The organism is Vibrio sp. St2, assembly GCF_947311885.1.
GTDB lineage: Bacteria > Pseudomonadota > Gammaproteobacteria > Enterobacterales > Vibrionaceae > Vibrio > Vibrio coralliilyticus.
This window is the reverse complement of the sequence record NZ_CAMZNA010000001.1, coordinates 743,965-801,635: the sequence shown is the minus strand read 5'-3', so window position 1 is coordinate 801,635 and position 57,671 is coordinate 743,965. Positions and strand designations below refer to the sequence as shown.

At 43.3% G+C, this 57,671-nt stretch carries 63 protein-coding genes (2 of these 63 only partly in view); 58 read left to right on the top strand and 5 right to left on the bottom strand.

The genetic code is table 11. The features are described 5' to 3' along the window. Window positions 1–1,351, top strand: the 3' portion of a protein-coding gene (locus QMA41_RS03840; protein ID WP_281628896.1) for an ATP-binding protein. Its footprint begins 341 nt before the window's first position; only the last 1,351 of its 1,692 coding nucleotides appear in the window; the start codon falls outside the window, past its left edge; the stop codon is at window positions 1,349–1,351. On the opposite strand, the gene pabB is transcribed toward QMA41_RS03840, so the two are convergent. After that, window positions 1,348–2,715: an aminodeoxychorismate synthase component 1 gene (pabB, locus tag QMA41_RS03835; RefSeq protein WP_281628895.1), complete on the bottom strand. Its 1,368-nt coding sequence runs from the start codon at window positions 2,713–2,715 to the stop codon at window positions 1,348–1,350. The two genes, QMA41_RS03840 and pabB, sit on opposite strands and share 4 nt — an antisense overlap. 191 nt (window positions 2,716–2,906) lie before the next feature. On the opposite strand from pabB, the gene QMA41_RS03830 reads away from it, so the two are divergent. The 8 genes from QMA41_RS03830 to QMA41_RS03795 all read left to right on the top strand — a co-directional run bounded on the left by QMA41_RS03830 (window position 2,907) and on the right by QMA41_RS03795 (window position 10,591). Then, complete coding sequence (locus tag QMA41_RS03830) at window positions 2,907–4,430, top strand: fumarate hydratase (protein WP_006958887.1); 1,524 nt, start codon at window positions 2,907–2,909, stop codon at window positions 4,428–4,430. A 110-nt stretch (window positions 4,431–4,540) separates the two neighbouring features. Then, window positions 4,541–4,726 (top strand): hypothetical protein, encoded by a 186-nt coding sequence (locus tag QMA41_RS03825; RefSeq protein ID WP_006958884.1) that lies wholly within the window; start codon window positions 4,541–4,543, stop codon window positions 4,724–4,726. A 129-nt stretch (window positions 4,727–4,855) separates the two neighbouring features. Next, window positions 4,856–6,232 carry a YcjX family protein gene (locus QMA41_RS03820; protein ID WP_281628894.1) on the top strand — a complete coding sequence of 459 codons (1,377 nt, stop codon included), beginning with the start codon at window positions 4,856–4,858 and terminating at the stop codon, window positions 6,230–6,232. Then, on the top strand, window positions 6,229–7,278 hold the full coding sequence (locus tag QMA41_RS03815) for a TIGR01620 family protein (RefSeq protein ID WP_095665513.1): 1,050 nt from the start codon (window positions 6,229–6,231) through the stop codon (window positions 7,276–7,278). The genes QMA41_RS03820 and QMA41_RS03815 overlap by 4 nt, the downstream gene beginning before the upstream one ends. A 102-nt stretch (window positions 7,279–7,380) precedes the next feature. Then, the gene (tyrR, locus tag QMA41_RS03810) at window positions 7,381–8,925 is read left to right on the top strand and encodes a transcriptional regulator TyrR (RefSeq protein WP_281628893.1); all 1,545 of its coding nucleotides are present in this window, start codon (window positions 7,381–7,383) and stop codon (window positions 8,923–8,925) included. Beyond that, the gene (gene rimJ, locus QMA41_RS03805; protein WP_064488294.1) at window positions 8,926–9,504 is read left to right on the top strand and encodes a ribosomal protein S5-alanine N-acetyltransferase; all 579 of its coding nucleotides are present in this window, start codon (window positions 8,926–8,928) and stop codon (window positions 9,502–9,504) included. Window positions 9,505–9,506: 2 nt separating this feature from the next. Next, window positions 9,507–10,094: an HD domain-containing protein gene (locus QMA41_RS03800; protein ID WP_038162551.1), complete on the top strand. Its 588-nt coding sequence runs from the start codon at window positions 9,507–9,509 to the stop codon at window positions 10,092–10,094. A gap of 23 nt (window positions 10,095–10,117) precedes the next feature. Further along, a complete protein-coding gene (locus tag QMA41_RS03795; protein WP_006958872.1) occupies window positions 10,118–10,591 on the top strand; it encodes a DUF2947 domain-containing protein in 474 nt (157 codons plus the stop codon). A gap of 40 nt (window positions 10,592–10,631) precedes the next feature. Here the strand turns inward: QMA41_RS03795 and QMA41_RS03790 are convergent, their stop codons facing one another. After that, window positions 10,632–11,051 (bottom strand): BLUF domain-containing protein, encoded by a 420-nt coding sequence (locus QMA41_RS03790; RefSeq protein WP_006958871.1) that lies wholly within the window; start codon window positions 11,049–11,051, stop codon window positions 10,632–10,634. Window positions 11,052–11,173: 122 nt separating this feature from the next. Between QMA41_RS03790 and QMA41_RS03785 the strand changes: the two genes are divergently transcribed. From QMA41_RS03785 to QMA41_RS03740, 10 genes are all read left to right on the top strand, one after another. After that, complete coding sequence (locus QMA41_RS03785) at window positions 11,174–12,145, top strand: GGDEF domain-containing protein (protein WP_281628892.1); 972 nt, start codon at window positions 11,174–11,176, stop codon at window positions 12,143–12,145. A 184-nt stretch (window positions 12,146–12,329) separates the two neighbouring features. Then, window positions 12,330–12,506 (top strand): hypothetical protein, encoded by a 177-nt coding sequence (locus tag QMA41_RS03780; RefSeq protein WP_006958866.1) that lies wholly within the window; start codon window positions 12,330–12,332, stop codon window positions 12,504–12,506. 161 nt (window positions 12,507–12,667) lie between these two features. After that, window positions 12,668–13,306, top strand: coding sequence for a GTP cyclohydrolase II (ribA, locus tag QMA41_RS03775; RefSeq protein WP_281628891.1), 639 nt, complete (start codon window positions 12,668–12,670; stop codon window positions 13,304–13,306). Between the two features lie 166 nt (window positions 13,307–13,472). Next, a complete protein-coding gene (locus tag QMA41_RS03770; RefSeq protein ID WP_006958864.1) occupies window positions 13,473–14,735 on the top strand; it encodes an imelysin family protein in 1,263 nt (420 codons plus the stop codon). A 115-nt stretch (window positions 14,736–14,850) separates the two neighbouring features. Next, window positions 14,851–16,239, top strand: coding sequence for a di-heme oxidoredictase family protein (locus QMA41_RS03765; RefSeq protein ID WP_281628890.1), 1,389 nt, complete (start codon window positions 14,851–14,853; stop codon window positions 16,237–16,239). 9 nt (window positions 16,240–16,248) lie between these two features. After that, entirely contained in the window at window positions 16,249–17,280 is a 1,032-nt protein-coding gene (locus QMA41_RS03760) for an imelysin family protein (protein WP_281628889.1), read from the top strand. Beyond that, window positions 17,270–18,352: a DUF1513 domain-containing protein gene (locus QMA41_RS03755; protein WP_281628888.1), complete on the top strand. Its 1,083-nt coding sequence runs from the start codon at window positions 17,270–17,272 to the stop codon at window positions 18,350–18,352. The genes QMA41_RS03760 and QMA41_RS03755 overlap by 11 nt, the downstream gene beginning before the upstream one ends. Before the next feature lie 109 nt (window positions 18,353–18,461). After that, on the top strand, window positions 18,462–20,015 hold the full coding sequence (locus QMA41_RS03750; RefSeq protein ID WP_281628887.1) for a L,D-transpeptidase family protein: 1,554 nt from the start codon (window positions 18,462–18,464) through the stop codon (window positions 20,013–20,015). Window positions 20,016–20,199: 184 nt separating this feature from the next. After that, complete coding sequence (locus QMA41_RS03745; RefSeq protein ID WP_006958859.1) at window positions 20,200–20,739, top strand: YcbK family protein; 540 nt, start codon at window positions 20,200–20,202, stop codon at window positions 20,737–20,739. 83 nt (window positions 20,740–20,822) lie between these two features. Next, complete coding sequence (locus QMA41_RS03740) at window positions 20,823–21,479, top strand: MBL fold metallo-hydrolase (RefSeq protein WP_281628886.1); 657 nt, start codon at window positions 20,823–20,825, stop codon at window positions 21,477–21,479. A 53-nt stretch (window positions 21,480–21,532) separates the two neighbouring features. Here QMA41_RS03740 and QMA41_RS03735 read toward each other — a convergent pair whose 3' ends face one another. Then, entirely contained in the window at window positions 21,533–22,210 is a 678-nt protein-coding gene (locus QMA41_RS03735) for a DUF2982 domain-containing protein (protein WP_281628885.1), read from the bottom strand. Between the two features lie 221 nt (window positions 22,211–22,431). Between QMA41_RS03735 and QMA41_RS03730 the strand changes: the two genes are divergently transcribed. The 8 genes from QMA41_RS03730 (at window position 22,432) to QMA41_RS03695 (ending at window position 30,967) form a co-directional block, all read left to right on the top strand. Further along, entirely contained in the window at window positions 22,432–22,803 is a 372-nt protein-coding gene (locus QMA41_RS03730) for a hypothetical protein (protein ID WP_021457472.1), read from the top strand. Window positions 22,804–23,234: 431 nt separating this feature from the next. After that, entirely contained in the window at window positions 23,235–24,326 is a 1,092-nt protein-coding gene (locus QMA41_RS03725; RefSeq protein ID WP_281628884.1) for a TRAP transporter substrate-binding protein, read from the top strand. Between the two features lie 138 nt (window positions 24,327–24,464). Then, the gene (locus QMA41_RS03720) at window positions 24,465–25,004 is read left to right on the top strand and encodes a TRAP transporter small permease subunit (protein ID WP_006958854.1); all 540 of its coding nucleotides are present in this window, start codon (window positions 24,465–24,467) and stop codon (window positions 25,002–25,004) included. 10 nt (window positions 25,005–25,014) lie between these two features. Beyond that, complete coding sequence (locus QMA41_RS03715; RefSeq protein ID WP_006958853.1) at window positions 25,015–26,298, top strand: TRAP transporter large permease subunit; 1,284 nt, start codon at window positions 25,015–25,017, stop codon at window positions 26,296–26,298. A 79-nt stretch (window positions 26,299–26,377) separates the two neighbouring features. After that, a complete protein-coding gene (locus QMA41_RS03710) occupies window positions 26,378–27,733 on the top strand; it encodes a cache domain-containing protein (protein ID WP_006958852.1) in 1,356 nt (451 codons plus the stop codon). Next, window positions 27,726–28,364 carry a response regulator transcription factor gene (locus QMA41_RS03705; RefSeq protein ID WP_006958851.1) on the top strand — a complete coding sequence of 213 codons (639 nt, stop codon included), beginning with the start codon at window positions 27,726–27,728 and terminating at the stop codon, window positions 28,362–28,364. Before QMA41_RS03710 ends, QMA41_RS03705 begins: the two co-directional genes overlap by 8 nt. Window positions 28,365–28,452: 88 nt before the next feature. Beyond that, window positions 28,453–28,791 (top strand): DOPA 4,5-dioxygenase family protein, encoded by a 339-nt coding sequence (locus QMA41_RS03700; protein ID WP_281628883.1) that lies wholly within the window; start codon window positions 28,453–28,455, stop codon window positions 28,789–28,791. Between the two features lie 301 nt (window positions 28,792–29,092). Then, the gene (locus QMA41_RS03695; RefSeq protein WP_281628882.1) at window positions 29,093–30,967 is read left to right on the top strand and encodes a methyl-accepting chemotaxis protein; all 1,875 of its coding nucleotides are present in this window, start codon (window positions 29,093–29,095) and stop codon (window positions 30,965–30,967) included. Window positions 30,968–30,998: 31 nt separating this feature from the next. On the opposite strand, the gene QMA41_RS03690 is transcribed toward QMA41_RS03695, so the two are convergent. Then, complete coding sequence (locus QMA41_RS03690; protein WP_281628881.1) at window positions 30,999–31,865, bottom strand: patatin family protein; 867 nt, start codon at window positions 31,863–31,865, stop codon at window positions 30,999–31,001. 217 nt (window positions 31,866–32,082) lie between these two features. Between QMA41_RS03690 and QMA41_RS03685 the strand changes: the two genes are divergently transcribed. The 3 genes from QMA41_RS03685 to QMA41_RS03675 all read left to right on the top strand — a co-directional run bounded on the left by QMA41_RS03685 (window position 32,083) and on the right by QMA41_RS03675 (window position 34,630). After that, a complete protein-coding gene (locus tag QMA41_RS03685) occupies window positions 32,083–32,559 on the top strand; it encodes a Dps family protein (protein ID WP_281629162.1) in 477 nt (158 codons plus the stop codon). 87 nt (window positions 32,560–32,646) lie between these two features. Further along, window positions 32,647–32,871: a hypothetical protein gene (locus QMA41_RS03680; RefSeq protein ID WP_281628880.1), complete on the top strand. Its 225-nt coding sequence runs from the start codon at window positions 32,647–32,649 to the stop codon at window positions 32,869–32,871. A 340-nt stretch (window positions 32,872–33,211) separates the two neighbouring features. Then, a complete protein-coding gene (locus tag QMA41_RS03675; RefSeq protein ID WP_281628879.1) occupies window positions 33,212–34,630 on the top strand; it encodes a basic amino acid/polyamine antiporter in 1,419 nt (472 codons plus the stop codon). Between the two features lie 24 nt (window positions 34,631–34,654). Here QMA41_RS03675 and rarD read toward each other — a convergent pair whose 3' ends face one another. Beyond that, complete coding sequence (rarD, locus tag QMA41_RS03670; RefSeq protein ID WP_281628878.1) at window positions 34,655–35,545, bottom strand: EamA family transporter RarD; 891 nt, start codon at window positions 35,543–35,545, stop codon at window positions 34,655–34,657. A 300-nt stretch (window positions 35,546–35,845) separates the two neighbouring features. Here rarD and QMA41_RS03665 point away from each other — a divergent pair, with 300 nt between their 5' ends. The 28 genes from QMA41_RS03665 to QMA41_RS03490 form a co-directional block, all read left to right on the top strand. Beyond that, window positions 35,846–36,202 carry a PilZ domain-containing protein gene (locus tag QMA41_RS03665; RefSeq protein WP_021458334.1) on the top strand — a complete coding sequence of 119 codons (357 nt, stop codon included), beginning with the start codon at window positions 35,846–35,848 and terminating at the stop codon, window positions 36,200–36,202. A gap of 340 nt (window positions 36,203–36,542) precedes the next feature. Beyond that, the gene (locus QMA41_RS03660) at window positions 36,543–37,040 is read left to right on the top strand and encodes a DUF2867 domain-containing protein (RefSeq protein WP_281628877.1); all 498 of its coding nucleotides are present in this window, start codon (window positions 36,543–36,545) and stop codon (window positions 37,038–37,040) included. A 136-nt stretch (window positions 37,041–37,176) separates the two neighbouring features. Then, window positions 37,177–37,905: a DUF5677 domain-containing protein gene (locus QMA41_RS03655; protein ID WP_281628876.1), complete on the top strand. Its 729-nt coding sequence runs from the start codon at window positions 37,177–37,179 to the stop codon at window positions 37,903–37,905. Between the two features lie 134 nt (window positions 37,906–38,039). After that, entirely contained in the window at window positions 38,040–38,549 is a 510-nt protein-coding gene (locus tag QMA41_RS03645) for a hypothetical protein (RefSeq protein ID WP_194568893.1), read from the top strand. Between the two features lie 585 nt (window positions 38,550–39,134). Then, complete coding sequence (locus QMA41_RS03640; protein ID WP_281628875.1) at window positions 39,135–39,467, top strand: energy transducer TonB; 333 nt, start codon at window positions 39,135–39,137, stop codon at window positions 39,465–39,467. Between the two features lie 838 nt (window positions 39,468–40,305). Next, on the top strand, window positions 40,306–40,728 hold the full coding sequence (locus tag QMA41_RS03630) for a hypothetical protein (protein WP_281628874.1): 423 nt from the start codon (window positions 40,306–40,308) through the stop codon (window positions 40,726–40,728). 217 nt (window positions 40,729–40,945) lie between these two features. Beyond that, the gene (locus tag QMA41_RS03620; RefSeq protein WP_281628873.1) at window positions 40,946–41,296 is read left to right on the top strand and encodes a hypothetical protein; all 351 of its coding nucleotides are present in this window, start codon (window positions 40,946–40,948) and stop codon (window positions 41,294–41,296) included. Window positions 41,297–41,402: 106 nt separating this feature from the next. After that, window positions 41,403–41,906: a hypothetical protein gene (locus QMA41_RS03615; protein ID WP_281628872.1), complete on the top strand. Its 504-nt coding sequence runs from the start codon at window positions 41,403–41,405 to the stop codon at window positions 41,904–41,906. A gap of 137 nt (window positions 41,907–42,043) precedes the next feature. Further along, window positions 42,044–42,430 (top strand): hypothetical protein, encoded by a 387-nt coding sequence (locus tag QMA41_RS03610; protein ID WP_281628871.1) that lies wholly within the window; start codon window positions 42,044–42,046, stop codon window positions 42,428–42,430. 112 nt (window positions 42,431–42,542) lie between these two features. Beyond that, window positions 42,543–43,349, top strand: coding sequence for a DUF3800 domain-containing protein (locus QMA41_RS03605; protein ID WP_281628870.1), 807 nt, complete (start codon window positions 42,543–42,545; stop codon window positions 43,347–43,349). Window positions 43,350–44,554: 1,205 nt separating this feature from the next. Beyond that, on the top strand, window positions 44,555–45,643 hold the full coding sequence (locus QMA41_RS03595; RefSeq protein WP_281628869.1) for a hypothetical protein: 1,089 nt from the start codon (window positions 44,555–44,557) through the stop codon (window positions 45,641–45,643). 633 nt (window positions 45,644–46,276) lie between these two features. Then, a complete protein-coding gene (locus QMA41_RS03590) occupies window positions 46,277–46,807 on the top strand; it encodes a GNAT family N-acetyltransferase (RefSeq protein ID WP_281628868.1) in 531 nt (176 codons plus the stop codon). Window positions 46,808–46,921: 114 nt separating this feature from the next. Next, entirely contained in the window at window positions 46,922–47,179 is a 258-nt protein-coding gene (locus tag QMA41_RS03585; protein WP_043007670.1) for a hypothetical protein, read from the top strand. Between the two features lie 160 nt (window positions 47,180–47,339). Then, window positions 47,340–47,651: a hypothetical protein gene (locus QMA41_RS03580; protein WP_281628867.1), complete on the top strand. Its 312-nt coding sequence runs from the start codon at window positions 47,340–47,342 to the stop codon at window positions 47,649–47,651. A gap of 154 nt (window positions 47,652–47,805) precedes the next feature. Next, window positions 47,806–48,201, top strand: coding sequence for a DUF3465 domain-containing protein (locus QMA41_RS03570; RefSeq protein ID WP_281628866.1), 396 nt, complete (start codon window positions 47,806–47,808; stop codon window positions 48,199–48,201). 130 nt (window positions 48,202–48,331) lie between these two features. Further along, entirely contained in the window at window positions 48,332–48,694 is a 363-nt protein-coding gene (locus tag QMA41_RS03565) for a hypothetical protein (protein ID WP_281628865.1), read from the top strand. Window positions 48,695–48,832: 138 nt separating this feature from the next. Continuing rightward, the gene (locus tag QMA41_RS03560; protein ID WP_025613380.1) at window positions 48,833–49,264 is read left to right on the top strand and encodes a GNAT family N-acetyltransferase; all 432 of its coding nucleotides are present in this window, start codon (window positions 48,833–48,835) and stop codon (window positions 49,262–49,264) included. A 119-nt stretch (window positions 49,265–49,383) separates the two neighbouring features. Beyond that, window positions 49,384–50,232 carry a hypothetical protein gene (locus tag QMA41_RS03555; RefSeq protein ID WP_281628864.1) on the top strand — a complete coding sequence of 283 codons (849 nt, stop codon included), beginning with the start codon at window positions 49,384–49,386 and terminating at the stop codon, window positions 50,230–50,232. Window positions 50,233–50,523: 291 nt separating this feature from the next. Beyond that, window positions 50,524–50,880, top strand: coding sequence for a hypothetical protein (locus tag QMA41_RS03550; protein WP_143695614.1), 357 nt, complete (start codon window positions 50,524–50,526; stop codon window positions 50,878–50,880). A 377-nt stretch (window positions 50,881–51,257) separates the two neighbouring features. Beyond that, window positions 51,258–51,398, top strand: coding sequence for a hypothetical protein (locus tag QMA41_RS03545; protein ID WP_281628863.1), 141 nt, complete (start codon window positions 51,258–51,260; stop codon window positions 51,396–51,398). A gap of 97 nt (window positions 51,399–51,495) precedes the next feature. After that, window positions 51,496–51,972, top strand: coding sequence for a hypothetical protein (locus QMA41_RS03540; RefSeq protein WP_281628862.1), 477 nt, complete (start codon window positions 51,496–51,498; stop codon window positions 51,970–51,972). A 617-nt stretch (window positions 51,973–52,589) separates the two neighbouring features. Next, window positions 52,590–52,904: a hypothetical protein gene (locus QMA41_RS03530; RefSeq protein ID WP_281628860.1), complete on the top strand. Its 315-nt coding sequence runs from the start codon at window positions 52,590–52,592 to the stop codon at window positions 52,902–52,904. A 134-nt stretch (window positions 52,905–53,038) separates the two neighbouring features. Further along, on the top strand, window positions 53,039–53,374 hold the full coding sequence (locus QMA41_RS03520) for an energy transducer TonB (RefSeq protein WP_171383815.1): 336 nt from the start codon (window positions 53,039–53,041) through the stop codon (window positions 53,372–53,374). Between the two features lie 153 nt (window positions 53,375–53,527). After that, the gene (locus QMA41_RS03515; protein ID WP_281629175.1) at window positions 53,528–54,115 is read left to right on the top strand and encodes a hypothetical protein; all 588 of its coding nucleotides are present in this window, start codon (window positions 53,528–53,530) and stop codon (window positions 54,113–54,115) included. 146 nt (window positions 54,116–54,261) lie between these two features. Beyond that, complete coding sequence (locus QMA41_RS03510; protein ID WP_198560862.1) at window positions 54,262–54,684, top strand: hypothetical protein; 423 nt, start codon at window positions 54,262–54,264, stop codon at window positions 54,682–54,684. Window positions 54,685–55,956: 1,272 nt separating this feature from the next. Continuing rightward, entirely contained in the window at window positions 55,957–56,577 is a 621-nt protein-coding gene (locus QMA41_RS03500) for a hypothetical protein (protein WP_281628858.1), read from the top strand. Between the two features lie 106 nt (window positions 56,578–56,683). Beyond that, on the top strand, window positions 56,684–57,106 hold the full coding sequence (locus QMA41_RS03495) for a hypothetical protein (protein WP_198560862.1): 423 nt from the start codon (window positions 56,684–56,686) through the stop codon (window positions 57,104–57,106). Window positions 57,107–57,260: 154 nt separating this feature from the next. Next, a protein-coding gene (locus QMA41_RS03490) for a GNAT family N-acetyltransferase (RefSeq protein ID WP_281628857.1) crosses the window boundary here: on the top strand, window positions 57,261–57,671 show its 5' portion. It continues 30 nt past the right edge of the window; only the first 411 of its 441 coding nucleotides appear in the window; it begins with the start codon at window positions 57,261–57,263; the stop codon falls past the right edge of the window.

The window sequence follows — 57,671 nt, the reverse complement described above, 5'->3', positions numbered from 1 at the left end:
TAGCCGCTTCGGGCACGCGCAAAGGGACAAGGTCGATGAGGTCAAGCCCTATGCATTTTGGGAAGAAGACAGAGTATCTCTTCCGTTAGAGATTGATCATAAGGTGGTGGGAGAGTTATCGGTACTCACAGAAGATCAAGACATCGAGGAGGAGTTTGTAGTTAGTCAGATGCGCTTGGTCGCGGATTTGCTTTGCAGCGCCATTAGCCGGCAAATTATGTTAACGAATACCCAAGAAGCTAGGGCCAGAGCAGAAGAATCGGAAAGAGCGACAAAAGAGTTTGTCGCCATGATTAATCATGAGTTGAGAACACCGCTAAACGGCTTGCTTGGTAGCGCTGAATTGCTCGCCGATACCTCGCTAGACGAAGAGCAACGTACTTTGCTAACAAATCTATCTCATACGGGGGATTTTTTAAGACATATCATCAACGATATTCTTGATTTCAGTAAGATGAGTGCGGGCATGATGGAGCTTATTCCATCGACTTTTGCTTGGAAAGAATTAACGAACATGCTTCAGGGCGTGTTTGCGAATAAAGCTCAGGAAAAAGGGATTCAGTTTTCAATTCACTCGGCTCCGGAAGTCCCCGATTTTCTGATAGGAGATTTCGATCGTATTTGCCAAATTCTGATTAACCTAGTCGGAAATGCAATCAAGTTTACCTCTGCGGGCTCTGTACAGGTTGAAGTATTCTGGCAAGAAAACAACCTTCATATCTCGGTCAAAGATACGGGAATAGGGATACCAGAAGGAGCGAAAGCGATTCTTTTCGATCCTTTTGTACAAGCAGACAGAACCGCTAAACGTAATTTTGAGGGAACAGGACTAGGGCTGGCTATTTGTAAAAATCTTATAGATTTGATGAAAGGCGAAATCAGCTTTACCAGCCAGACAGGTGTTGGTACCCAGTTTAAACTATCCATCCCACTTAAAGTTGCCACTCAAGAGTCGAAGATCGAGAAAACCGACAGTGGTGTCACCAAACCGCTAGAAAGCTTGTCTATTTTAGTGGTGGATGACATTCGGATGAACCAAGTCATTATTAATCAAATGCTGAAGAAGTTATCGATCACCCCTGATATTGCCAGTAATGGCTTAGAAGCCATAAAAGCGGCGTCGGGAAGCAGCTATGACTTAATCTTTATGGATTGCCGAATGCCAGAAATGGATGGTTTTGAGGCGACCAGTTATCTTAGAGAGCAAGAATTTAGCCAACCGATCATTGCCTTGACTGCAGGAACGACACTTGAAGAACGTGAAAAGTGTATCCAGTGCGGTATGGATGACATTTTAACCAAACCTTATACCGCAAAAGATCTCAGATTGATGCTTGAAAAGTGGGCTTAACTTTCGAGCACAGGCAGAATTCTACACAGCTTGTCTAACGTTTCCTGATACTCAGCGTCATTTTCACTGTCTGCGACTAAACCGCCTCCAGCCCATACATAAATATGATTATTTTCAGCGATGAGCGTGCGTATCGTAATGCTGGTATCCATTGCACCATGGCGGCTGATATAGCCAATACTGCCGCAATAGGCGCTGCGTCTATGAGGCTCTAACTCTTCAATGATTTCCATAGCACGGATTTTGGGTGCACCAGTAATGGATCCTCCCGGAAAACTGGCTCGTAACAGATCAGCAAGAGAGTAGGGTGAATCCAGCTCTGCCCGAATGGTGCTCACTAAATGGTGAACGGCAGGGAAGCTCTCAATATCAAACAGCTTAGGTACATGCACACTTCCTGGCTTCGCTACTCTGCCGACATCATTGCGCAGCAGATCGACGATCATCAAGTTCTCAGCCTGATCTTTCTCTGCGTGGGCGAGCTCATGTGCTGAAGCTGCATCCTTAGTAGCATCCGGATGGCGTGGGCGAGTACCTTTGATTGGCTTAGTTTCAATTTGTCTATCATGAACTTGAAGGAAGCGTTCTGGTGAGACACTGAGGATTGCACTGTGTTCGGTGCGAACGAATGCTGAAAATGGCCCTTTATTGTAGGATTCCAGTTTTTGATAGGCTTGCCATTCGCTTCCTGAATACTTTGCCTGAAAGCGCTGGGCAAGGTTGATTTGGTAGCAATCTCCAGAGCGCAAATACTCTTGTACGCTGGCAAACTTTTCGCTGTAACTCTCTTTAGTCATGTTTGACTGCCAAGCACTCTGTAGAGCAAACTTGGCCTGAGTTGGAAGAGACTGAGAAACCAACCAATCGTAGTGGCGCTCTACCTCTTCGCCTATGACAAATGCCTGCTGTCGCTTGTGATCAACGATCACTGCCCATTGATACAAACCAACAGCCATATCAGGTGTTGTCAGATCTTGTTGTGCAATTTGAGGTAATCGCTCAACACGTCGGCCAAGATCGTAAGCAAAGTAACCCAGTACTCCTCCCACAAATGGAAGTTCGCCAGAGTACTGCTGCTCTGGTAACCATTGAGTTTGCTGCTGTTCGAGCAAGGTAAAAGGATCACCTTCAGAGTCAAAAGTCTCTTGTGGAGTGACAACTCGAGTGGTGTTGCCTGATGTAGTCAATGTTACCAGTGGATTAGCAACCAAGATGTCAAATCGGCTGTCGACATGGCTCTCTGATGCGGAACGTAACAACATTGCCCAAGGCTTAGATTCTATGGGGCTAAAAAGCTGCTTGGATAGCTCTGGGTGATAGTTAATCGGCTTGATTTCTAAGCAATTTGGCGCGTTGTTATTCATTTGTTTAATTTGTGACAAAGAGTTAGTTCACTGCATGGCAAGAGAGGGAAACCAAGAGTATCATATTGCGAACTATCGCCGCTACATTGACGTTTTATAATAAAAAGGTGATGTCAGTCTTCTAAACTTGCTTATATAAGCAAACGTTTTGATAGCGGTATAAAGGAAGCATAACTATAACGAGGCATGCAATGACGGTAATTCGCAAGCAAGATGTGATCAGCAGTGTCGCTGATGCACTTCAGTACATTTCGTACTATCACCCTCTGGACTTTGTTCAAGCCCTGGAAAAAGCCTATCACAAAGAAGAAAGTCAGGCGGCTAAAGACGCTATGGCACAGATTCTGATTAACTCCCGTATGTCTGCAGAAGGTCACCGACCGATCTGTCAGGACACTGGTATCGTGACCTGTTTTGTTAACATCGGTATGCAAGTTCAATGGGACTCGACCGATATGACGGTACAACAGATGGTCGATGAAGGTGTACGTCAGGCATACACCAATCCAGACAACCCGCTACGTGCATCAGTGCTTCTTGACCCTGCGGGCAAGCGTATTAACACGAAAGACAATACGCCGGCGGTTGTGCACATCAATATGGTACCGGGCAATACGGTTGAAATCCAAATTGCAGCCAAAGGCGGTGGTTCGGAAAACAAAACTAAGATGGTAATGCTTAACCCATCAGATGATATTGCAGAGTGGGTAGAAAAAACCTTGCCAACGATGGGCGCAGGTTGGTGTCCACCGGGCATGCTGGGTATAGGTATTGGCGGTACTGCGGAAAAAGCAGCGGTACTGGCAAAAGAATCTCTAATGGAACACATTGATATTCAAGAGTTGATCGAACGTGGTCCAGAAAACGCTGAAGAAGAGTTACGTCTAGATATTTTCAACCGTGTCAATAAACTTGGTATCGGTGCACAGGGCCTTGGCGGTTTAACTACCGTGGTAGATGTGAAGATCAAAACAGCGCCAACGCATGCTGCTTCTAAGCCAGTGTGCTTGATTCCAAACTGTGCGGCGACAAGACACGTTCACTTCACATTGGATGGCTCAGGTCCTGCGGATCTTACACCACCTAAACTTGAAGAGTGGCCAGATATCACTTGGGAAGCGGGAGCAAACACTCGTCGCGTGAACCTTGAAGAGGTGACTCAGGCAGATGTAGAACAGTGGAAGACTGGCGAAACCGTTCTGCTGTCTGGTAAAATCCTGACAGGTCGTGATGCTGCTCATAAACGTATTCAAGGCATGCTAGAAAGTGGTGAAGGGCTGCCTGAAGGTGTCGACTTTAAAGGGAAGTTTATCTATTACGTAGGCCCTGTTGATGCCGTGGGTGACGAAGCGGTTGGTCCGGCAGGCCCGACTACGTCAACTCGTATGGACAAGTTCACCGATATGATGCTTGAAGAAACAGGCATTATGGGCATGATTGGTAAAGCAGAGCGCGGTCCAGCGACGGTAGAGTCGATCAAAAAGCATAAAGCGGTTTATCTGATGGCAGTTGGCGGTGCGGCTTACCTTGTGGCAAAAGCTATCAAGAAAGCACGCGTTGTGGCGTTTGAAGACCTAGGTATGGAAGCGATTTATGAGTTTGAAGTCGAAGACATGCCAGTGACCGTTGCTGTAGATTCAACTGGTGCTAATGCTCACCAGATTGGTCCTGATACTTGGAAAGTGAAAATTCAGGAAATGGAATCTCAAGCCTGATCTTTGTGAGAAACGGCTGAATTACATAGCAAATATTTGATGAAGGTGCGGCAGAGGCCGCGCCTTTTTTTATATACTGTTCTCTGCATTGAAGAACTTCAGGAGCATTCATGCCTCGATTTATTCAAATCTTACAGCTAATCATTGCCGTGGTTGTAGGTGTTTTCATCGGCTACGATATTGTCCTTCACGGCATCAGCATCTTTAATCAAAAGTACGTAATGATCACCTGTGCTTTGTTTGTATTGCTGGAGATTGCGTTGTTTGTCATCTACAAGCTGATTGAAGACGACTAGACACAATGCAATATGTGATACCCAAGTGACATACTAAGCCTCTGATTTATATCGGAGGCTTTTTTATTCATCTTTCATTAAGATTACAATGGTTAGGATAATCTCGTGTTCAAAACAAAGAGACAGTAAATGAAGAGTATTACTCAGGAAGTGAATGATTTTATTAACCGCAGCGTCGATTCTCATGTGCGTGTCGCGGTGACTGGTTTATCTCGTGCGGGGAAAACGGCGTTTATCAGCTCGTTGGTGAATCAGTTGTTGCACACTTCCACTCACGACAATCTTCCTTTACTGGTTTCAGCACGCGATAAGCGCCTAGTGGGTGCGAAGCGTGAACCCCAAGCCAATATGATGGTGCCACGTTTTGCCTACGATGAAGCGATGGAGCATGTGTTCACACAGCCGCCAAAATGGCCCGAGCCGACTCGCGATGTGAGTGAAATTCGTCTTGCAGTGAAATACAAGCCGACGAGAAAGTCCAAAAAGTTGTTTGGCAGCACATCAACGCTGCACATCGATATCATTGACTATCCCGGTGAATGGTTACTGGATCTCCCTTTATTGGATATGAGTTTTCATGAGTGGTCACAGACGCAATTCGCGGCTCTTAAAGGTCAGCGTGGAGAGTTGGCAAAAGAGTGGTTAGCCAAACTTGAACAACTAAACCTAGCAGATGACGTCAACGAAAGAGAGCTTGAGGCGATCGCGCAAAGCTACACCCAGTATTTACATGATTGTAAGGATGCCGGGCTGCATTGGGTTCAGCCGGGCAGGTTTGTCTTACCTGGTGAACTAGAGGGCGCGCCAGTCTTGCAGTTTTTTCCTTGCCGCTTTGATGAAGAGAACAAGGCCAGCAAGGACTCCAATTTGTCCATGCTAAAAGCGCGGTATCAGGAGTATCAGCAAAAGGTTGTGAAAGCGTTTTACAAGCATCACTTTTCGACATTTGATCGTCAAATTGTATTGGTTGATTGCCTACAACCATTAAACGCCGGTTACGAATCTTTCCACGATATGCGCCATGCGATTGAGCAGATCATGCACAGCTTCCGCTATGGCAGAAGCAATATGTTAAAGAGATTATTTGCCCCGAAAATCGATAAGATATTGTTTGCTGCGACTAAAGCCGATCATGTGACGCCAGAGCAGCATCCAAACCTAGTTTCTTTATTGCAGCAGATGGTGCATCCCGCTTGGCAGACAGCCTCTTATGAAAACATCGAAATGAGTTGTATCTCCATGGCGTCTATTCAGGCAACTAAAACAGGTTTCATCAATCGTGGTACCGAATCAGTTCCCGCTATTCAGGGTATAACCCTTGATGAACAACCAATGACAATCTTTCCTGGCGAAGTTCCAAAAAAACTGCCTCAGAAGAGTTTCTGGCAAAACGAAGGGTTCGAATTTACTGCTTTCCGGCCACTCCCTAGCTCGATAGATGATCCTCTGCCCCATATTCGTATTGATAAAGCGCTGGAATACCTGATTGGAGACAAGCTGAAATGACCGATTCTCAAGATGCAAAGCTAAAGCAAAAACAAGTCTTCACTCAAACGTTGGAGCAAGAGCCTATGGGGAGCGACCCGGACTTGACCTCCCAAATGCAGTTTGAAGAACAAGAAACCTTTATACCAACGGCAATCAGGTCAGAAGAAACGCAAAGCGAAGCTGAAGAAAATCTGGAGCAGGTGATTCGACCTAAAACAGGGCGCCGATGGTTAGCGAGCGGGTTACTTACGGCGTTTTCTGGCTTGGTTGGTTGGCAAGCCATAGACAGTATTATTACGTCTGTTCAAAGTTCTGATTGGCTAGCGCTTGGCTGGGCTGGTTTTATGTCAACGTTGGCTGCGTTAGGAGTCGGGGCAATTGGAAAGGAGCTATGGAAGCTTAAAGCGTTACGTCGTCACTTTTCTATTCAAGAGCAGAGTGAAGCCTTGATAGAAGCAAACAGCGTTGGGCAAGGTAAAGCGTTTTGCGAATCTATCGCGAAGCAAAGTGGCATTAAGACAGAATCACCAAGTTATGATCGTTGGACACACAGTGTGAATGCCTCTCACAGCGACGCCGAAGTGCTCGACATGTATGACGCGATGGTGGTGAGTGAACAGGACAAAAAAGCGACCAAAATCGTTACGCAGCATGCAACGGAATCAGCCGCTTTGGTGGCAATAAGCCCACTGGCTATTGCAGACATGTTGCTGGTGGCATGGCGCAATTTCAAAATGATCGACAGTCTTGCCGATGTTTACGGTGTAGAGCTTGGATACTGGTCTAGGTTGCAGCTGTTCAAAGCAACGTTGATCAATATGGCGGCTGCAGGTGCCAGTGAAATAGCGATAGATGCGAGCATGGATCTGATGTCTATGGATCTAGCAGGAAAAGTCTCGGCCAGAGCAGGGCAAGGGCTGGGTGTTGGGATACTGACCGCAAGGCTTGGGGTGAAAGCGATGGCATTGTTAAGACCAATACCTTGGCACCCAGATAGAAAGGTGAACTTGGGTGCGATTCGAAAGCAGATTGTAGAAAAAATCGCCTCTATAACAATCAAATAGTGCGAATGTGAAGCAAGTAATGTCGGTTTGCTTGACGAGGATCTAGGCTTAAGGGAAACTACTGTCAACTTTTCCTGACACCTCAGACTAGGGATTTAATCAGTGCGTTTAGAAGTGACATGTGAAGACAGATTGGGGCTTACTCGTGAGCTGCTCGATATTCTGGCTTCTAAAAATATTGATTTGCGAGGGATCGAAATCGACATTACGGGCATTATCTATCTGAATTGCCCGGATATTGATTTTGATACTTTCAGTGAACTCATGGCAGAGATACGTCGTATATCAGGTGTAAGAGACGTAAGAAAAATTCAATTTATGCCGATGGAAAGGCACAACACAGAACTTATCTCTCTGTTGAACAATCTTCCTGAGCCAGTATTGGCCATCGACCTGAAAGGCAATGTTGACATGGCTAACCATGCAGCGCTAAGCCTGTTCGGCTGCGAAGAAGAAGAGATGATTGGTCACCAGATCAGCACCTTGCTACCAAGCTTCAACTTCTCCAAATGGGTGGAAGGCAAAATTACCCGTCAGCGGGAAAATATCGTTATCAGTGGTCTCGATTACATCATGGAGATCATGCCGGTCTATATTACTGATGAATCCAACGAATCGATTCTCGCCAGTACGGTAATGATCATCCGCTCATCTCAAGAAAAGTCGGCGTTAGAAGACTCATTACCTCTACATAATAACCTTGGTTTTGAACACTTTGTCGGTGTGTCTAATCGACACAAGGCACTGATGAGCCAAGCTAAGAAGCTGTCGATGCTTGAGCAGCCACTGCTGATTCAGGGTGAAACAGGTACGGGTAAAGAAATGCTCGCCAGAGCGTGCCATAATCGCTCTCACCGAGCTGCAGCTCCGTTTTTAGTCTTGAGTTGTGCATCCATGCCTGATGATGTCGCGGAGACGGAACTGTTTGGTCATGCACCAGGTTCATTCAATCATGAGCAAGGTCATAAGGGTATATTTGAACAAGCAGATGGTGGCACCGTCTTTTTAGATGAAATTGGCGAAATGAGCCCACATCTGCAAATCAAATTACTGCGCCTGTTACAAGATGGTACTTTCCGCCGTGTAGGTGCGGAGCAGGAGATTCATGTTGATGTACGCGTGATTGCTTCAACGCGCCATAATCTGGCAGATTTGGCAGAGTCGAAATCCTTCCGAGAAGATCTTTTTTACCGTCTTAATGTACTGACACTCAATATTCCGGCACTGCGCGAACGTTCTAACGATATAGGCCCATTGCTGGATCTGTTTGTTGTTAAATACGTTAAGCAGTTAGGCATCATGAAACCTGAGCTGGAAGAAACACTGGTTGATCAACTGGTGAATTACCAGTGGCCAGGTAACATGCGTCAGCTAGAAAATATGGTGCTCCGCGCGTTGACTGAGCTGGATTCAGATACCTTAACGATCGACTTGTTCCACCTGCCTCAACTAGAAAGCCCAGCTTCGACAGGCCCAACAATTAACCTCGACGGTTCGTTGGATGAAATCATGAAAGACTATGAGTCGCAGGTTCTGGAGCGACTTTATCAGTCTTTCCCATCCAGCCGTAAGCTAGCAAAACGCCTTAATGTTTCTCATACCTCTGTGGCTAACAAGCTACGTGAATACGGAATAAGAAAAAACTAAATGGAACGACTCAGTACTCCTCAGCAGGTGTTTGAGCAGGATGGGGATATCATCCTGCGCACTGCAGAACCAACGGACGGTCAGCTCATCTCCGACTATTTTATTGCCAATCGTGCACACCTGAAACAATGGGAACCACGACGCGAAGATGCCTTCTTCTCTGAATCAGGCTGGACGCAGCGTTTGATAAAGCTTAATGAGTTGCATCGAATGGGCTTGGGTTACTACCTGATCATTATTGATAGTGAGTCCGGAGAAATGTTAGGTACCGTTTCCTTTAGCAACATTTCGAGATTTCCATTTCATGCGTGTAATCTTGGTTATTCGCTTGGTGAGAATGCGCAAGGAAGAGGCGTGATGACACGGGCATTGAAGATGGCCGTGAACTACATGTTTGGCATCCAGAATATCCATCGGATTATGGCGGGCTACATGCCACGCAATCAACGCAGTGAGGCGGTCTTGAATCGTTTAGGCTTCAAGCGGGAAGGGTTTGCTGAGGACTATTTGCTGATTGATGGCCGCTGGGAAGACCATAACCTGACATCACTGATTAACCCTAACTGGAAAGAGAGTTAAGCATGAGTAGATTAGAGCAACAATTGGCTTTATTGATGGAGCTGGATCAACTGAAATCTGTTTTGAGACGTACTCGAGTCAAAAGTGCAGATGGCCGTCTTGAAAACAGTGCAGAGCACAGTTGGCATGTTGCTCTAATGGCGATTCTAATGGAAGAACACGCCAATGAGCCGGTGGATATTGCTCGTGTCGTAAAAATGTTGTTACTGCATGACATTGTCGAAATCGATGCTGGCGACACCTTTGTTTACGATGTTGCCGCGTCAGCAGTACAAGAAGAAAAAGAGCTTGCTGCTGCTCAGCGATTATTCGCGATGTTGCCTGAAGAGCAGGGAAAAGAGCTGCTTGAGTTATGGCTAGAGTTTGAGCGAGCAGAATCGGCAGACGCCAAATTTGGTAAAGCACTTGATAGGATCATTCCTATGTTGCTTAATTATCACAACAATGGTCAGAGTTGGCAGGAGCACGGAGTGACTCGTGAGCAAGCTCTGACGGTGAATAGAAAAATAGAATATGGCTCACAAGCTTTGTGGGATAAGGCTCAACAAGTGATTGAAGAAGCAACCCAGAAAGGATGGCTAAAAGCCTGAAGATGCCATAACGAGGAAAATGAATGTCGTATCTCACTTTGGATGAATACCAAAGAAAATGGATTTTCACTCACCAGTCTATGCCTGTTCCTGAGCAGGATTTAGCACAGATAAAGCCAATGACTCAGGCCAGAGCGGCGCAGCTTTGGAAAGAGAACATCAGTGCTCAAAGCCCAGATGCAGAACGCTTGAGTTCAGGTGACTGGCCAATGAAAGACTCTAATTGGAAAGAGAGTTTGGATTGGATGGCTGCCTGGGAAGCTGATGAAGAGGCGTTGCCTGAGGGAGTAGCTGAGTTTATCGATTGGCAAGATGACGTAACTGTTTATTTTTGTTATGAAAAATACAATGTTATTGAAACCAAATGGAGTGTATTTAAGAAGCACTGGAAGAACTTTTTGTTTTACGATGATGGCCCAATTCTAATTGGTCGAAGACGAAAAGAAGCCTTGTGGTTCGACTCCGAAGGTAACGTTAAACTCGGACATCGAGATTAAAAAGAGCAGCCGTAAAGGCTGCTTTTTTTAATGTTTTTCATCAGACAATGGTGACCACATTACGCAAGTTGAGCAGAAGTTTATGTGCACTATGACCAGACATATTGTAAGGATCGAACTTTGAACTAGTGGAGTATTTGAGATTCACAGGCATAGTTGAGTTCATCTCGGGAATATAACCCATGCTCCAGTCACTAAATTCGCGTTCAGCAACCTCTGAATAATCTAGCAGCAATATGTTTTCATGCCTTGGGTCGTTTAGAATCTGGTGGTAAATTTTATTGACTTGAGCTCTCGAACCTTCGAGGCATTGCAAAAAGTAATTACGGTTAAATAGAAGCAAACCTGTTACGTCAACCAGAGAGTTGTTTTTTCTCGCCACATCAAGAATATTCTGAATATCGGAATCTGTAATCCCTTTTGTTATTGTGCTCGTGTAAACCAATCTGACTAGGAACATAGTTTTCTCCTTTTCGTGTTAGGTTATTGTCCCTCAGCTTTAAGTATATGCAATAAAACGCACGCCATAGTATTAACGTCTATAATGTGATTTAACGAACTAAGTCTATTTAGGATCGGTGGATGGAAGCTAAGATTCTGAACTCTGTTGTCGAAATCACTGAGCAAAGAAACTCGCTCTCTCTTGGCCATTGTCTGGTTGCAACTCTACTTGAAATGATGCCCATTGAGTCCATTAGCCTTACCCATTACCTATCCAACACATCCATTGTTGTCGCCAAAGTATTCAGAAATAGCAAACAAGAAGAATATCAATGGACATACGATCAGGCGCCAGAGCAGTGTTACATACATGATCATAAAGAAAGCGCATTTAACGTTACAAAACCACAAACGTCGAGTTATGTATGCCGTTATCCAATCCCGATTTCTGAAGAGAGCTCGGCATTGTTGCAAATTGAAACCGAGGCTGACCCAGCAAAGTTTGAGCTATTGATCGATGGCTTTGCCAAGATATATCGCAACTATTTGATGGTGTTGCATGAGAGTGAACGGGATAAGCTGACCGGGCTGCTCAATCGAAAAACACTCGAAGAACGCCTATCACATTGTTTTAATTTGTCTGTTAATCAAGATTCAGGTTTGTATGCCTGGGTCGCTATCATTGATCTCGACTTGTTTAAGAGCGTCAATGATACCTATGGACATATGATTGGCGATGAAGTGCTATTAATGTTTTCTCAGCAGCTACAGAATTTCTTTTCTGGTTCAGAGCAATTGTTTCGATTTGGTGGTGAGGAGTTTGTCGTGCTACTGCCACCTCAGGAAAAGAAACAAGTGCTAAAAGAGCTGGAGTTATTTCGCAGACACATTGAGTCATTTCGCTTTCCACAAGTAAATAATATGACGTTTAGCTGCGGAGTCTGTGCGATCTCCAGACACGAGTATTTGCCGACAATTTTAGGTCATGCTGATACGGCACTCTACAGTGCAAAAGAACATGGTAGGAATCGAATCGAGTGCTATGAAGATCTTATACTCGGAGCAACTGAACCTGGTGATAATGATCATTTGGATGACGTAGAACTGTTTTGAAAGATCAATTTTGATCAAGTAATTTGTTGAATTGTAAAGATTATACCGATGAATAAAATGTGATTTAATGCTCAAAAATGCTTCATATCTTTGCGCAATTTATGTAATTTGCTATCATTTTTGAGACAAATGGTTTGAGTCACCATTTTATATCGGTTTATAGATAGAGACTTAGGGAATAGTAGTGGATACAAATATATCTCAATTACGCAAAGATTTTTATGCTCAAATAAGCTCGCTGCAAGCTTATTCTTTGCCACAAACTAAACCAACGCTTTCTCTGTTAACTGAAGAAGAGCTTCAGGTACTCGAAGCTCTTTGGATTGAGCTCTCTATGTGGAAGAAAAAACAGAACCACTAAATTCTATTATCTGACCAGTTTCATAAAGAACCTCACGAAGTAAATTCGTTGAGGTTTTTTATTGTCTTAAATATAAATTGTTATATTATAACAAAAAGTGATCTGACCATTGATTTCTCGGATATCAATCCCCATAGTTAGATACATAAGAGATTTCTAAAATGATAGAAATAGAAGATAGCAAGATTCAAGTGAGTAGGGATATGGCGGAAGTTAGAGCCAGAGTAGATTTTAAAGTCGGTAAAAACAGTGATATAGAAGCGGAGCTTCTTTCTTTTAAAGGACTCAAGACCGACAAAGAGCATGTAGCCATCATTTTCAAACAAGCCGACAAGACTCAGTCCAGCCCTTTAGTTCGCTTGCACTCAGAATGCCTGACAGGTGATGTTTTCCATTCTTCTCGATGCGATTGTGGTGAACAGTTGGATGAGACGATTAATAAAATGGGTGAATCAGGCGGGATTATTCTTTACTTGCGCCAGGAAGGTCGTGGTATCGGCCTTTACAACAAGATTGACGCGTACAAATTACAAAGTGAAGGTCTGAATACCTATGAAGCGAACAACCATTTAGGCTTTGGTGATGACTTGCGTGATTTTACGGAAGCGGCGCAAATGCTTAAAGCGTTGGATGTTAGTAAGATCCGTTTAATCACGAATAATCCGAAGAAGATCCGTGAACTGAAAGAACATGGCGTTGAAATCGAAGATACTGTCAACACCTCTGCGCATATTAAAGATGGTAACGAAGGATATCTTAAAGCCAAGGTGTCACACGGAAAACACGATCTTAAGCTCTAGCCCAATAGCAGCCTATGTTGATAAAAGCCTCACTTTTGTGAGGCTTTTTTGTATAACCCTTGCAAAAAAAATGTAAGTTTGTATTATCTGCGTCTATAAGTGTAAATGAGAATAATTAGCACTTATTATGCAGAATAATTATTAAGCTCAACAAGGATGCTTTTCAATGAATGTAAAATCACTTTTAGCGCGCTCTGTTGCAACTTCTCTCGTTCTTGCTAGCAGTTCTGTTTTTGCAGCGAACGTGACAAAAGAGCAAGTGGTAGAACACTACGCAGATGTTGCTCACGCTGTATTTGCCGATGCACTAACAACTGCTAAGACACTAGACCAATCTATCGAATCTTTCCTTGCTGCTCCATCTGAAGCAAAGCTTGCCGAAGTTAAACAAGCTTGGCTTGACTCTCGCGTACCATACCAACAGTCTGAAGTATTCCGTTTCGGTAACGCGGTTGTTGATGATTGGGAAGGCCAATTGAACGCATGGCCTCTTGATGAAGGCCTTATCGACTATGTATCTACGGATTACCAATATGAGCTAGGTAACGAAGGCGCGAGCGCAAATATCGTTGCAAATAAGCAACTAACGATTGGCGCAACTAAACTTGACGTTGCTCAGCTGACTCCAGAAGCGATTGCTGATCTGAACGAAGTAGGTGGCTCTGAAGCTAACGTTGCATCAGGTTACCACGCGATCGAATTCCTGCTATGGGGTCAAGACCTAAACGGTACTAACGCTGGTGCTGGTGAGCGTGCTTACACTGACTTCGTTGTTGGTAAAGGTTGTACTAACGGCAACTGTGACCGTCGTGGTGAGTACCTAAAAGCTGCTGCTGATCTACTGGTTCAAGATCTACAGTGGATGGAGAAACAGTGGTCTTCAGATGTAAAAGGTAACTACCGTGAAGAACTTCTGAACGACTCTGCGGACAACGGCCTTCGCAAAATGCTATTCGGCATGGGCTCTCTATCTCTGGGTGAGCTTGCTGGTGAGCGTATGAAAGTCGCTCTAGAAGCAAACTCTACTGAAGATGAGCACGATTGTTTCTCTGACAACACGCACAACTCTCACTACTACAACGAGCAGGGTATCTACAACGTATACACTGGTCTGTACAAACGTGAAGACGGTACGCTTCTATCTGGGCCTAGCATCGCAGATCTTGTAGCTCAGAAAGACAAAGCGGCGGCGAAAGAGATCCAGAAGCAGTTCGACGTAACACGCTCTCAAGTAGGTCAACTTGTAACTTCTGCTGAAAAGAACGGTCAGTACTTTGACCAGCTAATTGCAGCAGGTAACGCGCAAGGTAACGCACTAGTAAACGAGACAATCATGTCTCTAGTTGCTCAGACTTCATCTATCGAACGTGCGGCGAAAATCGTTGGTATCAACAGCCTGAACCCAGATACAGCTGACCACGAATTCTAAAAATAATTAAATAATTTTAAGGGCTCTTAGTGAGCCCTTTTGCTGTTTCTATAACCACACTTTTAATGAGAATATTTCTTAACAAAGTGTTGGTCTTTACCCGAGAACTATTGGTATGAAGTTGTATAAAAAGTCCATATTAGCCTCTCTAATACTGGTGAGTGCTTCTGTTTCTGGTTATGAAATGAAATCTGGCGGCGGTACGGCGGTTAAGAAAGAGGGCGCAAATGCATACTCTTTGCCTGCTGGAAACCTGCCAATGTCCAAGCGACTGGATTTCAGTGTTGGTAACAGTTTTTTCCGTAACCCATGGGTACAAGCGCCGGCTTCTACCGATGCCCGTGACGGCTTAGGGCCTCTTTTCAATACCAATGGTTGTCAAAACTGCCATATTAAAGATGGCCGTGGCCACCCACCAGAAGAAGGGGACATTCATGCCGTTTCCATGCTGGTGCGTTTGAGCATTCCTGCGATGACACCAGAGCAGAAAAAAGCTTTCATCAAAGATGGTGTCATTCCAGAACCTACGTATGGTGGTCAGCTACAAGACTTTTCACTTCAGGATCAAACTCCTGAAGGACAGATCAACATTACATACACAGATGTACCAGTGACCTTTACCGACGGTACAAAAGTAGTGCTACGTAAGCCCAACCTGAAAATAACCGATTTAGGTTATGGCGAGATGCACCCAGATACCCAGTTTTCTGCACGTGTTGCTCCGCCAATGATTGGTTTGGGGCTATTAGAAAGTATTTCTGATGAAACGCTGCAAACTTGGGCAGATGAAAATGATGCCAATGGCGATGGTATCTCAGGCAAGGTAAACAAAGTCTGGGATGTACAGAAGAATGATTTCGCCATTGGTCGCTTTGGCTGGAAGTCCGGGCAACCGACACTCATGCAGCAAAACGCCGCCGCATTTAATGGTGACGTTGGCCTAACCAGCAACTTGTTCCCACATGAGAACTGTACATCAAAGCAATCGATTTGTGCTGAATTGCCGAATGGCGGAGCGCCTGAAGTGAGCGACAACATTCTCGATTTCGTTGAATTCTACTCTCAGCACTTAGCCGTACCGATTCGTCGTAATATCAATGATCCGGAAGTTAAACTCGGCCAGAACTTATTTGCCAAATCAGGTTGTGATAGCTGCCATAAGAGCGAAGCCAGAACTATGAAGCGAGAAGGCCTGCCAGCTTTATCGAATCAGAAAATTCATCCTTACACCGATTTGCTGCTTCATGATATGGGTGAAGGACTTGCAGATAATAGGCCCGAGTATTTAGCGAATGGACGCGAGTGGCGAACTGCGCCATTATGGGGCATCGGTTACACCGAAGAAGTCAACGGCCATACCTATTTCCTTCATGATGGCCGAGCACGTAACCTGATGGAAGCGGTGTTGTGGCATGGCGGTGAAGCTGAGCCCGCGAAACAAACCGTTCTCAAATTCAATCAAAAAGAGCGCGATGCATTGATCGCTTTCTTGAATTCATTGTAAGGAATCACGATGAAGATCTTTTCTTTATCAGCACTGGCTGCCTCGATGGTGGTACTGGCAGGTTGCCAGTCAACTAGCAGCACAGCACCAGTTGCCCAGCAAACTTCTCATCCTAGCCAAGGTGTTTACCAAGTAGAGTTTGTCGCAGCACACACTTTCTCAAATCAAGCGGATAAGCTGGCCAGCCAAATGGCGGCTTACTGTACGGATGAGGCCCAACTGGAGTCACTGAAGTCTCAATGGCATCAAACCATGACTGCTTGGATGGCGCTGCAAGGGCAGGAAAGGGGGCCTGAAAAGGCACTTGAGCAGAGCTGGAATATTCAGTTTTGGCCAGACAAGAAAAATACGACGGGTCGCAAGATGACTGCGCTGACGGGCCAAAGCAAGACTTGGACGCAAGAGCAAATTTCTCAGCAGAGCGTGACGGTTCAGGGTCTAGGCTCGGTAGAATGGCTGTTGTATGACCAAGCCTCTTCTTTGAGTTCATCACAAGCTACCTGCCAAACCGGTATTGCAATTGCAGAGAACACTGCTGCGAATGCTGAGACCATTGCTACGGCATGGCAGACTAACCCTTGGGTTGAGCTGGATGAAAAAGCATGGACGTCTGAGTACATTTCTCTTCTTTCTAATCAGCTTGAATACAGCATGAAAAAGATGAGTCGTCCTTTAGCGAACTTTGGTAAACCAAGACCTTATTTCGCTGAATCCTGGCGCTCGGAAACTTCCATGCAGAATCTCAAAGCTAACATTGAAGCGATGCAGGCGTTGTACTTAGCGGGTGGCAACGGGCTGGGTAAACTGCTGCGTGAGCGTGGCAAAGTACAGCTCGCTGACAGCATCGCTCAGCAATTTGATACCGCACTGGAAACGTGGCCGACCGATGAAAGCTTGTTTGACATGCTGCAGACAAAAGAGGGTTATCGCAAAGCCTACGCTCAATACAATAAGCTGGAGCAGTTGAAGTATCTTATCCACGAAGAAGTGGCGATTGAACTTGGTGTCGTAATAGGGTTTAACGCAACTGATGGTGACTGATAACACAAGAAGAAACCTTCTCAAGGCAGCGCTGTTCGGCGCTGCTATGCCTTTGCTGCCTTTCGGTTGCGCGAGTACGTTAGAGACATTGGGTCAGCCGTCACTGATTGGTTGTTCCTTATCTGGCCGAGACAAGTACTCTGCGGTAGTCGCGGATGAGTTTGGTCACCCGATAAGACAAGTTCTTCTTCCTGCAAGAGGACATGGAGTCGCAACAAACGCGAAACTTAATCATGCGGTGGCGTTTGCTCGTCGTCCAGGTACATTTTTCGTAGTTTTTGACTATGTGACTGGCGAAGTGATCAAATCCTCAGCCGCCCATTCCAATCGTCACTATTATGGTCATGGCGTGTATTCTAACGACGGTAAGTGGCTGTACGCAACAGAGGGTGAGCGTGGTACCAGCCGAGGCATTATTGGTGTTTACGATGTGCTGTCTGGTTATGACAAGGTAGCAGAGTTTACCAACTTTGGCCTTGGGCCTCATGAAGTGATTGCCATGCCAGATGGTTCTCTGGCAATTGGTGTTGGCGGCGTTCATACCAATGGCCGACAGCCGCTCAACATTGCAACTATGAAGCCTAGCTTGAGCTACCTTAACTCCAATGGTGAACTGACAGAGCAGGTGGCTTTGCCAGATAACCATTTGAGTATTCGTCATCTCGCACATGATGGTGACAAAACTGTCCTGTGCGGTCAGCAGTACCGTGGTGAGCCTGATGAGTACCCGTCTCTTTTGGCAATGCATACTCAAGGTGGTCAAATGATCCCGCTGGAAGGGGAACCTGAACAGTGGGCAAGATTTAATCATTACATCGCGAGTATTGCGGCAACCGATGAGTGGATTTTAGCCACATCACCTCGCGGAAACTGCTATGGAATCTGGTCTAAGCAAACCAGAAAAATGGTTGAACTAGCCTCATTGCCAGACGCTTCAGGTGTCGTCGTACAGAATGGCTTTTTCCGAGTTAGCTCGGGGGCTGGCGGTGTGATCACGCAATACTCACCTGAAGAGAAGAAAAAAATTCAGTCGGGAATTCAATGGGATAACCACTGGTCGATGATTTCTTAGCTTACTTCATTGTAAAGCTTGGGAAAATTAATATTCTCATCAACATTTCATCCTAGCCTCTTATTTCTCTGCCATACTTTGATCTCGGGCGATTAGATTGGAGAGTAAGATGGCTAGACTTAACCCCCTTCTATTACTGCTGATAATTATTCCTATACCGACTTGGGCCAGTAGCTATTTTGAGCGTATTGGGTGGTTGGAGCCAGACAGTCATGTCCTTCGGGTCCTGCAATATTCCAAAGATGTCGAACACATTTATCAGAGCAATCACAACCAGTTGATCTGGTTTGATCTTCAACAAAGCACTCGGCTTGAGTTCCAACTTGAAATTATCACCAGTGCAGGATTTAGCCCTCTCTTTGCCCGTCAATTGAGGTATCTTGAGTACTATCGTAAGAGTAATCGCTGGCATGAATATGACCTTCTTGCCACCGACACTTTGCTTCTCTACATTAGCTACGCTGAGCAAGCGAAACTGCTTGGTTATGACTGGTTCTTCGAATCCAAACTGTATAAACCTTTACCGAAACTGAGCCAAACCAATTTAATTGCCGTTGCCGTGGCGGTAGATCATCAGCAGCTCAGTGAGCTAATAGAAGTCTATACCCCAGACAGTGACGACTACCAAAAGCTGATTGACAGCTACTTACACGTTGTGAAGTTTGAAGAGCTGAACTTGCCTAAGTACACCCAAAGAGGGCTAAGGCAAGTTGGGGACAAACTGAAAAACCGAGAAGTTTTGTTGGTCAGAATGGAAATGGTCGACGTCGATTTGTCAGATGTACGACGGGATGTAAATTGGTATGACGCCACTTTAGAGACCGCTGTAAAACAGTTCCAACGCCTTCATGGTTTAACGGACGATGGCATTATTGGCCCCGATACGATTCGTTGGTTGAACGTCAGCCCGAGTGAGAGGTTATCTATACTGGCGCTCAATGCCGAACGTGGCAGGTTATGGCCGATCGAACGTGACACCATCATTGTGGTGAATGTGCCCGGGTTTGAGATGAAGTATTGGTACTCAGGCCAAGAAGTGTTTGAATCTAAGGTGGTTGTAGGGCGTAAGGGTAGGCCAACACCGATGATGACGACTAAGCTGGATTCATTGATTCTTAATCCGACTTGGAATGTGCCATGGAAAATCATGGTTGAAGATATCATCCCCAAAGTGAAAGAGGATCCTGAGTATCTGGTTCGCCAAAATATTACGATTGTGCCTAAGTGGGGATCGAAAGAGTTGATTAATCCAGAGGACATTGATTGGCAGAACATGCGCCCCAGCGCGTTTCCGTATCGAATGACGCAGCTTTCAGGAAACAACAATGCGCTCGGCCTATACAAGTTTAACACCCCTAATCGCCGTGCGATCTATCTGCATGATACACCAAGTAAAAATTTGTTTGATGAGGCCAGCAGGGCATTCAGTTCAGGTTGCATTAGGGTTGAGCACGCGGATCAATTTGCCACGCGTTTGCTAGAGAGCCAAGGCTTGGATATGTCGACGCTGGACGAAGAAGAGTTGGCGGCAAACAAATCGATTCCGCTCAAACAGCGTGTGCCGGTGCACATCATCTACCAAACAGCTTGGTCAGAGGGCGGCAAGATCCATTACAGGGACGATATATACCGCTGGGATCGTTTTAGTTACGGCAAAGGGTGAGCCTGACCAAAAAATAACATTTTCTCACAACAAAGTTTTTTGTTAATAAGGTCAAGCAGTAAGCAAATTTCTATGCTCAGAATCTATCTATGAGCATGGTTTATGCATTTGCACTTCATATTAGAGTTAGGTAGTGTCGCCGTTCGACACGTTTCCATCAACGATTTTATGAAGGCTGTTCACCGTGGATTTTTCTCGTAGAGATTTTATTAAGTTAGCTGGTAGTGGCTTAGTTGTAGCCAGCTGCGCTCCTTCTCTTGCTTTCGCCGCTCACCCAGATCAACCTCGCGCATTGGCCTTTAATAACCTCCATACAGGGGAAGAGCTCGAATCTTGCTACTTCGATGGGCGAGATTATGTAGCAAACGAACTGAGTCGCATTGACAACATTTGCCGAGACTTCCGCCGCAATGAAGTCCATGAGATGGACAAATACTTGTTCGATCAGATTTCGCTGATTCAATCTGAGCTTGGTGTTGAAGCAGAAGTTCAGATCATTTCTGGTTACCGCTCTCCTGCCACCAATGCAGCGTTACGCTCAAAATCAAGTGGGGTGGCGAAGAAGAGCTACCACATGCTAGGGCAGGCGATTGATTTTCGTCTTGACGGTGTCAATCTGAAAAAAGTCCGCGACGCTGCGATTGAGCTTAAAGCGGGCGGTGTCGGCTATTACCCTAGAAGCAATTTTGTCCACATTGATACTGGGCCGGTCCGCCACTGGTAAGCGTCTTCATATAAGACAAGGTTGTCAAAAACCTTACCAAATGTCATAGTTTCGCCAGTTTAGATATTCAGTAAGGTTTCAATATGTCTCTGAAGTACCAAGTTGTTCCTGTCACTTCTTTTTCGCAAAACTGCTCGATTGTATGGTGTGATGAAACCATGGAAGGCGTAGTGGTTGATCCCGGTGGCGACGTAAAGCAACTGGCGGCACTGATTAAAGAGTTGGGTGTTAAGGTCGTCAATTTGGTTCTGACACATGGCCACTTAGATCATGTTGGTGGCACAGAGTCTTTGTCCGCTGAGCTGGGCGGTATTGAAATTGTTGGCCCACACAAAGATGACAACTTCTGGCTTCAAGGCTTAGCTGGGCAGAGCCAGATGTTTGGTTTTCCATTAACTGAAGCATTCGAACCGCAAAAGTGGTTGAATGATGGCGATACCGTAGAGTTTGGTAATCAAGTTTTCAATGTTTACCATACTCCGGGTCATACACCGGGTCATGTGGTGCTATTCAGTGAAGAAGCTAAGCTTGCCTTTGTCGGTGATGTGTTATTTAACGGTTCAGTCGGTCGTACAGACTTTCCCAAAGGTGACTTTGATACTCTGATTAACTCGATCAAAACCAAACTTTGGCCTCTAGGTAATGATGTTCGATTCGTGCCGGGCCATGGTCCTGAATCTACCTTTGGTAGAGAGCGTGCATCCAACCCATTTGTGGCTGATGAAATGCCACTTTATTAATTGCTGAAAAAGGTCGCCTCGTGCGACCTTTTCTTATATTGCCTATCATTCCATTATTCGTATTTTTCTTCCGGCTCAGCAGCGGCAAGATAGCGTCTTGCAAGCCCGACAAATTCTTCGGCAGAACGATCTAAGTCATGTGCGGAAATGAAGATGTCATAATCAAAGTAACTTCTCTGATAGCGCATTCTATTGGCAAGCATGGCTTGCAGTCCTGAATACTGTTCGCCTTGCGTATTTTTATACGGCTTGGAATCCAACACTATGTCCTCAAATTGGGTACCTTGCTGGCTCTGTTTGGCCCCAAGATACAGCAAGGCCCTTTGGCTAAGCAGAATCTCCGTGGCGATTCGAGGGCAAATACTATCGAGGTATGGTGAATAGTGCTTGAGTTTAATTCCGATCCAAGGCAGAGGCTGCTGCCATCCTTCTTGATCATAATGGCAGATGCCAATCTTGCTGACATTACTCCATTTTACCACCCAACCGCCTTTGAACAGGTGCTGCTGAAAGTGGGTGGCTGTTAATGTGTAGGAGACGGTGCTTTTGAGAATCAACAGGTAGCCAAATCCGAGCATAGACAGGATAGCGACCAGCGTCAAAACTGCCTGCTGGAAATCTGGAGAAAACATTACAAGAGAAATCAATACAATAGAAGCTATAGTCGCAAGGATTTTGGCAATCGGTGAAGATAGCTGAATAGGTTGATTGGTAAGATGCAATGTCTGCATTTACGACTCCTTGGCGATAACTTAAACCTCTGTTTATATATTCAGTAGTTATGAAAAGGATCATAATTGGTACTGATTAAATTGTAGCCTGATGACAGCATATCACGCATTTTTGCTCGATAAAGCCCCTCATACTCTGTAAATGGCCGCATTTTTTTGGTATAAATCGCGCTTCAAATTTTCACCACTGCTCCGTATGCAGTGAAATGGAGAGAAACTCGATGAGACTTGCTCATAAGCGTAAAGTGCAGATGAAATTGCAAAAACGCGTTAAGGCGACTGTTGCCAATGTAGAAGCAACTAAGAAAGCTAAGCCTGTAGTTGAGAAGAAAGTAGCTGTAGCACCAGCAGCGGAGAAAGTTGTTGCGGCTAAAGAAGTTAGCGTTGCACTAACTCCAAAACAACAACAAGTACTAGACATTGTTGTTGCTAACGCTGAAGGCATCAACCCTAAGGGTATTGGCCTAGCGGCGGGTCAGGAAGAAGCGAAAGCGGCTTCTTGGGCAACTGGCGCACTGAAAAAACTACTAGAAGAAAACCTGGTAGCAAAAGAGCAGTTAGCAGGTAACAAAGTTATCTACAAAGCAGTTTAATTCATACTGTTAGCGACCTCTTTTGAAATAGCAGACACCTCTGCTTCTTCAGACGAATAGAAGAACCTCGATGCCTATCGGGGTTTTTCTCCATTCGGACCTTCTTTTTATTGATTTATCATTATATCTATCAATATTTAACATTTGTCACATTTATAAAATCTTTTACTCTATATCTTCCACGCATCGTTCTCTACGTATTACTCCAAACTTCTAGTGTCTCAATTTTTATAAGTATTTGAATCTTAGTAAATTATAATTTTTATATCCTTTATCCTACGTAGTAATACGTAATTCTAAGGTTGAAGTATATTTGGGTTTGTTAATTTTTCTCCGTGTTCGCGCTGATTTCCTATTTCTCGTAGATAAACCACTCTGTAATGGAACAGAAGGTAACTGGAAAGTTGCTGAATCTAACAAAGGACGTGAACATGAGTCTAATCAGACAATCTTTGAAACGAGTACTGAAAGGTACGGCTATGGCAGCGGCACTAGCTGTTGCTGCGACATCAGTGAATGCTGCTGAAAAAGTGTACCGCTTGAAGTTGGCGGAAACTTGGGGCCCAAACTTCCCAATCTTTGGTGATGCAACCAAAAACATGGCGAAGATGGCGGAAGAAATGTCTAATGGCCGCCTTCAGATTCGAATCGACTCTGCAAATAAGCACAAAGCGCCACTGGGTGTGTTTGATATGGTGAAATCGGGCCAGTATGACATGGGGCACTCTGCGTCTTACTACTGGAAAGGTAAAGTGCCTAATACGCTTTATTTCACCTCGATGCCATTTGGTATGCTGCCAACAGAGCAATACGCTTGGTTTTACTACGGCGGCGGTATGGAGTTAATGGAGAAAGTCTATTCACCTCATAACCTGATGTCTTTCCCCGGAGGTAACACAGATACTCAGATGGGTGGTTGGTTCCAGAAAGAAATCAACTCTGTCGATGACCTAAAAGGTCTGAAGATGCGTATCCCTGGATTTGCCGGTGAGATTCTGGCAGAGCTGGGTGCAAAACCAACCAACATCGCACCGGGTGAGCTATATACCTCGCTTGAGCGCCGCACTATCGATGCACTTGAGTGGGTGGGGCCATCACTTGACCTACGTATGGGTTTCCACAAGATTGCACCTTACTACTACACAGGTTGGCATGAACCAGGTACAGAGCTGCAATTCCTGATCAATAAGCGCACTTGGAACCGCCTGCCTGAAGACCTGAAAGCGATTCTTCAGGTTGCCATGAAGACTGCGGCTTACGATATGTATACTCAGTCGAAACACGAAAGTGGTAAGAACTGGGCGTCAATCAAGTCCGAATATCCAAATGTGCAGGTGAAAAACTTCCCAGCGGAAGTCATGATAGCACTTCGTGAAGCTAACGAGCGTCTACTTAAAGAACATGCTGACAAAGATGAAATGGCAAAAGAGATCCAAGCGTCTCAGGCTGCTTACATCGAGCAAGTTCGTCCTTGGTCTGACATCTCGCACCGCGCATACCTGAACAGTCAGGCACAACAATAATCATAAAAATTCGTTGCCAGTTTGATTGAGCTGGCAACGAGAAGCCCAAGAAAACTCTCTTATAATTTGAAGAGTCTATAACAAAGCTCCGCAGGCTTCGGCCAAGCGGAGTTATTTCAAAGTTCCATGGAGTAGGGAATGAGAAATCTAATCTATATAGAGCGCATCTTTAATCGCTTCGGCGATTTCCTAGGATGGCTGTCGAGTATCCTGTTTATCTTATTGCTCGCAAATGTCGTTTACGATGTGGTGATGCGCTACGTGTTTAACGATGTTTCCATTGCATTTCAGGAAATGGAGTGGCACTTGTTCTCTGCCGTATTCCTTCTGGGTGTACCTTATGCCATTAAAGCGGGTGGCCATGTCAGGGTAGACCTTTTTTACGAGCGTTTGTCTCATCGAGCACAGGCGATCATTGATTTAATCGGTACCATCGTTTTTCTTTTCCCGTTTTGCCTACTGGTGGCTTGGTACGGCGTTGATTTCGCTAAAGAGAGTTTCGCCCTAGGTGAAACGTCTGGTGACCCTGGTGGCTTACCCTATCGCTGGGTAATTAAAGCCATGATTCCATTGTCGTTTATGTTTATGGCAATAAGTGGTGTTGGATTACTGCTTCATTCTCTCAATAAGATTTTTAACCCGCATTTAATTTACGCCAACTCAACAGAGCAAAAGTAAGGAGACAAAGATGGTCGGTATTGTAATGTTTTTTGTTGCCTTGTTTGCTTTGCTGCTTGGCTTCCCAGTTGCGTTCACCTTTGGTGGTATTGCACTGATCTTCGGCGTTTGGGCCGAAGGCATGGATATGTTTGCTTTCATGCCATATCGCATCCAATCCATCATGGAAAACACGGTATTGATGGCAGTGCCATTGTTCGTTTTCATGGGTTTGGTTCTTCAAAAAACACGCCTAGCGGAACAGCTGCTTGAATCCATGGGTAAGCTGTTTGGTGGTGTGCGCGGTGGTATCGCGATTTCTACCGTGTTAGTGGGTGCTTTACTGGCGGCGTCTACAGGCGTTGTTGGTGCGTCTGTTGTAGCGATGGGGCTTATCTCTCTGCCAGTTATGCTCAAGTACAACTACGATAAAGGGCTGGCGTGCGGAACGATTTGTGCCTCAGGTACGTTAGGCCAAATCATTCCACCCTCTATCGTCTTAATCCTTCTTGGTGATGTGTTAGGTGTACCCGTTGGGGATTTGTTTCAGGCAGCAGTTTGGCCGGGGCTCGTTTTAGTTGGCGCTTACGTTCTCTATATTCTGATTTACGCCAAACTGAATCCAGAAGCTGCGCAGCCAATTCCTCGTGATGAATCGGTAAGCCGTAAGCAGGAAGTCATCACTGCGCTTAAAGCTGTGATCCCGCCACTTGCGCTTATCGTAGTGGTACTTGGTTCCATCTTTGCTGGTGTTGCTACGCCAACAGAATCCGCTGCGCTTGGTGGGGCTGGTGCGATAGTTCTGTCTCTGCTTTACAAGCAATTCAGCTGGAACATGGTGTATGAAGCGTCGAAAGAGACGGTTAAAGTGACCGCTATGGTGTTTGCGATTCTACTTGGTGCTACAGCGTTCTCTATGGCATTTACTTACACGGGTGGTGACTACCTGGTTGAAGAGTGGATGCTACAAATACCGGGTGAGAAATGGGGCTTCCTGATCATCACTATGTTAGTGATTCTGGTTCTGGGCTTCTTCATCGACTTTGTGGAAATCTGTTTTATCATCGTTCCAATCATCGCACCTGTTGCCGAGATTATGGGCATCAACATGACTTGGTTTGCGATCTTGATTGCGATGAACCTTCAGACTTCCTTCCTGACCCCACCATTTGGTTTCAGCCTGTTTTATCTCAAAGGTGTAGCACCGAAAGGGGTGACAACTCGAGACATATACCGAGGCGTGATGCCATTCATCGGTATTCAGATCCTCGTGTTGGCATCACTGTTAGTCTTCCCTGGATTCTATGGAATGTGATCGCCCGATTACAGAAATGTAACAACTCTTGCTAAAGTAAAGCTGCTCGTATGGGCAGCTTTTTAGTATGGGAGAAGGAATGCCTCTAAAAGCTAAGTTGATTTTGTTGAGCTTGTTGCCGCTATTGTTAGTGATGGCGCTGACAAGTTGGATCGCTATCTACCAAACCAAAACGCTGGGTGACAAAGAAGTGAAAATCTTCCATTCCAGCCTCATTAAGTCAAAAGAATCGGCGCTCAAGGATCTGGTTGATTTGGCCTTTGATGCCATTGAACACATCTATAATGATCCTAATATCGAAGAGCATCAGGCAAAGGAGCAGGTCAAAGCGATCATCAGTCGTCTGCAATATGGAACTGATGGCTACTTCTTCGTTTACGACAAGAACGGGACCAATCTGGTTCACCCAATTATGCCCGAATTGGTGGGGCAAAACCTGCTACACATTCAGGATGAAAACGGCAACCACTTAATAGAGTCTTTACTTGCGCAGGCAAAGTCCGGTGGTGGTTTTCATCAGTATTTGTGGCAAAAACCATCGACTGGAGAAAGCGTTCCTAAACTGAGTTACGCGGCTTGGTTAAGCAAGTGGAATTGGATGATCGGTACGGGCTTGTACATTGAAGATGTCACTGAAGAGGTGGCAAACCTCCAATTGGCGGTCAACGATAATATCGAGACGACCTTCTTTTCGCTTATTGTGATTGTTGTGGTGACCGTCGCGGTGATTCTGGTTTTGACATTAGCGGTCAATTTACATGAGCATCGACTGGCGGATAAGAGCTTAAAAGAGCTGGCGCATAAAACTGTGATGTTTCAGGAAGACGAGAAAAAGCATTTAGCGAGGGAGCTTCACGATGGTATTAACCAGCTTCTGATCTCAAGCAAATGCCATTTGGAATTGCTTGGCACTAAACTTGATGACGAAACACAAAAGCAGCATCTGGCTAAATCGCAAAATTCGCTTATGACAGCGATTAATGAAGTTAGGCATATTTCTCATCAGTTAAGACCGAGTGCGCTGGATGATATCGGTCTTGAGGCTGCGATGACGACTTTGCTGACGGACTTTAAAGCGCATTCTGGCGTCGATGTTGAGGCCTCATTGTCAACCAGTCAGAGCAGGCTAAAATCAGAGGTAGCGACCACGCTTTACCGAGTGGCACAGGAGTCACTGACCAATATAGAGAAGCATTCCCAAGCCAAGCAGGTGACGGTGATACTGCAGCAATTGGGTGACATGCTTCAACTGATCATACGTGATGATGGTGTCGGATTTGATGTAGGCTCGACGTTAAGGAAGTCGGGTATTGGTTTACGCAATATGCGTGAGCGAGTAGAGTTTTTGGGCGGCGATTTTGAGCTTGAAAGCGAACCAGGGTTTGGTACAGAGATTACCGTTCTGTTGAAATTAGATGGATTAATATATGGATAAACCGATCAAAGTGGTGATAGTGGACGATCACCAGGTCGTCTTAGATGGATTTATCGCTCGGCTCCAACTGGAACCAGAAATTGAGGTGATTGGCTCGGCCAGCAATGGCTTGGAGGCGATTGAAAAGGTTAAGGAGCTAACTCCAGACGTTGTGTTGATGGATGTGAGTATGCCATTAATGAACGGCATCGATGCCACGCGTCTTATCAAGGAAGAGCTGCCAGAGATTAAGGTGTTGATGCTGACCATGCATGATAACCGCGAATACATCATGAAGGTGATGCAGGCTGGTGCTGTTGGCTACATGCTGAAAGAGATTTGTGCCCGTCGGATGGTGCAGGCGATTAAAACGGTTTACCAAGGCTCCACCTATTTTTGCGAATCCGTTACACAAACCTTGTTTTCTCAAGAAGTGATTCCTGCTGCGCAAAAACCTAACCCTCTGAGCCGACGCGAGGAAGCCGTTCTCAAACTGGTTGCGGAAGGAAACAGTAGCAAAAAAATTGCAGCGCTGCTCAGTATTAGCTATCGAACCGTTGAAACCCATCGACAGAACATCAAACAGAAACTGGATTTACACAGTACGGCTGAACTCGCAAAGTACGCAGTGGAACAGGGGCTGCTTGGCTAATCCCAAGTGTAATGAATGTAAGTGTTTGAGAGTTAATATCGGGAACGTGTTAGGATGAAGTATTCGAACACGTTCTTGTTTTATTGTTATGACCTATCCTAAGAATATCCATCAAGATTACCACGCACACGTCTATTTTGACGCCAACAGCAACGATTTCGCTTCTGACTTGAGGGAGCAAATCAGTCGTGAATTTGACTTATCTGTTGGGCGCTTCAACCAGAAATTAGTCGGCCCTCATACGATGTGGAGTTTTTCTGTAACGTTTACAGCGGATGACTTCGATGCTCTTATCCCGTGGTTGGATACATCTCGTGGCGAGTTATCGGTTTTGGTCCATGCGCTAACGGATAATGACTTAAAAGACCATACAGAGTTTGCCTACTGGCTGGGCAAACCTGTTGAACTGAATCTATCTTCGTTTTAGATAACTTGTATTTATCACGAAAATTTATTGGTTTTATCTATCACTTGTGGAAATGCTATTTTTAGAAGTTTTTATGTCTACCTTACTGATTAGGCTTGGATAATTTACTATTTTAACGATAATGGCTATCACTGTTAATTATGATTAATCACTAATCATTAACTTTTTCAGCTTAGTTTGTGTACTGTCTTGGCTCATACGGATGTTCGGGGAATGCCAGGAGGGCCAGTCATCATACTACTAGGCTGAAAAGTGCAGTTTGATTAAGCGCGCAGCCTAGGCTATTTGCCAAGAGGTATACGTGTTTAGTTTTAAAGCCAAGCTACTTATCAGCAAACTTTCGCTACTGGTTATTTCACTCGCTGCACTCGCTTATTTTCAGTATTCATTTTTGCATAGTGACAGAGAAAAAGAGATCCACAACACCATTGAATCAGTTCTGACTGGTGTAGAGAATACCGTGCAATCTGATATTGATGGGTGGAAAAACCTTGCGTTATCGACCACTCAGACCATTGAACACGAATACGCACCTAAAAGTATCGAACAGATCATTGAACAAACAAAATTAAAAGAGCTGTTTGTCGCGACGGGTATCGGCATAGAAGAAGATGGCGGTATTATTGAAAATGTACCAGGCTGGGTGCCAGACAGCACATGGGATTCTCGTGAACGCCCTTGGTATCAAGATGCCAAGCAGCATCGCTCTTTGATCATTACTGAACCCTATATCGATGTTAACACTCAGCAGCAGATGATCTCCATTTCAGCGCCTGTAGTTGTAAAAGGGGAGTTTAAAGGGGTCACTTTCTTTGATGTTAGCCTTGCGGTATTGAGTGAGAAAATTAACCGAATTTCACCATTGAATGCGGGTTATCTGTTTTTGATGACCAAAGACGGCAACATCATTTCTCACCCAAACAAAGACTATAACGGTAAGCAGCTGTCTGAGGTGTACCCTGAGCTAAAACTGGGTGGCGATGACCAGGTACTGACCCTTGATGGTGAAAAGAACATCGTCCAGCAACTACCGTTGACAGGCCATGACTGGATCATCGGTTCTGTACTTAAAGAAGATATTGTTTTCCAATCACTGGATGACATGCGTGACCAGACGTTGATGTACCTTCTGGCCGTCATCATGATCTCAGTTGTTGTGTTGGGCTTCGTGGTCAACCTACTGATGAAGCCGCTATCGAACATGACGACTGGCATTAACAGTATTTCGGGCGAAGGTGATAAGAAAGATCTAACTTACCGCCTTGAAACTAAAGTCGATAAAGAATTTGCACATATTGCGGGCGCGTTTAACGGCTTTGTTGAAATGCTACAAAACAATATTCAAACCTCTAAACTGTTTGCCAATGATCTGACTTCGACAACCAGAACTGCTGTAGAGAACTCGGAGCGTTCTGAAGCTTCCATCCTTAAACAGCAGCAAGAAGTTGAGCAGCTTGTGACGGCATTGAATGAAATGAGCAGCACCGCGCAGGAAATGGCGCGCAACACTCAAAGTGCGGCTCACGCCGCCAGTCAGGCACACGACGCATCGGTTGAAGGTGTTCAGACGGCGGTAAACGCCAGCTGCATCATCGGAGAGCTGTCAGCGCAGGTCGCTCAGTCTGAACAGGATGTCAAACAGCTCAATGTGTCTGCCGATAACATTAAGGGAATTCTGAGCGTCATTTCTGACATTTCAGATCAAACCAATTTGCTGGCACTGAATGCAGCGATTGAAGCAGCACGAGCAGGGGACTCAGGTCGAGGTTTTGCTGTTGTTGCCGATGAAGTTCGCCAGCTTGCACAGCGTACACAAAGCGCAACGGCGGATATTGGTAAAATTCTCGAAGAGCTGGAGACTGGTACTGAGCAAGTAGGGCAATCTATGTCAGTCAGCCTGACCAAAGCGGATGAGGCGATTAGTGGAATGAAGCAGGTTGAGATGGGTCTTAATACTATTAATGAGTCTGTTCAATCGATCAACGATATGAACGTACAGATCGCGACTGCCGCTGAAGAACAAAGTTTAGTTGTTGAAGAGATCAGCACCAATGCGACAAACATCTATACCTTATCCAGCGAAGTGACGGATCTGGTGTCAAACACACGAACGGCTGTTCAGAAGCTGAAAGACCAAAACGAATCAGACAAATCCCTCGAAGCATTTGTTGTTTAGTCCAAAAAAGACCGCCATCGGCGGTCTTTTTTTACAGGCAGAAATGACAATTCTCTGCATCTAATCCATAAGCGCCTTTGCGGCTGGCTAGGTGCTTTCTCCCTTCTTCGATCCCCATGAAATAACCTTCATCTAAAGCCAGTTTTTTCATTGTTAATCGTTTCACGGTGAAATTCTCTGGTGGCGCGATTGCACGCACTTTAACCCCTTCTGGTGGATTGCGAATAAACGCCAGTGCTTGATTGTAGCCTTCCGCTCGCTTAGTTAGTGCCTCGGCAATTTTCGGGTATTTATGTAGCAGCTTTTTGATTACCCAAGAGCTTTTTGGTTTAGGCATCTCGTAGCTGAGTGGGTGAGAGAGGACAACCGTAATATCCGTCGCACCGCGGCGATACGCTTCCATCACAGGAATGGAGTCTGCGACACCACCGTCAGTGTAGCAGCCACCAGAGAAGCAGGGCGTTGTTTTATAGGCTATAGGGAGTGCGCTGGTGGCTTCAATGATCTGGCTGAGATTGCTGTGATTAAGTTGGTAGTAGTCAGCTTGTCCCGTATTGATATTAGTGGCAACAGCCAACATTGGGGCCGACTGGAATACTTGGGGTGTGTCTAGCGGATAGCGCTTCTCGGATTCTGACACCAACCAATGCACGTCAATAAGATCACCACCTTTTACAAACCGCTTAGGGTTGTAAAAATCTCGGTCAGTGGCCAGTTCAGTAATGACATGATAGCTACGGCCCATCTGCTTACCTAGGTAGCCGAGTAGATTGGACGCACCCGCCGAAACGCCAATGACAAAGTCATAAGGGTAGTAATCATCGTCAATAAATGTATCGAGCACACCCGCAGCAAAAATGCCGCGCATTGCGCCTCCTTCAACAACAAGAGCCTTCACTATCTTGTCCTCAACCAATTGTTTTATCCAGAATAACGCCAGCGAACGACATCGGATAATCGGATCTAGGCATCATTGAAATAGGCAAAAACTATAGATAGGAAATTCCTATTGAAAGTATAGAAATGAACGTTTTTAACTATCTTATCGTGATGGGTATAGTGAAGTCATTGAAGGGCAACAGCCCAAGAGTATTGAAATTGATGAGGAATGCATGATGACAAACCACGTTAACTTAATCGGCCTAAACAACGAAAAATCACAAGCACTGGCGGCCGAGTTGAATGCGTTGTTAGCGCACTACCAAGTGCTTTACATGAACACCCGCGGTTATCACTGGAACATCAAAGGTCAGCAGTTTTTCGAATTGCATGTGAAATTTGAAGAGATCTACACAGATCTTCAAACCAAAATTGATGAGTTGGCGGAACGCATTTTAACGATTGGATCAACGCCAGACCACAGCTTTAGCCAGTACTTGACCAAGAGTGATATTGAAGAACACCAGAATGCGACAACAGGTAAAGAATGTGTGAGAGGCCTTGTTCATGGTTTCAGCACGTTACTGACTCAGCAACGCGCTATTTTGGCTCAAGCTGAGGATGCAGAAGATGAAGGTACAGCTGCCTTGATGGGTGACTACATTCGAGAGCAAGAAAAGCTAATGTGGATGCTTAACGCATATATGCAATAAAGCTTACTGTTTAAATAAACAGTCTTTTCTTGAATTATTGGTGAGGATATTTATACTGTATATAAATACAGTTTCTGGAGGTGAGTTATGTTGTGGGAAACCCTTGAACGTGTTAATCGCCTGCGTCAGGAGGCGCTAAACGACCCAGAGTTTATTCGCTCGGCAAAAGCGCATGAGAAGGCGTTAGAATCTCAAGAAGTTCACTATATAGGGGTTTCAAAGCGTTCCGCTAAGTCGAAAAAAGCAAAAGCGCTATCGGACATTTACCAGCAGTCAGAATTCGGGTATGACCCTTCTGGCTCTCACCATTAATCTACAATAAAGCGGGGCGACAGTGCCCTGCTTTTTTCGTTCTCTCGTTTGGGTATTCACAGTCAACCAACCCCTCTTGATGGTTTCATACATTCTTTGGTTTGATTTCTTGATAATTTATTGATTCGCCAATTGGTTTTGTGGTGGTTTTAAATTCTAATATATATTGCATTTGTGGAATTAAATATTACTATGGCGACTTGGTTTGATCAGTAACAATGAAGTGTTTGATTATGAATCTATCTTTGCGATAGCAGTCACAACTGCTCTGCCGCTTATTGATATTTCCTCGTAATATGACCACTTCCATAGCGTTCGAATTTATAATCCGGAAACAACAATGAACAACAAACTCGGGCTCAGTTCTCTTACTGCGATCGTCATTGGCTCAATGATAGGCGCAGGTGTATTTAGCTTGCCACAAAACATGGCAGCTGTTGCGAGCCCTGCTGCCGTGATGATCGGTTGGTCGATCACGGGGATCGGCATGGTTTTTCTCGCTCTCTCATTTCAAAGGTTAGCCTTCCACAAGCCTCATATCGAGAGTGGTGTATTCGGCTACGCCAAAGAAGGGTTTGGCGATTTCGTCGGTTTTTGCTCTGCGTGGGGGTATTGGCTCAGTGCGATGTTAGCCAATGTCTCTTATTTGGTGATTGTGTTTAGCACGTTGGGTATGCTGTTTGACACACCAGACAATATTATTTTTGGTCAGGGTAATACTTGGGTGTCGATCTTAGGCGCTTCTGCCTTGTTGTGGATGGTACATGCTCTGGTTTTACGCGGCGTTCAGACTGCGGCTTTGATTAACATGGTCACGACTTACGCCAAGTTGGTGCCGCTATTCGTTTTCATACTATGTGCTCTGTTTGCTTTTAGTTGGGACACATTTACGCTCGATTTTAGTGGCCTTCATTTCGGTGAAGGTCATGGGTTATTGGAGCAAGTAAAAAGTACCATGCTGGTGACCGTTTGGGTATTCATCGGTATTGAAGGCGCGGTGGTCGTATCAAGTCGAGCTCGAAACCGGAAAGACATTGGCCGCGCAACGATATTAGGCCTGCTTACCGCGTTATCTATCTATGTGTTAGTGACGTTACTGTCGATGGGCGTTATTAAACCAACGGAATTGGCCCACTACCAAAACCCCTCAATGGCAAAAGTGCTGACTCATATCCTTGGGCCATGGGGGCAATACATTATAAGTATTGGCTTACTGGTGTCTGTTTGTGGTGCATTTTTGAGCTGGACGGTTTTGGCGTCAGAAGCTCCGTATCTATGTGCCAAAGAGAAAATGTTCCCAGCCAAGTACGCTAAGTTAAACAAGGCGGGCAGTCCGGTAAGACCGTTAACCCTGACCAATGTTTGGGTTCAAATCTCTCTCATCTTTGTGATGTTCGCGGGTAGCACGTACGATACCTTACTGATTATTGCCTCCGAAATGATCCTAGTGCCTTACTTTTTGGTGGGTGCATTTGTACTCAAACTGGCGCTAGAGCAGAAAAATAAAGGCAGCCTGCTAGCCATTGGTATCGGTGCAACCTTGTACGGGCTTTGGTTGTTGTTCGCTTCCGGGCTCAATTATCTACTGCTTTCTGCCATTCTTTATCTGCCGGGTTTGTACTTTTACATTCAGGCTAAAAAAGAGCAGGGTATTAACCCATTTGAAGGTAAAGAGAAGGTAGGAGCTGGACTATTGAGTGTGGTCGCTGTGCTGGCTGTTGGCTTGTTGTGGCAAGGTATGATTAGCCTTTCATTTTAAAACATCCCCCAACTGGGGGATTTTTTATGAGCGTTTTAGTACAACTCGGTTTTTGGCGGTTTCTGCAATGGTGAACAGCAGGCCTGCCCATATCAGGCTGAAACTCACTAGTTTGACTTCATCGAAGACTTCGCCAAATAAATAGATCGCCAACAAAAATTGGATTGACGGCTCAATATATTGCATTAGGCCGACGGTCGACATACTGGTTAAACGAATCGCGAGAGAATAGAAAAGCAGCGGAATCAAAGTCGCTGGAGCTGCGCCAACGTAGAGGGAAAAGGTCTCCCAGCCAGAATTAAAAGATTCCGTTCCAACCGTCATTTCTTTGAAAATAAGGTAACCCAACGCAAATGGCATTAGTGCTAGAGCTTCAACAAACAGACAGGTGCTCCACTCGTATCGGATCTTCTTCTTACACCAACCATACAACGTAAAGAAAATGGCCATCGTGAGTGCGATAACGGGTACCTGCCCATATTGCATCACTTGATAACTCAAACCAGCGCTGGCCAGCACCAGTGCGACCTTCTTGCCAAGTGAAAGCTTTTCTCCCAACACAAATACGCCCAGCGCCGTCATCGTTAACGGGCTGATAAAAAAGCCTAAGCTGGCATCGATAACGCGATCATTGGTGATTGCCCATGTGAAAGCGCACCAGGAGATAGACATCAAGGTACTACCAAGGAATGTAATGGCGAGAGAGCGGCGATCCGCGAAAATAGCAGAAAAGTCAGGCATTCGCTTGGTGACAAATAAAACAATCAGTATGCCAAAGGGCACCGACGCGACCAATCGAACGGTCAGTAGTTCGTCTAAAGCCGCGTTAGGCAAATATTGATAATAGAGTGGCTGTAAACCCCATAGAAGGAATGAAAGCGCTGCCATCCAGTTACCGGTACGTTCTTGTGACATTGAATAAACCTAGTGATTAATATGCGTGCAATGTATGCGCAAAACTGCGTATTGTAAAGAAGTTTGTTTTGTCGTTATTTTTTGATTTCTATTCATTTAAAAACAACGACTTACTGCGTTTTGTTTGAGTGGTCATACCGTGTGTCAAGATCACAGGCTCAAAACTAAACGCTAAAGATTTTCTTTTAATAGTCGACAGTTATACTATCTGGAAATTTAATTGATATTGGTGACGGAAAACCACCAGTACAAGGTAAGGATCTTCGGGACGCTATCACTCGAAGTAATAGGAGATTGTTGATGAGTGATTTTGAACAAAAACGTAAATTCTATCGCTTGAAATACCCAAGAAGAGCAAGACCTTCTGTGCGTATTTCTAACGAGCTGTTTCACGTAACCGAAGTTTCTGAAGGCGGCATTCGAGTTGTAAAGAATACATTTACCGACTGGTACAAAGGACTGGCTATGTCTGGCACCCTCAATTTACACAACAACAAACAAGTGACCTTTGAAGGCGCAGTGCTTCGTTTTGACCAGAATGAAGTGATTGTGAAATTAAAGAAAGGACCAACGTTTAAGAATATGGTCGAAGAGCAACGCCATATCCGTCAGAAGTACCCAACGTATTTCTCCCGACCAGTCACTGAAGTCGCATAACGACAATCTCACCATTTATATCAAAGCATGCATTTTAAACCGCTGGCACTTACACCCAGCGGTTTTTGCCATTCATATCTAAGATGTCTAAAGGCAGCAGATGGTGATCATCACCACGCCGATGCTCACTTATGTTTGTGATAAATACATAGTAAATTTAAAATCAACGGGTTAAGTGAGCTGGTGAAGATATACTACGCAACCAAAATGCGCATGCGCACTTTGAACCTGTAGCTAATTCAGGTTTTCTGTATAGAAATCAGAAGAGTTGGTAGGAAAAGCTCTCGTTGGTAAATGAGCATGCGTAGTATACAAATGTTATGCCTTTTGGGAGAAATACATGTCAATTCCAAAATATTCTGAATTGTTTGATTATGCAAAAGGGGCTTATTTCGCTGATAGCTTTTCATGCGAAATCCCTAACAATGACCAAACCGCACTCGATATCTATCTTGAAATCGCGAAACAAACGCCAGCGTGGGTTTCATTCTTAATGGCAACGAGAAATCGCATAGTATCAGTACTTGGTTTAAAGAACTTAGGCCGACTTCAGGATGCTATGTCAGCGGAAAATTTAGAAAACATTAGTGTTGGCGAGAGAATCGGTATTTTCACGTTACACAGCAATAGTGATACTGAAATTGTCTTAGAGGACAGTGACAAACATCTTGATGTAAGAGTGTCGTTTTTACTGGACGTAGTTGGGGATAAAATTGCAGTACACGCGACCACGGTGGTGCATGTACATAACATGTTTGGCAAAGTGTACATGTTTTTTGTTGCTCCAGTTCACAAGCTCATCGTCCCTAGTTCTTTGAAAACGTTGGGACAGGTATAACAAAGCGTTTAAGGCAGATTCCCAACGCTTGGTGTTTTGCATTCTAAGTTGGGTTAAGTGTTTACGGTGTAAAGGTTTAGGTTAGGTGGTTAGCGTTGCTCACTACTTAACGCGGCGTTATGTGATTAGGAAAATTATGAGCTCTGAAGTACTAAAAAAAGCAATAGAGTTTGCTAATGAGCATGTAGTTCAATTGGAGATGCAAAATAACTATAAGTATCATGCATATTCAGTTGGATTGTATTGTTCTTTGATCGAGTTATCTCAATCATTTGAGATACTTACAAGAGACTACGTTCATACAGGTGCTCTTGTGTTGTTTAGATCGTTTATGGAGCATTACGTAGACCTCAAAAATTTGAGGGATAGTGAAGGCTATGTTGATGTTCTTGATTTGGATAATGGATACTCTCATCTAAAGCAATTGAAGCAAGCGAAAGATGGTAATCCATATTTTTCGTCGTTGGTGTATCTAGCTGATACCGAGATACCTCGAATCCAAGAAGAAAATAAGAAACTGGCTGAAAAGCTCGGTAAAAAGCGTTATTCGGTTTTAGATAAGTTTCAACTGGCGGGAATGGAAAATGAGTATAAAGGTTTATATGCATACTTGTGTTCCGAAGCCCATAGTTCGTTGAGTAGCATTGTTAAACGACACTTTCGCAAAGATGACGCTAAGGATCATGTTGAGTTAGTAGTGCATGCTTCCGAACCTTGTGAAAGCGATATATTCTATGTGGCAAATATGGCTTTATACCTTAGTCATGCGGGCAGTTTAGTATGTGAAATCTTAGATAGCGATATCAAGTCTAAGTTTGACGAGCATACTCAGAGTATCCAAAACTCCGCCAGCAAAATCACATAACAATCTGTTTAAGAGTGATTCGCAACGCTTGGCATTTTTGCTATGCGTTGCGTTTTGTGTTTAAGGTAGTTTGCGGTGGCATCGGTATTGCGTTGCTCACACCTTAACAGGGCGTTATGTTTTTCGAGGATGAAATGTACCTAATAGAATTATTTTCGGCTAAAGAAGACCAAGTTAAGCTGATTACTTTCGTTTTCTCTGCATTATTAGCCGTTGGCGTTTTGCTTACAAATCAGTATTTTTCTCAACGTAGAGCGCGTCAAGAGTATTTACTCAAAAAGATTGAAGAATTGGCTAAATTATCAATCGAGTACACCGATCTATGTACTGAAATCTTAGATGATATACAAAGTCAAAGAGCTGACTACCCGACAGTAAGTCGAGAACACCGACGGCGTTTGATGGCTAATATCCGTCAAATGGAGCTAATCGTAGGGCTATATTTCCAAGACTCAGGTTTTGACCCGAATGATTACTATATGTGGAACATGCGAGTCCTAGACGTTTTGGAAAAAGGTAAGGCTTGTGAAGAAGGTGAAGTGTATTGTTTATTTGAAGACGCTCGTCAACATGTTGTAGACAGTGACGCTAAGTTAGCCGTGATTTGTTCTGGTTTGGTTAAGAGGTTTGGGCACAAAACATAACAAAGCATTTAAGAGTGATTCGCAACGCTTGGCAGTTTCGCTTCGCTCAAGTATAGCCAAGCGCTGCTCACACCTTAATGCGGCGTTATGGTGCAGCAAGATTTAGTTCTTATTTGGCTTGTTGGTTCAGCGTTCGTTGTGAGTTTCATGGCCATTCTTACATGTCCACTAGTTTCAAAATTTTTATCTCTGGTGAAAAGCCGCTTTGAGTTTTCCATGACTGCTAATCTGCCGTTTACATCTATTTACCAAGTGAAATTGGTATAGCGGCAATTAGCTGAATCTTGGCTCCAGTGGGGCGGCCCTTCTTTGTATCAATTGGCCGTATCGTTGCTGTTAGGTTTCTTCTTTGGGCTTCATGTGGTTGCTGCATAGTGGTTTATGGGGTTTCGTGGCCGTAATGAGCTTACGCTTTGCGGTGAGTACGTTGGTTGTCTTAGGTTTCCATAACCAAGCGTTTAATCGGACAACCAACGCTTGGCAGTTTTGGTTCACAGTTTGGCATTAGTGTTTATGTCACAATGGTTGAAGTTTGTGGTAGCGTTGTCTGCCCATTAACGCGGCGTTATGTTGATAAGTGGTGTTATGAGAATTGTAGTTTTGTTAATTGGGTTGGTTCTGGCTGGTTGTGCCAGCACAGAAAAGTCAGCTGATTCATCATCAGATAAACTAGAGCCGATAGTTCAGGTTTCTCCTAGATACCCGAAATCAGCAATAGATAACAGTCTTTCAGGCTTTGTAGCGCTGAGGTTCAAGGTTGACAGTAATGGCAATGTAAGAGACATAGAAATTCAAGACTCCGGCCCTGAAGGTATATTTGACGAGTCTGCAGTGAAAGCATTATCCCAATGGAAGTTTGAGCCACAGAATGTGAAAGCCCCGATATCTCAAGAAATTACTATTAACTTCCAGCTATGACAACATAACCAAGCGTTTAATAGGACAGTCAACGCTTGGCAGTTTTGGTACACAGCTTGGCATTAGTGTTTATGCCACAATGGTTTAAGTTTGTGGTAGCGTTGCCTGCCCATTAACGCGGCGTTAGTCGCCAGAAAAAGCTAGCAATCAAAATCATGTTTCTTAGCTCAAAATTTGGCAGCTGTTTGTTTGGTATACAGATTCATCGTCGATGGTCAAAACTCAGTTTCAGCAGTTTTAAGTCCAGAGTTTTGCAAGTGTCCAAGCGGTTGTTTTGTTCTTTGGTGCTGACAGAGCAGGGCAATCGAGAGTCTATTTTGGGTTGCAAATCCGCTCGGTGAGTTTGTTGGGTACAAAAGCCGATTTACTCGCTGAAATGACGTTTTCTCTGGTGTTGTAAATTCCACGTGGTTTCAGTGACTTCGTTGAAAGTCCGCACTGTCAGATTAGCTTTCCAAAAGCGCCTTTTGGTGTTGTCAGTTCGTTTTCTGCGGCGTTGTTTGTTCCAAGTGGTTTCATTGAATAGCCGCTTTGAGACTACGCCTGGCTTAAGTGCATCAAAACACATAAAGTTTGTTGTTCGCAAAGTTTAGTTTGGCTTAAAATTGTCGCTCGGTGCCTCGCGACTAACAAACTGCTCAAGAGGGATTCGCAACGCGTGGCATTTTTACTATGCGTTGTATTTAGTGATAAAGGTGGTTTGCGGCGACTTCGGTATTGCGTTGCTCACCCCTTAGCAGGGCGTTATGCATTTTGAAGTGAAGGATGTATGCAAATAGATTTGCATTATATCATTCTGTATGATGCATCTTTCATTAAACTTTCTAGTTAAGTAACCATGAAAACTGATGACATTACTGAAGTATCTTTATCATTTGAGCTATATAACGAGATGAAACAATGGTGTAGTAAACAGAAATTGTTTAGTACATCATATAACCATGGTTGGAAACCTTTTAAAGACGGTCAAGAAATTTTGGTCGACCGTACTTATACCATTAACTTTTGTTTTCAAAGTACAACTATTGCAGATAAACATGGACGTCAAAATGCCTTTTATAAAATAAAGCGAGGTGGTAGACCTACTACTCGATATGGGCAAAACAGCAGTACTGAAGATAAGGAGCGTCTGCGTTCAGAAACTCCTTCGTACGAAGCTATGATTTATCCTGCCTTAACACGTTGTCAATCTCAAATCAGAAAAGTGAAACGAGGTTTAACTTTAGAAGCTTTGAATGATCCTTCAAATATAGCTTTTTAAGCAGTTAATACTGACATGTCTAACCCCAGAAAATGCATAACAAACTGTTTAAGAGTGATTCGCAACGCGTGGCATTTTTACTATGCGTTGGTTCTAGTGTTTAAGGTGGCATGCGGCGGCATCAGTATTGCGTTGCTCACACCTTAACAGGGCGTTACATTTTTAGATCGAAATATCGTAAGTTTTATTTTTTAAAATATTTCAAGGAACTAAGGTTATGAAGGTTTTACCTCTAATTTTGTTTGTATTGGTGTTTACATCGGTATCTGCATCTGCAAATCCGGGGAGTTGGATGCCTACAGCAAAAAAGATATCTAGCATTATTGTGGAAGGTGATGAAAACGGCAGAGCATTGATAATCATAGAGGGTGGAGTGCCTAGTGATTTCGTCCCTTCGGAGTGTCGTGCAGGAAGTGACAGCACGTATAACACTGTGTTTTTAAACACGCACAAAGGTAGAGGTATATATTCTATGGCGTTAACTGCATATAGTGCCGGAAAACCCGTGAAATTGGCTTTATCATGTACTGGGAACCGTCCCTTAATTACTCATATTTGGCTAATGTAACAAAGCATTTAAGAGTGATTCCCAACGCTTGGCAGTTTCGCTTCGCTCAAGTATAGCCAAGCGCCGCTCACACCTTAATGCGGCGTTATGTTTTTCGGAGGAATTTATGCTTCTCTTTCCCAAGCTACAGGTTATAAGCGGTCCTGATGATGATATTTTACAAAGGCTTACCTCGATAATTGAGGCTTTACCATGTCAGTCATATTTCGCCGATCACTTAACTAAGTCACAAGTTGAACAGCGGAAAATAGTTTCAGCTTTTCAAAAGGAACTGTACCAAGAGTTATTTGTTGAATTCGCAGGAGTTACTTGGTCTCGTGAGTTCTCGCCTTGCTCCACAAGTTCAGATGCGATCGATATCTATGGTGACAATGAAGACTTTGTTGTGGCAATCGAGCTTGATAAGCATCGAGCAGACCAAGTCGCGAAAAAGTTTGTTTCTCGAATGGCTATAATGCCTGACAAGAAGATCTATTACGTATCATTATGTTATCCCGGAACTAAGAGTATGAGTAAACCGGAATGTATAAAGTATTTCGGCTACTGTAGTAATTTGGCTTTGCGTATGCAAAATGAATACTTGGGGTTCATGGTTGAAGAACAAACATAACAAGCAATTTAAGAGGGATTCACAACGCTTGGCATTTTCGGTTCTACTTCAAATTTAGTGTTTATGGCACAATGCTTTAGGTTGGGTGGAGGCGTTGTTCACCCCTTAATTGGGCGTTATATGAAAGGAGATAGGTTATGACTCAGAATCAATCATCAGGAGCAGCTGCGAATGACTGGGGTAGGCAGACTGCGCGTATTATTGCAGAAAAGCTCGGCACTTCTATCTCGTCCAAAATCAGTAACGAATGCATCTATAAAGAAAGTCATGTTGTCATTAAGTGTGCAAAGGTCGATACAGACAGTGTTGGTGTTACCTACAAAATGCTAGAACGACTGGATTTTGTAGTTGGTGCATTTCAACAAGAAAGTGGTAAATTCGAGTTGTTTCAGTTGCCAGTATCTATCTTCGACCGCCACATGCGAGCAACGGCTTCTAAGGGGGCTGCAAAAGGTAAAGTGGGCATCGTTCGCCAAACCGTGTTCGAAGAACAAGGTAAATATATAGGTTCCGTTACCATTTGAAGTTTCATATAACAAAGCATTTAAGAGTGATTCGCAACGCTTGGCGCTTTCGCTTCGCTCAAGTATAGCCAAGCGTCGCTCACACCTTAATGCGGCGTTAGGAGGGTAAGATTTGCATATAGCAATAGATGATACATATGGCGCAGTCTTTGATTATGACTCCAAGTATGTAACGAGTAATAGGCGAACAAATGTCGCCGTATCTATACCTGATCACGAAGTGGGTCATGTAAGAGAACAAATCAGAAGTGTATTAGCTTTATTCAAAGAGGAGTTTGGTATTGAAGTAGATGAATTGCATTTTGTAGATATCTATAATAGAAAACCTCCTTGGGATAAGTTTGAAAACGGAGAGAACTTGGCTGTTTTTAGGGCTTTCTTCGAAATATATAGAAAATATAATTGGGACATATTTATTCAAACGTTAGATGATTATTCGTATGAAGATCATGATTTATCTAAGTTTAATGTAAAATTAAATAACTTGGATTTGAATAAAAGAGAACATTTGTCATTATTTTTCTTACTCATCAAAATTAAAAGGTTCTATAAAACGAAAGCTGAAAATTTAACAGTGTTTATGGATGAAGGACTTGGTAAGCCTGGGAGTAGTTTTTGTGAGGATGTTTTTAGAGATTACTCCGCGGAATATGTTGGTACGTTTGAGTCGTCAGCATCTGAGCCGCTCTTGCAGCTTGCAGACTTTGTTGCTTTTACAATAAATCGGAATACACACCTGCTTACTAAAACCAAGCGGACAGTTATTGATAACTGGTTTTTAGAACAATTTAGTAATGCCCGTTTTAATTGTTCAGATTTGACGGTTAGTGCTTATGATAAAGAGCTTGAACAATTAACTGTTCAAGACATAGATGCATCGATTGACGAAAACCGCAAGTCCAAAGGGTTAACCTCCTAACAATCTGTTTAAGAGTGATTCGCAACGCTTGGCATTTTTGCTATGCGTTGCGTTTTGTGTTTAAGGTGGTATGCGTGAGCTTCGGTATTGCGTTGCTCACACCTTAACAGGGCGTTATGGTGCAGCAAGATATAGCTCTTACTTGGCTTGTTGGTTCAGTGTTTGCTACGAGTTTCACGGCAGGTTAGGCATGCCCACTAGATTCCAAATTTAAATCTCTGGTGAAAAGCCGCGTTGGGTATTTCGCTAAGGCTAATCTGCCGTTTGCATTTGGCTCCCAAGTTAAATTTGCATTACGGCAATTAGCTGTAGCGTGGCTTTAGTCGGGCGGCCTTTTTTGTTTTAGTTGGCTGTATCGTTGTTGTTGGGTTTCTTCTTTGGACTTCATTGGGTTGCTGCATACTGGTTTGTTGTGTTTAGTGGTCACAATGAGCCCACGCTTTGCGGTGAGTGTGTTGGTTGTCTTAGTTTTCCATAACCAAGCGTTTAATTGGACAACCAACGCTTGGCAGTTTTGGCTCAAAGTTTAGTTTTTGTGTTTATGGCACAATGGTTTAAGTTTGTGGCAGCGTTGCTTGCCCATTAACGCGGCGTTATGAGCCTAAGGTGAAATGTGAGGCATGCCGAGTAATTACTGCCACAATATGAATCTGGTTGAGCTAAATAATAGGCTAGGAAAACTTCAAACTTACGGAATTGATAATCATGCTTGAATGTATTGAAAAAGTACTAGACCTCAACGACATCGCATACGAAAGCGGTGAAACAAGAATGTACATTAAGCTCGGTGCGTTCTGCTCAAAAGTTAAAATTAGCTACGATTATGCTACCAAAAACTACAGAGTAAATTGTAGTGAACTAAGCTTGTTTCTCTCTAGTATCGTGTTTTTTTGCATGGCGTTTAACACTCTTCATCAGCCAGACTCAGATTTGTGGTCGGGGTATTTCGCAGGTTTAATGTTCGCTATAGCTATTGGTAATCTATTTTTCATTGTATCTACACACATACAGTTACTAGATTTACGTGCGCAACTCAGGCAAGAAGGCGTTTACCTTAAACTCGGCTCATAACAAATCGCTTAACAGGGACTCCTAACGCTTGGCCACTTTCATTCTAATCAGCTTTAGTGTTTAGGGCACAAGTTTTAAGTTGGGTGGTATAGCGTTATCGCCCGTTAGCAAGGCGTTATATTTACGGTGAGAATATGAAAACAATAGATTTAGGAAAACATCAAAACTGGGTTGCTGTAGTCGTAACGGGTATGATTACCACGCCAGTGGTACCGCTAGGGCTTGGGCCGGATATGTATATTTGTAAAGTCAGTGATCTTCCTGAGTCAATGAAGACCTCTTTTTCATCATCATTAAAATCCTCTTTTGAAAGTTTTGGACTAGAAGCATCTGAAAAACTAACGTTAAATAACCCTAAGTTGTTGATCGTCCCAACAGTAGACTCCGATGAGGATACTCTCAAGAATGCACTAATTATTGCGGATATGGCCTTAGCCCTATTTAATAAAAAATACTTTTCCGCTAAAGCTAGATTTATTAACTGGGACCGTGGTCAAGGAAAGGCTATTGGGGTTGTCTATAAAGGAGGGACTTTTGAACCTATTAGGAGTTCAAACTCTCCATATGGCCCAGGTATTGTAAAAGCTTTAGATACCGATGTTTGGGATTGGTTATTAGGTCATTTTTTGAGGGGAACATTAAACGATTTAGGAAAACGCATTTATAAATGCCTTGAGTGGGAGCGTGAGGCGCAGTTTTCCTCGCATATTACGCATAAATTCGCTTTTAACTGGATAGGCTTGGAAGCTATGTTGCCGGACAAAGAGTGTACAGATAGTGCTTTTGTGCGTAGATACTGTATGGTTACTGGCGCACCTAGAGGTGCTGATTCTAAAGCAATTATGGATAGTCTTGCTGATCATGAAAGGTTTAAGTCACATATAAACCCAATGGGGAAAACATGGGTTAAAGAAATTAAGGAAATGTATCAGTACCGTTGTGCAATATTTCATGAAGGCTCTAGCGAGCTTAATTCTGAAGATATAGATCCTAGAAAAGTTGAATGGTATTACCATCTTACAAAAACTTTAACGATGCGTGTTATTGGCTACGCTGTACAAGCTTTAATTGAAGGGGTTGAAACCATTGAGGATTTTTGGTCGACCTTTATGGTGAAGCACCTTTTCAGTGAACAAAATCATTGGTTAAAAAATGGCACATTCCACCTCAACCATATTTTGCAACATGATTGGGAAAATGGTCAAAAATACTTTGAAATGTAAATATAACAAAGCATTTAAGAGTGATTCCCAACGCTTGGCATTTTTCATTCCATCGTTGGGTTTTGTGTTTACGGTGGTATGGTCGGGTTTTGTGGTAGCGTTGCTCACACCTTAATGCGGCGTTATGGTGCAGCAAGATATAGTTCTTATTTGGCTTGTTGGTCCAGCATATGTTGCGAGTTTCATAGCATTTTTTACATGCACACTAGATTCCAAATTTTTAACCTCTGGTGAAAAGCCGCTTTGAGTTTTCCATGACGGCTAATTTGCCGTTTGCATCTATTTACCAAGTGAAATTGGTACAGCGGCAATTAGCTGATTTCTTGGCTTCAGTGGGGCGGCCCTTCTCTGTTTTAGTTGGTTGTATCGTTGTTGTTAGGCTTCTTCTTTGGGCTTTATTGGGTTGCTGCATACTGGTTTGTTGTATTTAGTGGTCACAATGAGTCCATGCTTTGCGGTGATTGTATTGGTTGCTTTAGGCTTCCATAACCAAGCGTTCAATTGGACAACCAACGCTTGGCAGTTTTGGTTCACAGTTTGGCATTAGTGTTTATGTCACAATGATTTAATTTTGTGGTAGCGTTGTTTGCCCATTAACGCGGCGTTATAAGCCTTAATTGGATATTGGTAAATATGGAAACAGATAGACTTAAACTACTATCCCCTTCAATGGAGTATCAACCTCTGATGCTTGAAGCGATACTGGAAAGCCAAGATGAACTTGGCGCCTACCTTCCTTGGGTTCCATATGCGTTAACAGAAGCTGAATCAATTGAAAATACGCAACAAGCCATCAATAACTTTGAGAATTTTGAAGGTGAGTTACGTTATTCAATCATAGAAAAAAGTACAGGGCGCTTTCTTGGTGCAATAGGGTTAATTATTCGCGATAAATCAGTACCGTTTTTTGAAATTGGTTATTGGATGCGTAGTTCAAGTGTTGGCAATGGTTTCATTTCTGAAGCATTGAAAGTAGTAGAGTCATATGCGTTTAATGAGCTAAACGCTAACCGAGTTGAAATCAAAGCTGCTGAACAGAATTTGAAAAGTCGAATGGTAGCAGAGCGAGGTGGGTATACTTTTGAAGGTATTTTACGTAACGACCGAAGATTGCCGTCTGGTGAATTGAGTGGCACGGCAGTTTATTCGAAAACAGGCATATAACAAAGCATTTAAGAGTGATTCGCAACGCTCGGCATTTTCGCTTCGCTCAAGTATAGCCAAGCGCTGCTCACACCTTAATGTGGCGTTATATGCTTCGTGGGGAATTTGTAGATTATGTTGGATATTGTACTTGTTACAGTCAGCGCTTTGGTGCTAGTTAATGTCGTCGTTACTATTTCTTTACTCAAAAATGATTCAATCACTAGCTCTCAAAAATTAACTCAAGTTAGTATTGTTTGGATGGTTCCATTCATTGGGGCTGTTGGTTTTTGGTTATTCCACCGCATCGACGGTCGTAGTGATGCATCAACTCATAAAACATTTGGTGGTGGAGCTAACGATAGTATTGGTACTTCATCACAAGGTGATTAAGTCGCATATAACCAAGCGTTTAATTGGACAGCCAACGCTTGGCAGTTTTAGCTCACAGTTTAGTTTTTGTGTTTATGACACAATGGTTTAAGTTCGTGGCAGCGTTGCCTGCCCATTAACGCGGCGTTAGGGGCTATCGATATTTGTAAGGAAGAGTAGATTGAAAATTCAGTTTGGTGTCGTATTAGCTTCAGTTTTTGCTATTACTACTTCTACAGCCGCTAATGAGTTAGATTTTTCTCAGTTTAAAGGTAAAGCTTACGATGTGGTGAAAAATGAACTTTTTGCTAAAGGCTGGGAGCTCTCACCTACGCAAGAAGGCGAAACCTCTTTTAGTAAGCAATATCCCGAGGTTACATGTGGTTCGGGCACAATGGCTATATGTTCTGTTGGTTTTCATAACAAACACTATTCAGTGGCTTTTGTTGTCATCGAGTCTGGTGATCAACTAATTGTGTCTGAGGAATACTGAACCTGCCCCTAACAAACTGTTCAAGAGGGATTCGCAACGCGTGGCATTTTTTACTATGCGTTGGTTTTAGTGTTTAAGGTGGTTTGCGGTGGCTTCGGTATTGCGTTGCTCACCCCTTAACAGGGCGTTATGTGAATCAGAGAGAATTGAGTATATGAAGAAGTTCTTCGCAATAATTATTGCTGCTTTTTGTTTAGTTTCAGTTGATGCTCTAGCGAATGACTACAAGCTTGGGCAGGCGTATGAAAATCATCAAAGTGACCTTCAAGTTCGTGGTTCAGGAACAGTAATTCGCCTATTGCCAGATGACAACAAAGGAAGTCGACATCAAAGGTTTATACTCAAATTAGATAGTAAGCAGACTTTGCTTGTTGCCCATAATATCGATTTATCACCAAGAATTTCCAACCTAAAAGTCGGTGATCGAGTTCAGTTTTACGGTGAATATGAATGGAATAAAAAGGGTGGTGTAATGCACTGGACACACCGTGATCCCAATAATAGACATCCGCACGGTTGGCTAAAGCACAACGGTAAAAAGTACGAGTAAAAATTCACATAACAAAGCATTTAAGAGGGATTCTCAACGCTCGGTATTTTTGGTTCTACTTCAATTTAAGTGTATATGGCACAATATGTTAAGTCGGGTGGTTGCGTTGTTCACCCCTTAATGCGGCGTTATGGTGCAGCAAGATATAGTTTTTATTTGGCTTGGTGGTTCGGCGTTCGCTGTGAGTTTCATAGTCATTCTCACATGCCTGCTAGGTTCCAAATTTTTATCTCTGGTGAAAAGCCGCTTTGTGTCTTTCGCAAAGGCTAATCTGCCGTTTTCATCTGGCTCCCAAGTGAAACTGGTACAGCGGCAATTAGCTGATACTTGGCTTCAGTGGGGCGGCCCTTCTTTGTTTCAATTGGCCGTATCGTTGTTGTTAGGTTTCTTCTTTAGGCTTTATTGGGTTGCTGCATACTGGTTTGTTGTCCTTGGTGGTCACAATGAGCCCATGCTTTGTAGTGATTGTATTGGTTGTCTTAGGCTTCCATAACCAAGCGTTTAATCGGACAACCAACGCTTGGCAGTTTTGGCTCACAGTTTAGTTTTTGTGTTTATGGCATAATGGTTTAAGTTTGTGGCAGCGTTGCTTGCCCATTAACGCGGCGTTAGCCGTCAAAATGGAGAAAACATGGAAGTACAATTTTTAGAGAAAAATTCTGATTACGAGTCAGTCCTAGAAGTGTTGTTACAACTTCGCCCAAATTACAACTTAGATACTTTGTCTGGTCAGATCGAGAAGCAGCAATCAAATGGTTACCAAGTCGTCTATGTCAAATCGCCAGAAGGCGTACTAGCAGCAGCAGGCTTTAGCGTAGGTGAAAAGCTTGCTTGGGGTAAGCATATTTACATTGAAGACTTGGTAACTAATGCGCAATTTCGTTCGAGTGGTGTAGGCAAATTTATTATCGATTGGTTTAAAACATATGCTTTAGAAAGCGGTTGCGAACAAATACATTTGGATTCTGGTGTTCAGCGTTTTCCAGCACATAAGTTCTATTTACGCGAAGGTTTCAATATCGCTAGTCACCACTTTTCTATAGTTGGCGTCCAAAACGGCTAACAAAGCGTTTAAGACGGATTCACAACGCTTGGCATTTTCGGTTTGCAGTAAATTTAGTGGTTAAGGCACAATGGTTTAGGTAGGGTGGTTGCGTTGCTCACCACTTAACGCGGCGTTAAATGTCTACTTTTAATACAGGTGAAAAATTGAAATTTCTAGTTGCAGCTATGACCGCGTTCTTAATCGGAGTTGGTGGTGTGTGGGTTGTTTGGTTAGAGAGCAAGACACCTAATGTAATTACTTTCCTTACGACTATTTTTACTGGCTTTGCTGCTATCGGTACTGCATATGCAGCTTATGCTGCGGCTGAATCTGCGAAGATATCTGAAAAGGCTTCCAACATATGGAAGCAGCAAATGTCTATTGACATTGAACTCGCTGAAGCCAAAGAGTTAAAGGTATGTCTTAATGATTGGCATAGAAGGTTTATTGCTGAAGCATATAAGAAAAACCAAAGTCTAGATGAGTTACTTCAAGATGTTTCAGCTACACCTCATGTTATGAAGCAAATGCAGGTTGAGCATTTCCAAAAATACATTGATGATCTGAACCTTTCATGGAGCAATTTAGAGTCTGCATTTGACCGAGCGAACTTTGTTGGACACAGTTTTGAACAACGGCTTCGCCTTAGGCGTTTGCATATCGCACATAGAGAAGCGTTGAATAAATATGTAGATTACTTGTTGTTCAATAATAGAATGGAGCTTCAGCGCGGAGAGTTAGCCGAGTTATTGACAACGATTTATCATATTAACGATTGGGCTCAACAGGACATAAATGGGCAGCTATTATATCGAGTAGAAGTGGAGCTAATTGACGAAAATGGCTCATTTTCTACTTGTAAAAAAGATGATGGCACGAGTGTCTTTGATAGTTTGCATAATAGCGTAGAAGGTTGGGTGTTAAACACCAATGTTTACGTTGACCATAAAATGCAAGAAATCAGGAGTCGCGTTAAAGACATTTAACAAGCAATTTAAGAGGGATTCACAACGCTTGGCACTTTTGCTTCTACTTCAAATTTAGTGTTTATTGTACATTGTTTTAGGTTTGGGTGGGGGTGTTGTTCACCCCTTAATTGGGCGTTATAGCGAGTCAAAAGGAGACAGCGATTGGATTTAATACGAAGGCTATTTGGTTATGAGTTTTTAGTACCTTTTTTAGTGACATGTTTAATCTATGGCATGCTCTTTGTTTTCGTGTATTTTTTCTACAAAGTAGTACGGTCATACATTGTAAAGTTCTATGTCTCTTCCAGTTTGGATTCTGAAACAAAACAAAATATTGATCGAATTATCGCACTGGCGAAAATTATCAATGTTCCCGGTGAGTTACCGGACAACTACCAATCTCTATGGAGCTCTATATATAAGAATAAGAACCAACGTGAGAGTATGAAGAGTTCTATCGGTATTTTTGAACTAACAATACATAACTATAAAAAATCAGGTAGAGAGACAACTGACTTACTAGAAGTTATCGATTTACTTGATGGCTTTAAAGTACAAGCGCTTCGTCAGAAAAAGTTTTTCTATGAGACTAATGAAGCAATAAATATTTCGCTTTCATATTTATTGGTCTCAAAGCATTTTTTAGTATCAAATGATTCGCTATAACAATCTGTTCAAGACGGACTGCCAATGTTGGGCACTTTTGGTTCTGGTCTGGTGCAGTGTTTACGGTTGTTTAATTATGTTTCGTGGTATGTTGGCAGCCACTTAACAGGGCGTTATGGCGCAGCAAGGTTTAGTTCTTATTTGGCTTGTTGGCTCAACGTACGCTGTGAGTTACATGACCATGCTCACATGTCCACTTAGCTCCAAATATTTATCTCTGGTGAAAAGCCGCTTTGGGTACTTCGCTATGGCTAATCTGCCGTTTGCATCTATTTCCCAAGTGAAACTGGTACAGCGGCAATTAGCTGAATCTTGTCTCCAGTGGGGCGGCCCTTCTTTGTATCAATGGGCAATATCGTTGTTGTTAGGTATCTTCTTTGGGCTTCATTTGGTTGCTGCTTGCCGGTTTGTTTGGTTTTGTGGCTACAAAGGGCGACAGCGGTACGGCGAGTGTGTTGGTTGTCTTAGGCTTCCATAACCAAGCGTTTAATTGGACAACCAACGCTTGGCAGTTTTAGCTCACAGTTTAGTTTTTGTGTTTATGTCACAATGGTTTAAGTTTGTGGCAGCGTTGTTTGCCCATTAACGCGGCGTTAGGAGTTTCAGGTAACTTATATGAACTGGACAATTTTAATCGCAATTGCTGGTTGGTTTTTAGCCATTCTTCAATTTGTATTTACCTTCAGGGAAGCTAAAGATAAAAATGAAGCCGAGTTGCTAGAAAAGACTCTCAATTATTTTAATCAAGGCGCCCAATCCAGAACAATAGGCATTAGTTTAGTCGAAGGAATTTGGCTTAAGCGAAAGAAGCATTTAAATATAATTTTACCTGTTCTCACTGCTCAAGTTTTGCATTTGCTAACCCAAGAGAAACTTGAAGCTCAAGAACAGAGAAACATTGTTAGGCTTCTGTTTTTAATTGAAAAATTATTGCCATATGCGACTGAAAGGCATACAGAGCTTGCTGAAATATCAGAAGCACTAATGTGGGGTGCGCAAAGTAATAGCGTAGCCAACGTGTCGCTACGGAGTTGGTACAAAAGGTTTAATGGCGATACTGATATGTGGGATGCGGAGATTGAAAACTCCTAACAAACTGTTTAAGAGTGATTCGCAACGCGTGGCATTTTTACTATGCGTTGCGTTTAGTGGTTAGGGTGGTATGCGGTGACATCGGTATTGCGTTGCTCACACCTTAACAGGGCGTTATGGTGCAGCAAGGTATAGTTCTTATTTGGCTTGTTGGTTCAGCGTTCGTTGCGAGTTACATGGACATTCTCAAATTCCACTAGGTTCCAAACCTTTATCTCTGATGAAAAGCCGCTTTCTGTCTTTCGCACAGGCTAATCCGCCGTTTGCATCCGGTTCCCAAGTGGGTTTAGTGTTGCGGCAATTAGCTGGTACTTGGCTTCAGTGGGGCGGCCCTTCTTTGTTTTAGTTGGCTGTATCGTTGTTGTCAGGTTTCTTCTTTGGACTTTACTGGGTTGCTGCATACTGGTTTGTTGTGTTTAGTGGTCCCAATGAGCTCTTGCTTTGCAGTGAGTGTGTTGGTTGTCTTAGGCTTCCATAACCAAGCGTTTAATTGGACAGCCAACGCTTGGCAGTTTTGGTTCATAGTTTGGCATTAGTGTTTATGTCACAATGGTTTAAGTTTGTGGTAGCGTTGCCTGCCCATTAACGCGGCGTTATGTGGCTGAACGGGATGAATTATGAGTTGTGATAGTTGCAAACAAATTAAGTTAAAAATTGGCAGCCCAGATGATTTGGTTACAGCAATACTTCTTGTCAGAAGAAGCGTTGAAACTAAAAGTCTTAAATACTTAGGGTATGGTGCTTTTGGTGAGCCCTTTTCAAGATTTTCCAATGGTAAGTGTTGGGGGGACATCGTAAATAATTATTTTGCTTGTAAATCGTGTGGTCAACTAATCCATTTGAGAGCGGAAACTTATCATGGAAGCGGTGGTCAGTTGGCTCAAATAGCTGCGTTGACTGAAAAGGTTTGTATCGATGGCTTCACCACATAACAATCTGTTTAAGAGTGATTTGCAACGCTCGGCATTTTTGCCATGCGTTGCATTTAGTGTATAAGGCGGTGTGCGGAAGCATCGGTATTGCGTTGCTCACACCTTAGCAGGGCGTTATGTGAAAAAGGGTAAATATGAGATTTATAGAAATTTTCTTAGTGTTATTACTGGTCGGGTGCGCTAGCCCTGAGGAAAATACTGACCCTCTCACATATCAAGAACTCACACCTATAGAGCGTGTATTTCCCAAGTACCCTAAATTAGCAGTTGAAAGTCAATTATCAGGTTTTGTAGTTATGACTTTTAACGTCAATCAGCAAGGGCATGTAACTGACATTACAGTGGTAGAATCAAATCCAGAAGGCGTTTTTGATGAGGCTGCTGTACAAGCGTTATCAAAATGGAAGTATGGACCTTTAAATCATGCTGAATCTGTTCCTCAGAAACAGAAGCTAGAGTTTAAAATTTAACACATAACAAACTGCTCAAGACGGACTATCAACGCTCGGCAACTTTAGTTCTAGTCAGGTATGGTGTTTACGGCGGATAGTTTAAGTATCGTGCTATGCGTTGCTAGCCACTTAGCAGGGCGTCATACATTAAAAAGGAAGTAAATCACAATTATGTTAAGTTTGTCTGTTTTTCTGATTTTTATAGGGATAGTTTTGTATTTTACAGTCGTTGTCGACATGTTTAAGCAAAAGATATGGTTGGGTTTCTTAGGGTTGTTCCTATTTCCTTTCACTTATTATCATGCGTTTAAAAATTACGCAGGTAATAAGCTTCGTATGGGCTTGCTCTTAGTTGTCACGACACTAGTACCTTTTACCTATATTCAGCTAGAGCTAAGTGCCGCTGGAGGTGAGTTGGAACCATTTTTGACTTCAGTAGGTGAAAGTAATCTTCTTAGTTGCTCACTAGAGTCATCGGTCATGTCATCTGGGGGTGTAACATTTTATACGTTGTTTTGTTCCAGTAAGTTATCCGAAAGCCTTAAATATACGAGTGAAAGCGAGCTGGTCGATGTTTACTGGAAAAATATAATTCAACCTGCTTTATCGGTTTATCGAGACAGCTTCGGGAAAGTAGAGGGTAAAGGGGTAGTGCTAGGCATCAAATCTCCTTCAAGTCTTATGGCTTGCTACAAAATAGAGAACCCCGGAAATGTTATTGAAGCATGGAGTTCTGGGGTGTCGGAACCGTGTGGGTAAGAAATGTATAACAATCTGTTCAAGAGGGATTCGCAACGCGTGGCATTTTTACTATGCGTTGGTTTAAGTGATTAAGGTGGTATGCGGCGGCTTTTGTATTGAGTTGCTCACCCCTTAACAGGGCGTTATACAAAAGGAGAAAACTAATGGAACAGAGTTTCCTTAAAGGGAAATACAAGGTGACAAACGATAGCTTTGAGTATTTAGGGCATAAAGAACCATTGTCGAAAGTAGCTGATTTGGAGGTGTTGGAAGCTGACTCTCGGCAAAAACTACTTGCTGGCCTGACACTATCTTTTTGGGGACTTCTATTTTCATTTTTTCCGGGTTTTCTTTTCACGATAGTCTTACCAGAATTTGTAGGTGATAGTGTGTCCCCACAACTGGTTAACTCTGCAATATGTGTAACAGTCTTTTTCTTCTTGGGTTTTATCTTAAGACCTAAATATAGGCTAATGATTACCAAGGTAAGTGGTAACAAAGGTGCAATTGGCAAAAGTAGAAAGTCTAGAGCTGAATTTGATGAAATAGTCACCGCTCTTAAAGAATCAATGTACCGTAATCTGTAGGTTTTTGTATAACAAAGCATTTAAGAGGGATTCTCAACGCTCGGCATTTTGGGTTCTACTTCAACTTAAGTGGCTATGGCACAATGCTTTAGGTTGAGTGGTGGCGTTGTTCACCCCTTAATGCGGCGTTAGCTTTTTAAATTTAAAATCTGAGGAAAATAATGAGTAAAAATAAGTACACCTTCTGGTTATACAATTGGTTTATTCCAAGTGTTTTTTTAGTCCTTCCCGTTATGTTTTTAAACGAGGTGATTAATAACAACACAGCTTATGCTCTAGTTTCATCGGTCCTAATCATTGCACATTATATCTATATTGTTTTCCGCTTAGAGACGACTCTGAGTAAAGCTCATCGTTTTGACATGTTGATGGTGCCGTTCATCTATATGCTGATGCTTGTAATAATAGCTACATTGTTCTCTATATCATTAACAAGTATTAACTCCTTTCTCGATACAGGTAAGTCCATATCATCATTTGACTATTTCTATTATTGCATGATCTCGTTAACTTCTGTTGGTTATGGAGATTTATCTCCAGGTACTACGGCAGATAAAATTTTCGCGATTTCAATGTCTCTATTGGGTACATTACATATGGTTATGTTCATATCTGTAGTTGTCGGGAAGTTAACTACACTGGCGAGAAAAAGCTAACAAATTGTTCAAGAGTGATTCGCAACGCGTGGCATTTTCACTATGCGTTGCTTTTAGTGTTTAAGGTGGTCTGCGGAGGCTTGGGCATTGCGTTGCTCACACCTTAACAGGGCGTTATGGTGCAGCAAGGTAGGACTCTTATTTGGGGTACTGGTTCAGCGCCCGTTGTAAGTTTAATAGCACTTTTTACATACACGCTAGATTCCAAATGCCAATCTCTGGTGAAAAGCCGCTTTAGGTGTTTCGTTAAAGCTAATCTGCCGTTTGCATTTAGCTCCCAAGCTAAGTTTGCATTCCGGCAATTAGCTGGAGCTTAGCTGTAGTGGGGCGGCCCTTATTTGGTTTAGTTGGCTGTATCGCTGTTGTTAGGTTTCTTCTTTAGGCTTCATTGAGTTGCTGCATACTGGTTTGTGGCGTTTTGTTGTTGCAAAGTGCTCGTGTGTTGCGGTGAGTGTAGTGGTTGTTTTAGGTTTCCATAACCAAGCGTTTAATCGGACAACCAACGCTTGGCAGTTTTGGCTCACAGTTTAGTTTTTGTGTTTATGGCACAATGGTTTAAGTTGGTGGCAGCGTTGTTTGCCCATTAACGCGGCGTTATGTATATAAGGAGATTACATTGAAAAAGGTCGGTTTGATAATTTATGGCGCTATATTTGCGCTACTACAGATTTTAAATATTGTTAGCTCAATATTAACCTCTTCGTTTTCTGTGGGCGTTGTGGTTAGCACAGTGTTCACTACATTGTATTTGTTTGGTTTTTACGGATACATCTTCAAGAAACGCTTTTTTACTCCAAAAGTTTGGAGAAATCTCTTTTATCTGCAATGTATAGCGCTGCTTCTTCAGCTTCTTCCTTTGCTTTACGGCTTTAATTTCGAGCTCATTGTTGGGGTGGGTATCATAGTTCTTATTACTATCCCAATGCTTGTTTACCTATATCGTTACAGTTTGCCAGATAGCGATATTTGGGTCTCTGCCTCAGACAGAGAAAAAGCGCAACGAATCGAACAACTGTTATCAAACGTTGAAGAAATCTCTGCATCCAAGACTGTTGGGGCGAAAACAACCACTGTAATTATGAGTAAAGCAGAAGATGGTTATGTAGTTCATATAAAGCGTATTTCTGAGGAAACAGAGAGTTTTAAAAACGAGTTCGTGACTCTTAGCAGAGCAATCGAGTTCATCGAAAAGTATGCTTCAATAAGTTCAGGTGAGCTTGTTGAATCATATACATAACAAAGCATTTAAGAGTGATTCGCAACGCTTGGCGTTTTCGCTTCGCTCAAGTATAGCCAAGCGCTGCTCACACCTTAATGCGGCGTTATACAAAAGGAGAAAACTAATGGAACAGAGTTTCCTTAAAGGGAAATACAAGGTGACAAACGATAGCTTTGAGTATTTAGGGCATAAAGAACCATTGTCGAAAGTAGCTGATTTGGAGGTGTTGGAAGCTGACTCTCGGCAAAAACTACTTGCTGGCCTGACACTATCTTTTTGGGGACTTCTATTTTCATTTTTTCCGGGTTTTCTTTTCACGATAGTCTTACCAGAATTTGTAGGTGATAGTGTGTCCCCACAACTGGTTAACTCTGCAATATGTGTAACAGTCTTTTTCTTCTTGGGTTTTATCTTAAGACCTAAATATAGGCTAATGATTACCAAGGTAAGTGGTAACAAAGGTGCAATTGGCAAAAGTAGAAAGTCTAGAGCTGAATTTGATGAAATAGTCACCGCTCTTAAAGAATCAATGTACCGTAATCTGTAGGTTTTTGTATAACAAAGCATTTAAGAGGGATTCTCAACGCTCGGCATTTTGGGTTCTACTTCAACTTAAGTGGCTATGGCACAATGCTTTAGGTTGAGTGGTGGCGTTGTTCACCCCTTAATGCGGCGTTATGTTTTCGAAGGAAGTTGGCAGTATGAGCCTCGAATTAAGAAGTATAGACAAAACGAACTTCTATGAGGTTTGTCAGTTACAGGTAGCTCAAAATCAGCTAAATCATGTTGATAGCAATGCTATTTCATTGGCTGAAGCAAATTTTATGAGCTTTCCTTGGTTCAAAGGTATCTATTCTGACAATAATCCAATTGGCTTTGTTTTAGTAAACGCAGACACAATTTCAGGTAAGTTTGAACTTTGGCGGTTCATGCTCGATAAATCTCAACAGTCAAAGGGTTATGGGCGTATCGCTATCGATTTGTTGAAATCAGCATTGGTTAATGAATTCGGAATATCTGCTCTATACACAAGTGTTGTCAAAGGTTCAGGTAGCCCTCAAGGTTTCTATGAAAGTTGCGGTTTCGTAGCAACAGGTCACCTAATTGAAGGG

Coding starts and splice junctions, on each gene's coding strand:
- pabB (WP_281628895.1), bottom strand. CDS start 2,715: ATGAATAACAACGCGCCAAATTGCTTAGAAATCAAGCCGATTAACTAT.
- QMA41_RS03830 (WP_006958887.1), top strand. CDS start 2,907: ATGACGGTAATTCGCAAGCAAGATGTGATCAGCAGTGTCGCTGATGCA.
- QMA41_RS03825 (WP_006958884.1), top strand. CDS start 4,541: ATGCCTCGATTTATTCAAATCTTACAGCTAATCATTGCCGTGGTTGTA.
- QMA41_RS03820 (WP_281628894.1), top strand. CDS start 4,856: ATGAAGAGTATTACTCAGGAAGTGAATGATTTTATTAACCGCAGCGTC.
- QMA41_RS03815 (WP_095665513.1), top strand. CDS start 6,229: ATGACCGATTCTCAAGATGCAAAGCTAAAGCAAAAACAAGTCTTCACT.
- rimJ (WP_064488294.1), top strand. CDS start 8,926: ATGGAACGACTCAGTACTCCTCAGCAGGTGTTTGAGCAGGATGGGGAT.
- QMA41_RS03800 (WP_038162551.1), top strand. CDS start 9,507: ATGAGTAGATTAGAGCAACAATTGGCTTTATTGATGGAGCTGGATCAA.
- QMA41_RS03795 (WP_006958872.1), top strand. CDS start 10,118: ATGTCGTATCTCACTTTGGATGAATACCAAAGAAAATGGATTTTCACT.
- QMA41_RS03790 (WP_006958871.1), bottom strand. CDS start 11,051: ATGTTCCTAGTCAGATTGGTTTACACGAGCACAATAACAAAAGGGATT.
- QMA41_RS03785 (WP_281628892.1), top strand. CDS start 11,174: ATGGAAGCTAAGATTCTGAACTCTGTTGTCGAAATCACTGAGCAAAGA.
- ribA (WP_281628891.1), top strand. CDS start 12,668: ATGATAGAAATAGAAGATAGCAAGATTCAAGTGAGTAGGGATATGGCG.
- QMA41_RS03770 (WP_006958864.1), top strand. CDS start 13,473: ATGAATGTAAAATCACTTTTAGCGCGCTCTGTTGCAACTTCTCTCGTT.
- QMA41_RS03765 (WP_281628890.1), top strand. CDS start 14,851: ATGAAGTTGTATAAAAAGTCCATATTAGCCTCTCTAATACTGGTGAGT.
- QMA41_RS03760 (WP_281628889.1), top strand. CDS start 16,249: ATGAAGATCTTTTCTTTATCAGCACTGGCTGCCTCGATGGTGGTACTG.
- QMA41_RS03755 (WP_281628888.1), top strand. CDS start 17,270: ATGGTGACTGATAACACAAGAAGAAACCTTCTCAAGGCAGCGCTGTTC.
- QMA41_RS03750 (WP_281628887.1), top strand. CDS start 18,462: ATGGCTAGACTTAACCCCCTTCTATTACTGCTGATAATTATTCCTATA.
- QMA41_RS03740 (WP_281628886.1), top strand. CDS start 20,823: ATGTCTCTGAAGTACCAAGTTGTTCCTGTCACTTCTTTTTCGCAAAAC.
- QMA41_RS03735 (WP_281628885.1), bottom strand. CDS start 22,210: ATGCAGACATTGCATCTTACCAATCAACCTATTCAGCTATCTTCACCG.
- QMA41_RS03730 (WP_021457472.1), top strand. CDS start 22,432: ATGAGACTTGCTCATAAGCGTAAAGTGCAGATGAAATTGCAAAAACGC.
- QMA41_RS03725 (WP_281628884.1), top strand. CDS start 23,235: ATGAGTCTAATCAGACAATCTTTGAAACGAGTACTGAAAGGTACGGCT.
- QMA41_RS03720 (WP_006958854.1), top strand. CDS start 24,465: ATGAGAAATCTAATCTATATAGAGCGCATCTTTAATCGCTTCGGCGAT.
- QMA41_RS03715 (WP_006958853.1), top strand. CDS start 25,015: ATGGTCGGTATTGTAATGTTTTTTGTTGCCTTGTTTGCTTTGCTGCTT.
- QMA41_RS03710 (WP_006958852.1), top strand. CDS start 26,378: ATGCCTCTAAAAGCTAAGTTGATTTTGTTGAGCTTGTTGCCGCTATTG.
- QMA41_RS03705 (WP_006958851.1), top strand. CDS start 27,726: ATGGATAAACCGATCAAAGTGGTGATAGTGGACGATCACCAGGTCGTC.
- QMA41_RS03700 (WP_281628883.1), top strand. CDS start 28,453: ATGACCTATCCTAAGAATATCCATCAAGATTACCACGCACACGTCTAT.
- QMA41_RS03685 (WP_281629162.1), top strand. CDS start 32,083: ATGACAAACCACGTTAACTTAATCGGCCTAAACAACGAAAAATCACAA.
- QMA41_RS03680 (WP_281628880.1), top strand. CDS start 32,647: ATGTTGTGGGAAACCCTTGAACGTGTTAATCGCCTGCGTCAGGAGGCG.
- QMA41_RS03675 (WP_281628879.1), top strand. CDS start 33,212: ATGAACAACAAACTCGGGCTCAGTTCTCTTACTGCGATCGTCATTGGC.
- rarD (WP_281628878.1), bottom strand. CDS start 35,545: ATGTCACAAGAACGTACCGGTAACTGGATGGCAGCGCTTTCATTCCTT.
- QMA41_RS03665 (WP_021458334.1), top strand. CDS start 35,846: ATGAGTGATTTTGAACAAAAACGTAAATTCTATCGCTTGAAATACCCA.
- QMA41_RS03660 (WP_281628877.1), top strand. CDS start 36,543: ATGTCAATTCCAAAATATTCTGAATTGTTTGATTATGCAAAAGGGGCT.
- QMA41_RS03655 (WP_281628876.1), top strand. CDS start 37,177: ATGAGCTCTGAAGTACTAAAAAAAGCAATAGAGTTTGCTAATGAGCAT.
- QMA41_RS03645 (WP_194568893.1), top strand. CDS start 38,040: ATGTACCTAATAGAATTATTTTCGGCTAAAGAAGACCAAGTTAAGCTG.
- QMA41_RS03640 (WP_281628875.1), top strand. CDS start 39,135: ATGAGAATTGTAGTTTTGTTAATTGGGTTGGTTCTGGCTGGTTGTGCC.
- QMA41_RS03630 (WP_281628874.1), top strand. CDS start 40,306: ATGAAAACTGATGACATTACTGAAGTATCTTTATCATTTGAGCTATAT.
- QMA41_RS03620 (WP_281628873.1), top strand. CDS start 40,946: ATGAAGGTTTTACCTCTAATTTTGTTTGTATTGGTGTTTACATCGGTA.
- QMA41_RS03615 (WP_281628872.1), top strand. CDS start 41,403: ATGCTTCTCTTTCCCAAGCTACAGGTTATAAGCGGTCCTGATGATGAT.
- QMA41_RS03610 (WP_281628871.1), top strand. CDS start 42,044: ATGACTCAGAATCAATCATCAGGAGCAGCTGCGAATGACTGGGGTAGG.
- QMA41_RS03595 (WP_281628869.1), top strand. CDS start 44,555: ATGAAAACAATAGATTTAGGAAAACATCAAAACTGGGTTGCTGTAGTC.
- QMA41_RS03590 (WP_281628868.1), top strand. CDS start 46,277: ATGGAAACAGATAGACTTAAACTACTATCCCCTTCAATGGAGTATCAA.
- QMA41_RS03585 (WP_043007670.1), top strand. CDS start 46,922: ATGTTGGATATTGTACTTGTTACAGTCAGCGCTTTGGTGCTAGTTAAT.
- QMA41_RS03570 (WP_281628866.1), top strand. CDS start 47,806: ATGAAGAAGTTCTTCGCAATAATTATTGCTGCTTTTTGTTTAGTTTCA.
- QMA41_RS03565 (WP_281628865.1), top strand. CDS start 48,332: ATGGTGCAGCAAGATATAGTTTTTATTTGGCTTGGTGGTTCGGCGTTC.
- QMA41_RS03560 (WP_025613380.1), top strand. CDS start 48,833: ATGGAAGTACAATTTTTAGAGAAAAATTCTGATTACGAGTCAGTCCTA.
- QMA41_RS03555 (WP_281628864.1), top strand. CDS start 49,384: ATGTCTACTTTTAATACAGGTGAAAAATTGAAATTTCTAGTTGCAGCT.
- QMA41_RS03540 (WP_281628862.1), top strand. CDS start 51,496: ATGAACTGGACAATTTTAATCGCAATTGCTGGTTGGTTTTTAGCCATT.
- QMA41_RS03530 (WP_281628860.1), top strand. CDS start 52,590: ATGAGTTGTGATAGTTGCAAACAAATTAAGTTAAAAATTGGCAGCCCA.
- QMA41_RS03520 (WP_171383815.1), top strand. CDS start 53,039: ATGAGATTTATAGAAATTTTCTTAGTGTTATTACTGGTCGGGTGCGCT.
- QMA41_RS03515 (WP_281629175.1), top strand. CDS start 53,528: ATGTTAAGTTTGTCTGTTTTTCTGATTTTTATAGGGATAGTTTTGTAT.
- QMA41_RS03510 (WP_198560862.1), top strand. CDS start 54,262: ATGGAACAGAGTTTCCTTAAAGGGAAATACAAGGTGACAAACGATAGC.
- QMA41_RS03495 (WP_198560862.1), top strand. CDS start 56,684: ATGGAACAGAGTTTCCTTAAAGGGAAATACAAGGTGACAAACGATAGC.